53 protein-coding genes, 1 tRNA gene and 1 pseudogene (2 of these 55 only partly in view) are annotated in these 56,991 nt (G+C 62.1%); 34 read left to right on the top strand and 21 right to left on the bottom strand.

Going from position 1 to position 56,991, the window contains the following annotated elements; translation table 11 throughout:
* A protein-coding gene (locus BRA42_RS09685) for an acyltransferase (RefSeq protein ID WP_342770786.1) crosses the window boundary here: on the bottom strand, positions 1-417 show its start. Its footprint begins 732 nt before the window's first position; only the first 417 of its 1,149 coding nucleotides appear in the window; its start codon is at positions 415-417; its stop codon lies beyond the left edge, outside the window.
* A gap of 125 nt (positions 418-542) precedes the next feature.
* Here BRA42_RS09685 and BRA42_RS09680 point away from each other — a divergent pair, with 125 nt between their 5' ends.
* Entirely contained in the window at positions 543-992 is a 450-nt protein-coding gene (locus BRA42_RS09680; RefSeq protein WP_342770787.1) for a PPC domain-containing DNA-binding protein, read from the top strand.
* The gene (locus tag BRA42_RS09675) at positions 989-2,794 is read left to right on the top strand and encodes a YgiQ family radical SAM protein (RefSeq protein ID WP_342770788.1); all 1,806 of its coding nucleotides are present in this window, start codon (positions 989-991) and stop codon (positions 2,792-2,794) included. The genes BRA42_RS09680 and BRA42_RS09675 overlap by 4 nt, the downstream gene beginning before the upstream one ends.
* Before the next feature lie 9 nt (positions 2,795-2,803).
* On the opposite strand, the gene BRA42_RS09670 is transcribed toward BRA42_RS09675, so the two are convergent.
* Entirely contained in the window at positions 2,804-3,031 is a 228-nt protein-coding gene (locus BRA42_RS09670) for a hypothetical protein (protein ID WP_292407586.1), read from the bottom strand.
* A gap of 67 nt (positions 3,032-3,098) precedes the next feature.
* Positions 3,099-3,389: an HNH endonuclease gene (locus tag BRA42_RS09665; RefSeq protein WP_292407583.1), complete on the bottom strand. Its 291-nt coding sequence runs from the start codon at positions 3,387-3,389 to the stop codon at positions 3,099-3,101.
* A gap of 184 nt (positions 3,390-3,573) precedes the next feature.
* On the opposite strand from BRA42_RS09665, the gene BRA42_RS09660 reads away from it, so the two are divergent.
* Genes BRA42_RS09660 through BRA42_RS09650 form a run of 3 tightly spaced genes read left to right on the top strand, consistent with a single transcriptional unit; the run spans position 3,574 to position 6,485 of the window.
* A complete protein-coding gene (locus BRA42_RS09660) occupies positions 3,574-4,266 on the top strand; it encodes a TIGR00266 family protein (RefSeq protein ID WP_292407580.1) in 693 nt (230 codons plus the stop codon).
* Between the two features lie 31 nt (positions 4,267-4,297).
* Positions 4,298-5,362, top strand: coding sequence for a DUF2117 domain-containing protein (locus tag BRA42_RS09655; protein ID WP_292407577.1), 1,065 nt, complete (start codon positions 4,298-4,300; stop codon positions 5,360-5,362).
* Entirely contained in the window at positions 5,343-6,485 is a 1,143-nt protein-coding gene (locus BRA42_RS09650) for a hypothetical protein (protein WP_292407574.1), read from the top strand. The genes BRA42_RS09655 and BRA42_RS09650 overlap by 20 nt, the downstream gene beginning before the upstream one ends.
* On the opposite strand, the gene BRA42_RS09645 is transcribed toward BRA42_RS09650, so the two are convergent.
* Positions 6,482-8,134 (bottom strand): ATP-dependent DNA ligase, encoded by a 1,653-nt coding sequence (locus tag BRA42_RS09645; RefSeq protein ID WP_292407571.1) that lies wholly within the window; start codon positions 8,132-8,134, stop codon positions 6,482-6,484. The genes BRA42_RS09650 and BRA42_RS09645 overlap by 4 nt on opposite strands.
* Before the next feature lie 105 nt (positions 8,135-8,239).
* Here BRA42_RS09645 and BRA42_RS09640 point away from each other — a divergent pair, with 105 nt between their 5' ends.
* Positions 8,240-8,473 (top strand): hypothetical protein, encoded by a 234-nt coding sequence (locus tag BRA42_RS09640; protein WP_292407570.1) that lies wholly within the window; start codon positions 8,240-8,242, stop codon positions 8,471-8,473.
* 27 nt (positions 8,474-8,500) lie between these two features.
* On the opposite strand, the gene BRA42_RS09635 is transcribed toward BRA42_RS09640, so the two are convergent.
* Together BRA42_RS09635 and BRA42_RS09630 are read right to left on the bottom strand one after the other, a co-directional pair.
* Positions 8,501-8,986, bottom strand: a complete 486-nt coding sequence (locus BRA42_RS09635; RefSeq protein WP_292407567.1) for an SdrD B-like domain-containing protein — start codon at positions 8,984-8,986, stop codon at positions 8,501-8,503.
* 263 nt (positions 8,987-9,249) lie between these two features.
* The gene (locus BRA42_RS09630; protein ID WP_292407564.1) at positions 9,250-11,592 is read right to left on the bottom strand and encodes an SdrD B-like domain-containing protein; all 2,343 of its coding nucleotides are present in this window, start codon (positions 11,590-11,592) and stop codon (positions 9,250-9,252) included.
* 375 nt (positions 11,593-11,967) lie between these two features.
* Between BRA42_RS09630 and BRA42_RS09625 the strand changes: the two genes are divergently transcribed.
* The gene (locus BRA42_RS09625; RefSeq protein WP_292407561.1) at positions 11,968-12,483 is read left to right on the top strand and encodes a DJ-1/PfpI family protein; all 516 of its coding nucleotides are present in this window, start codon (positions 11,968-11,970) and stop codon (positions 12,481-12,483) included.
* Positions 12,477-13,208, top strand: a complete 732-nt coding sequence (locus BRA42_RS09620) for a dolichyl-phosphate beta-glucosyltransferase (protein WP_292407558.1) — start codon at positions 12,477-12,479, stop codon at positions 13,206-13,208. Before BRA42_RS09625 ends, BRA42_RS09620 begins: the two co-directional genes overlap by 7 nt.
* A gap of 413 nt (positions 13,209-13,621) precedes the next feature.
* On the opposite strand, the gene BRA42_RS09615 is transcribed toward BRA42_RS09620, so the two are convergent.
* The gene (locus BRA42_RS09615; protein WP_292407556.1) at positions 13,622-14,347 is read right to left on the bottom strand and encodes a S16 family serine protease; all 726 of its coding nucleotides are present in this window, start codon (positions 14,345-14,347) and stop codon (positions 13,622-13,624) included.
* An 800-nt stretch (positions 14,348-15,147) separates the two neighbouring features.
* Here BRA42_RS09615 and BRA42_RS09610 point away from each other — a divergent pair.
* A complete protein-coding gene (locus BRA42_RS09610) occupies positions 15,148-16,101 on the top strand; it encodes an HD domain-containing protein (protein WP_342770789.1) in 954 nt (317 codons plus the stop codon).
* A gap of 169 nt (positions 16,102-16,270) precedes the next feature.
* Here the strand turns inward: BRA42_RS09610 and BRA42_RS09605 are convergent, their stop codons facing one another.
* A complete protein-coding gene (locus tag BRA42_RS09605) occupies positions 16,271-16,420 on the bottom strand; it encodes a YHS domain-containing protein (RefSeq protein ID WP_342771339.1) in 150 nt (49 codons plus the stop codon).
* Between the two features lie 20 nt (positions 16,421-16,440).
* Positions 16,441-18,882, bottom strand: coding sequence for a heavy metal translocating P-type ATPase (locus BRA42_RS09600; RefSeq protein WP_342770790.1), 2,442 nt, complete (start codon positions 18,880-18,882; stop codon positions 16,441-16,443).
* Positions 18,883-19,219: 337 nt separating this feature from the next.
* Between BRA42_RS09600 and BRA42_RS09595 the strand changes: the two genes are divergently transcribed.
* Together BRA42_RS09595 and BRA42_RS09590 are read left to right on the top strand one after the other, a co-directional pair.
* Positions 19,220-19,948: a HEAT repeat domain-containing protein gene (locus tag BRA42_RS09595; RefSeq protein WP_292407545.1), complete on the top strand. Its 729-nt coding sequence runs from the start codon at positions 19,220-19,222 to the stop codon at positions 19,946-19,948.
* A gap of 91 nt (positions 19,949-20,039) precedes the next feature.
* Positions 20,040-21,002 carry a HEAT repeat domain-containing protein gene (locus tag BRA42_RS09590; protein ID WP_292407542.1) on the top strand — a complete coding sequence of 321 codons (963 nt, stop codon included), beginning with the start codon at positions 20,040-20,042 and terminating at the stop codon, positions 21,000-21,002.
* A 48-nt stretch (positions 21,003-21,050) separates the two neighbouring features.
* Here BRA42_RS09590 and hisD read toward each other — a convergent pair whose 3' ends face one another.
* Positions 21,051-22,301, bottom strand: coding sequence for a histidinol dehydrogenase (gene hisD / locus BRA42_RS09585; protein ID WP_292407539.1), 1,251 nt, complete (start codon positions 22,299-22,301; stop codon positions 21,051-21,053).
* Positions 22,302-22,491: 190 nt separating this feature from the next.
* Between hisD and BRA42_RS09580 the strand changes: the two genes are divergently transcribed.
* The 4 genes from BRA42_RS09580 to BRA42_RS09565 all read left to right on the top strand — a co-directional run bounded on the left by BRA42_RS09580 (position 22,492) and on the right by BRA42_RS09565 (position 26,364).
* Positions 22,492-23,424 (top strand): substrate-binding domain-containing protein, encoded by a 933-nt coding sequence (locus tag BRA42_RS09580; RefSeq protein ID WP_292407536.1) that lies wholly within the window; start codon positions 22,492-22,494, stop codon positions 23,422-23,424.
* A gap of 125 nt (positions 23,425-23,549) precedes the next feature.
* Positions 23,550-24,521 (top strand): substrate-binding domain-containing protein, encoded by a 972-nt coding sequence (locus BRA42_RS09575; RefSeq protein ID WP_292407534.1) that lies wholly within the window; start codon positions 23,550-23,552, stop codon positions 24,519-24,521.
* A gap of 54 nt (positions 24,522-24,575) precedes the next feature.
* Positions 24,576-25,280, top strand: a complete 705-nt coding sequence (locus BRA42_RS09570; RefSeq protein WP_292407531.1) for an ABC transporter permease — start codon at positions 24,576-24,578, stop codon at positions 25,278-25,280.
* 4 nt (positions 25,281-25,284) lie between these two features.
* Entirely contained in the window at positions 25,285-26,364 is a 1,080-nt protein-coding gene (locus BRA42_RS09565; protein ID WP_292407528.1) for an ABC transporter ATP-binding protein, read from the top strand.
* 2 nt (positions 26,365-26,366) lie between these two features.
* Here BRA42_RS09565 and BRA42_RS09560 read toward each other — a convergent pair whose 3' ends face one another.
* The 4 genes from BRA42_RS09560 to BRA42_RS09545 form a co-directional block, all read right to left on the bottom strand.
* Positions 26,367-27,500 carry a putative sulfate/molybdate transporter gene (locus tag BRA42_RS09560; protein WP_292407524.1) on the bottom strand — a complete coding sequence of 378 codons (1,134 nt, stop codon included), beginning with the start codon at positions 27,498-27,500 and terminating at the stop codon, positions 26,367-26,369.
* Between the two features lie 67 nt (positions 27,501-27,567).
* Positions 27,568-28,470 carry a mechanosensitive ion channel family protein gene (locus BRA42_RS09555; protein ID WP_292407521.1) on the bottom strand — a complete coding sequence of 301 codons (903 nt, stop codon included), beginning with the start codon at positions 28,468-28,470 and terminating at the stop codon, positions 27,568-27,570.
* A 150-nt stretch (positions 28,471-28,620) separates the two neighbouring features.
* Complete coding sequence (locus BRA42_RS09550) at positions 28,621-28,974, bottom strand: hypothetical protein (protein WP_292407518.1); 354 nt, start codon at positions 28,972-28,974, stop codon at positions 28,621-28,623.
* Positions 28,975-29,021: 47 nt separating this feature from the next.
* The gene (locus tag BRA42_RS09545; RefSeq protein ID WP_292407514.1) at positions 29,022-29,255 is read right to left on the bottom strand and encodes a hypothetical protein; all 234 of its coding nucleotides are present in this window, start codon (positions 29,253-29,255) and stop codon (positions 29,022-29,024) included.
* 92 nt (positions 29,256-29,347) lie between these two features.
* Here BRA42_RS09545 and BRA42_RS09540 point away from each other — a divergent pair, with 92 nt between their 5' ends.
* The 9 genes from BRA42_RS09540 to BRA42_RS09500 all read left to right on the top strand — a co-directional run bounded on the left by BRA42_RS09540 (position 29,348) and on the right by BRA42_RS09500 (position 36,120).
* Complete coding sequence (locus BRA42_RS09540; protein ID WP_292407511.1) at positions 29,348-30,154, top strand: uridylate kinase; 807 nt, start codon at positions 29,348-29,350, stop codon at positions 30,152-30,154.
* 92 nt (positions 30,155-30,246) lie between these two features.
* Positions 30,247-30,945, top strand: coding sequence for an ABC transporter substrate-binding protein (locus BRA42_RS09535; protein WP_292407509.1), 699 nt, complete (start codon positions 30,247-30,249; stop codon positions 30,943-30,945).
* A 179-nt stretch (positions 30,946-31,124) separates the two neighbouring features.
* Complete coding sequence (locus BRA42_RS09530) at positions 31,125-32,057, top strand: substrate-binding domain-containing protein (protein WP_292407506.1); 933 nt, start codon at positions 31,125-31,127, stop codon at positions 32,055-32,057.
* A gap of 67 nt (positions 32,058-32,124) precedes the next feature.
* Positions 32,125-32,826 (top strand): ABC transporter permease, encoded by a 702-nt coding sequence (locus BRA42_RS09525; protein WP_342770791.1) that lies wholly within the window; start codon positions 32,125-32,127, stop codon positions 32,824-32,826.
* Between the two features lie 5 nt (positions 32,827-32,831).
* Entirely contained in the window at positions 32,832-33,908 is a 1,077-nt protein-coding gene (locus tag BRA42_RS09520; RefSeq protein ID WP_342770792.1) for an ABC transporter ATP-binding protein, read from the top strand.
* A gap of 279 nt (positions 33,909-34,187) precedes the next feature.
* A complete protein-coding gene (locus BRA42_RS09515) occupies positions 34,188-34,499 on the top strand; it encodes a hypothetical protein (protein WP_342770793.1) in 312 nt (103 codons plus the stop codon).
* Between the two features lie 108 nt (positions 34,500-34,607).
* Entirely contained in the window at positions 34,608-35,108 is a 501-nt protein-coding gene (locus BRA42_RS09510) for a hypothetical protein (RefSeq protein WP_342770794.1), read from the top strand.
* 3 nt (positions 35,109-35,111) lie between these two features.
* On the top strand, positions 35,112-35,492 hold the full coding sequence (locus tag BRA42_RS09505) for a DUF3467 domain-containing protein (protein ID WP_342770795.1): 381 nt from the start codon (positions 35,112-35,114) through the stop codon (positions 35,490-35,492).
* Between the two features lie 493 nt (positions 35,493-35,985).
* A complete protein-coding gene (locus tag BRA42_RS09500) occupies positions 35,986-36,120 on the top strand; it encodes a hypothetical protein (RefSeq protein ID WP_342771338.1) in 135 nt (44 codons plus the stop codon).
* Positions 36,121-36,148: 28 nt separating this feature from the next.
* Here the strand turns inward: BRA42_RS09500 and BRA42_RS09495 are convergent.
* The 4 genes and pseudogenes from BRA42_RS09495 to BRA42_RS09480 form a co-directional block, all read right to left on the bottom strand.
* Positions 36,149-36,478 (bottom strand): annotated as a pseudogene (locus BRA42_RS09495) (transposase); the annotation flags it as partial.
* Positions 36,479-36,768: 290 nt separating this feature from the next.
* Positions 36,769-40,341 (bottom strand): Eco57I restriction-modification methylase domain-containing protein, encoded by a 3,573-nt coding sequence (locus BRA42_RS09490; RefSeq protein ID WP_342770797.1) that lies wholly within the window; start codon positions 40,339-40,341, stop codon positions 36,769-36,771.
* Positions 40,338-43,535, bottom strand: coding sequence for a helicase-related protein (locus BRA42_RS09485; RefSeq protein WP_342770798.1), 3,198 nt, complete (start codon positions 43,533-43,535; stop codon positions 40,338-40,340). Before BRA42_RS09485 ends, BRA42_RS09490 begins: the two co-directional genes overlap by 4 nt.
* 246 nt (positions 43,536-43,781) lie before the next feature.
* On the bottom strand, positions 43,782-45,167 hold the full coding sequence (locus BRA42_RS09480) for a P-loop domain-containing protein (protein ID WP_342770799.1): 1,386 nt from the start codon (positions 45,165-45,167) through the stop codon (positions 43,782-43,784).
* Between the two features lie 87 nt (positions 45,168-45,254).
* On the opposite strand from BRA42_RS09480, the gene BRA42_RS09475 reads away from it, so the two are divergent.
* Positions 45,255-46,037, top strand: coding sequence for an MBL fold metallo-hydrolase (locus BRA42_RS09475; RefSeq protein WP_292407067.1), 783 nt, complete (start codon positions 45,255-45,257; stop codon positions 46,035-46,037).
* A gap of 13 nt (positions 46,038-46,050) precedes the next feature.
* Here BRA42_RS09475 and BRA42_RS09470 read toward each other — a convergent pair whose 3' ends face one another.
* Positions 46,051-47,340, bottom strand: coding sequence for a PAS domain S-box protein (locus BRA42_RS09470; RefSeq protein ID WP_292407065.1), 1,290 nt, complete (start codon positions 47,338-47,340; stop codon positions 46,051-46,053).
* Between the two features lie 246 nt (positions 47,341-47,586).
* On the bottom strand, positions 47,587-48,762 hold the full coding sequence (locus tag BRA42_RS09465; protein ID WP_342770800.1) for a hypothetical protein: 1,176 nt from the start codon (positions 48,760-48,762) through the stop codon (positions 47,587-47,589).
* 100 nt (positions 48,763-48,862) lie between these two features.
* Here BRA42_RS09465 and BRA42_RS09460 point away from each other — a divergent pair, with 100 nt between their 5' ends.
* The 7 genes from BRA42_RS09460 (at position 48,863) to BRA42_RS09430 (ending at position 55,209) form a co-directional block, all read left to right on the top strand.
* Positions 48,863-49,273 carry a PaaI family thioesterase gene (locus BRA42_RS09460; RefSeq protein WP_292407059.1) on the top strand — a complete coding sequence of 137 codons (411 nt, stop codon included), beginning with the start codon at positions 48,863-48,865 and terminating at the stop codon, positions 49,271-49,273.
* Positions 49,274-49,412: 139 nt separating this feature from the next.
* Positions 49,413-51,008, top strand: coding sequence for a CTP synthase (locus BRA42_RS09455; RefSeq protein WP_342686066.1), 1,596 nt, complete (start codon positions 49,413-49,415; stop codon positions 51,006-51,008).
* A gap of 4 nt (positions 51,009-51,012) precedes the next feature.
* Positions 51,013-51,930, top strand: coding sequence for a glutamine-hydrolyzing GMP synthase (gene guaA, locus BRA42_RS09450; RefSeq protein ID WP_292407050.1), 918 nt, complete (start codon positions 51,013-51,015; stop codon positions 51,928-51,930).
* A gap of 4 nt (positions 51,931-51,934) precedes the next feature.
* Positions 51,935-53,059 carry an acetylornithine transaminase gene (locus BRA42_RS09445; RefSeq protein ID WP_342770801.1) on the top strand — a complete coding sequence of 375 codons (1,125 nt, stop codon included), beginning with the start codon at positions 51,935-51,937 and terminating at the stop codon, positions 53,057-53,059.
* Positions 53,043-54,101, top strand: a complete 1,059-nt coding sequence (gene hisC, locus BRA42_RS09440; RefSeq protein WP_342770802.1) for a histidinol-phosphate transaminase — start codon at positions 53,043-53,045, stop codon at positions 54,099-54,101. Before BRA42_RS09445 ends, hisC begins: the two co-directional genes overlap by 17 nt.
* The gene (locus tag BRA42_RS09435; protein ID WP_292407039.1) at positions 54,098-54,610 is read left to right on the top strand and encodes an adenylate kinase family protein; all 513 of its coding nucleotides are present in this window, start codon (positions 54,098-54,100) and stop codon (positions 54,608-54,610) included. Before hisC ends, BRA42_RS09435 begins: the two co-directional genes overlap by 4 nt.
* Positions 54,607-55,209 (top strand): CDP-alcohol phosphatidyltransferase family protein, encoded by a 603-nt coding sequence (locus BRA42_RS09430; RefSeq protein WP_342686064.1) that lies wholly within the window; start codon positions 54,607-54,609, stop codon positions 55,207-55,209. The genes BRA42_RS09435 and BRA42_RS09430 overlap by 4 nt, the downstream gene beginning before the upstream one ends.
* 61 nt (positions 55,210-55,270) lie before the next feature.
* Here BRA42_RS09430 and BRA42_RS09425 read toward each other — a convergent pair whose 3' ends face one another.
* Complete coding sequence (locus BRA42_RS09425) at positions 55,271-55,756, bottom strand: TspO/MBR family protein (protein ID WP_292407032.1); 486 nt, start codon at positions 55,754-55,756, stop codon at positions 55,271-55,273.
* Between the two features lie 430 nt (positions 55,757-56,186).
* Here BRA42_RS09425 and BRA42_RS09420 point away from each other — a divergent pair.
* Both BRA42_RS09420 and cysS read left to right on the top strand, forming a co-directional pair.
* A tRNA-Cys gene (locus tag BRA42_RS09420) sits at positions 56,187-56,260 on the top strand.
* Between the two features lie 21 nt (positions 56,261-56,281).
* Positions 56,282-56,991 carry the 5' portion of a cysteine--tRNA ligase gene (cysS, locus tag BRA42_RS09415; RefSeq protein ID WP_292407029.1) on the top strand. The gene runs 550 nt beyond the window's last position, so the window shows 710 of its 1,260 coding nt (coding positions 1-710); it begins with the start codon at positions 56,282-56,284; its stop codon lies off the right edge, out of view.

Here is a 56,991-nt window from a genome sequence, read left to right as displayed (position 1 = left end):
GAACTGGATGATCAGCACAAAGAACCAGAGATTGTAGGCGGCGGTCCCGAGGAGTAGGGCTTCCGCCACTCTCCCGGGTTCAGGCACGCCGGTAAACCCGATCGTCCCCTCGACATTCACCAGGAGGTAGAGAGCGGTAAAGAAGAGGTAGGGCAGAAGGATCGTCCGCATCCGGCGACGATAGAACTCCAGAATCGAATACTCGCCGAAATACCGCGCCGCGAGCACCCACCCGGATATGAAGATGAAGACCGGCACGGCAAAGTGGGCGAAGATATAGACGGCAACGTTCAGGAGGAAAAGCAGGTCCACGCCGGGGATCCGGGTGAAGTTCATCGAGACGTGGACGGCGATCACGGCGAGGGCCGCAAACCCCCGCAGGTACTCGACTTCCCGGAACCAGACCACTGCAATCACACCTCTGCCCCCCGCCAGGGACGGCAAACGCTACCTCTATCTAAGTCGACCCATATGAACCCTGCCCGGTGAGGAGGCACTAATAATACCGGAAGACACCATCAATATCCAGGAGAGTTGATTCCATGCAGTACTCGGAAGGACAGGTCGGCAGGGTCTTTACCGTCAGGATCGACGACGGGGAGGATTTCATCCGGGAGATCCGGCGGTTTGCGGCAGCGATGAACATCCAGAACGGCACGATCCACTTCCTCGGAGCCGTGCGATCGGCGAAAATCGTAACCGGGCCAAAAGAGCCGGTCATCCCGCCGTCCCCGAAGGGCGAAGAGATCTTCGGGGGGTGGGAACTCCTCGGGTTCGCCACGATCTACCCGGGAGAGGGGGAGCCGTCCATTCACATCCACACAGCGGCCGGAAAGGGAATTCAATCGCTCGCCGGGTGCCTCCGGGAGCAAGCGGAGGTCTATGTGGTCATCGAGGCGGTGATCATGGAGTTTGTCGGCATCTCCGCAAAGCGAATTCGGGATGAAAAAATCGGCGTCGATCTGCCGGTCTTTGACCGGGTACTCCCATGACCGGTGAGCCCGAGTTCCTCCCGATGACGGTCGCGGAGGCGGAGCGCCTCGGCATCGACCGGTTCGACATCATCCTCATCACCGGGGACGCTTACGTTGACCACCCCTTCTTCGGGACCGCGCTCCTCGGGCGGGTGCTCTGGGACGCCGGGTACTCGGTCGGCGTCATCGCCCAGCCAGATTGGCGCCGCGACGCTGATTTCCGGCGCCTCGGCGAGCCACGGCTCTTCTTCTCGATCTCGGCCGGGAACGTCGACTCGATGGTGAACGCCTTTACGCCGAACCTGAAGCGCCGGAATTCCGACGTCTACTCCCCCGGCGGAAGATTTCTGCGGCCGGACCGGGCGACCCTCGTCTACACCGACCGGGTCCACGCCCTCTTCCCGGGGACGCCGATCGTCATCGGCGGGATCGAGGCGAGCCTCCGGCGGTTCGCCCACTACGACTACTGGTCCGACTCGGTCCGGCAGTCCATCCTTGCCGACGCCCCCGCCGACCTCCTCGTCTTCGGCATGGGCGAACGGCAGGTGGTCGCCATCGCGAACCGGCTCGCCGCCGGGGAGAGCATAGACGCCCTCACCGACATCCCCGGCACCGCCTACCGGATCGACCTGAAGACATGGCGGGGCATGGAGAGGACCGGATACGCGGTCCTCCCCGGTTATCCGGAGGTAAAGCAGGACCGCTACGCCTATGCCCATGCGTTTGCACTGCACTACAACGAGCAGGACCCCTTCCGGGGCCGTCCCGTAGCCCAGCCGCACCCGAAGACCGTCGTCGTCCAGAACCCCCCGGCAATGCCGCTTTCGGGGAGCGAACTCGACCGGGTCTACGAACTCCCCTACGCACGGCGGGCCCACCCTTCCTACACTGAACCCGTGCCCGCCCTCGAGCCGGTCAGGTTCTCGGTCGTCAGCCACCGGGGGTGTTTCGGCTCCTGCTCGTTCTGCGCCCTCACCCACCACCAGGGGCGGATCATCCAGAGCCGGAGCATCGACTCCATCGTCCGGGAGGTGGAGCGGATGGCGGCGATGCCGGAGTTTACGGGCGTCGTCCAGGACGTCGGCGGGCCGACGGCGAACATGTACGGGGTCCATTGCGGCCGGTGGGAGACCGCCGGAACCTGCCCTGAGCGCCGCTGCATCGACTGCCCCGCGCTCGACCGCAGCCACGAGGAGCAACTCCGCCTGCTCCGGCGTCTCTCGGACATCCCGGGGGTGAAACGGGTCTTCATCGCCTCAGGCATCCGCTACGACCTGATCGATCCGGAAGACCGGGAGTACCTCGCCCGCGTCTGCGATCACCACATCTCCGGGCACCTCAAGGTCGCCCCCGAGCACATCTCGCCGCGGGTCTGCGCCTGTATGGGAAAACCGCCCCGCGAGGTCTTCGATGCCTTCAGGAAACGGTTCGAGGCCCTCCAGGAAGGAAAGAAGAAACGGCAGTACCTCGTCCCCTACTTCATGTCCGGCCACCCCGGGTGCCGGGTCGAGGATATGGTCGAACTCGCCGAGTACGTCAGAGACACCAGGCTCTACACCGAGCAGGTCCAGGACTTCACGCCGACGCCGATGAGCATCTCGACGACCATTTACCACACCGGGCTCGACCCCTTCACTCTCAAAGAGGTCTACGTTCCAAAAGGCCGCGAGAAGCGGGTCCAGCGGGCCCTCCTGCACTACCGGGACCCGAAGAATTACGGGCTCGTCTGCGAGGGGCTCCGCGCGGCCGGGAGGGAGGACCTCATCGGGAACGCATGGAAGTGCCTCGTCCCGGCGCGGAGAAGAGGACGGCGGGAGTAATACCGCGGATTACCCCCCGAGGACCGAACCCGCGGCAAATCCGGCCGCCGCCGCGAGAGCCCGGTTCGGGATCGCGGGGATGACGACGGTCGTCACCGCGAGAGAAGTCGCCACATTAGCGCTCGTCCCGGGGGTGACGACGGCGCCGAGCATTCGCATCGTGGAGGAGCGCCACCCTCCGGGAGGGGGCGCAGAAGGGAGCGCGAACCTCCCCGCGAAGTCGCTCACCGTCTGCATGGTCGCCGACCGCCACTCACCAGATATACTTCGTCTGCAGGACATAGCCACAGATGTGGCCCGAGCATTACTTATTCCTATGGTCGGCGAAGCGAACCCGGATCCGACGCATGCGGTTTTGATGGCAGAAGGGGCAGAGGGCTTCAAAATTTCTCGACGTATGGGAACCGCCGCAGATAACCGGCTGCCGGAGATCAAAGTGCGTTGAACCGGCAGTGAGCGGGGCGTTGCATCCGGCGCACCGGTTGCACTGCCGCTCAAGGACGGTCCGCACGATCTCGTCCGTGATGTATGCTCCCGGAATAATGAGCATGTCCTCGAGATGTATCCCTGCCTGTTCTTCGCGCCCGGTGGTCACGTGGAGTGAGTTCTCACTCCGGATGATAAACCTTGCGGTAAGATGGTGAAAGGGGCACGGCCCAAGTCGACCACCCCGGCCGACGGCGACACCGGAGGGCCCTGTGAGAAACAGGGGGCCGAAGTCCTGCAATTCCGGTGGATTAAGGAGAAAACCTATTGCCTGACAACAAAAATGCATCTGCATGCATTACGAGATCACCGGAGACAACCTGCAGATGGTGACCCTGCGCCTCGCCTCCGGCGAGAGCGTCTGCGCCGAGGCCGGCGCCATGGTCAACATGAGCGGGAACATGCAGATGACAACCCACATGAAGGGCGGACTCCTCAAGGGACTCAAACGGATGGTGACCGGGGAGAGTTTCTTCATGACCGAGTTCACACCGGAGGGAGGCGAGGGGTTCGTCTCCTTCGCCGGGAACGTCCCGGGAAAGATCTACACACTCAATCTTGCCGGGAGCGAGTTCATCGCCCAGAAAGACGCGTTCCTCTGCTCCGAACAGGGCATCGACCTTGACATCGCATTCACGAAACGCCTCCGGTCGGGCGCCTTCGGCGGCGAGGGGTTCATTCTCCAGCGGCTTTCCGGCAGGGGAGCTGCGTTCCTCCACTGCTGCGGCGACATTATGGAGATGACGCTTGCGCCCGGCGAGGTGGTCAGGGTGGAGACCGGCCTCGTGGTCGGGTTCGAGAGCACCGTCGACTACAGCATCCAGCTCGCCGGGGGCATAAAGACCGTCTTCTTCGGCGGCGAGGGGCTCTTCCTGACCACGCTGACCGGGCCGGGCCGGGTCGTCCTGCAGTCCATGGATATTGCAAAACTCGCGAGTTCCCTGATCCCCTACCTCCCCCTCCAGCAGAACTCGTCGGGACGGTAACCTGATAGTCCGCGAAGCCAAAAATTATGCTATGAATTCTCCGACGGCGGACTTCGTCATGGTGGTGCACGGCCCCGAAGCCTTCGATGCCGGCGACGTAGAGCGGCTGATCGGCCTCCTCGCCCCCCAACGGGTGCTTGTCGCCGGAGTGATGGGCCGGACCGCCGCCGAGGAATCGGGACTTCCGGCGACCTGCACGGACGAGCGGCCGAGTGCGGTCTTCGATACCCTCAACGGCCGGACCTATCTGGTCAACCGGGGGAAGACCCCGGAGTCGGGCCGTATCTTCGGCGAGATCATCGCCGGTCGTCTGGAAAGCAAACGCGGGCTTGTCCACGTCGAATGCTCGAACCGCACCGTTTACTGCTGGGACCGGACCGACGACGCCCTTGCGGGCGAGATTGCAGAGCGGACCGGATTTGTTCTTGTCCGCGAGACAAGCGCACGCGCCCGACCGGAGGGCGTGCGGGAGGTCCGGGGGTGTCTCCCGGGAGAGGCGGTCTTTGTCAACGGAATCGTTATCGGGACCGCGACGGAAGAGACGGTCGTCCTTACGAGCGAGGGCGGGACGCTCCGGGCCGTCTCCGGGCTCGACCCGAAACCTCACGGGTTCGAGAAACTTCTCCGGGCGGGCCTCCCCGACCTCGATACGGCCTGGTGCAAGAGCGGGCCGGTGCGGAGAGTCCCGCCCGGCCGGGGCGAACGCACCTTCCGCGGGGGCAGGGTCGCCGTCATCGACCACTGCGGCCATACCCTCTACCGCGAGATCGGGGAGGGGGTCTGCGGCGTTCTTGCAATCGGCGACGACACGACCGCCGTCTGCGGCCATATCTGCTCTCACGCCGGCATCCCGGTCTTCGGGGTGGTCGACGGGGACGCCGACGCCATCGTAAAGCCAGGGTACGCCCCGGGATCGGTCGTGGTCGAGGTCACCTGCGGACGGGACGACGATGTCGGACGGGAAGTTGCAGCGACGAGGGGCCTCACGCCGCCCTGCTGGGAGGCTTGGGTGGAAGAGACGCTCCGCACCCTTGCGGGACGGGTGCGGATCGTCGTCGACCGCCGGGAGGGTAACGATGCGATGCGCCGAGTGTAAAGGGAAGGGACTCTGCGGGCTTGAGCGCTGCCCGATCATGAGCCGGTTCTACGCTCAGGCCCCGGTCCGGCCGACCGACCACTACCAGGGGTCGGCACCATCGGTCTTCGTCGGAAGTTACGGCTACCCGAAGGTCGCGGGAGGCCCGCTGATGATCGACGACGCCGACCACCCGCCGGACTGGGTCGCCCGGGGCCTCGGGATCGAGGATATCGTGGGGCTGCGGGCCCGGACGATACGCGGCGCCGGCGAAGCGAAGGGACTTGCCGGGAACATCCAGGAGATCGCGCTCTCAAGCCGGCCGCTCGACGTCGAAGTCCGGTTCGTAAAGCCCGTCTCGTTCGACCTCCGGTTCGACGGGACGATAGCCCCCATCGGGCTCACCGGCGCCATCCGGAAGATGGACGTCCTCGGGAACGCCCGGCTCGACCGGGCGGTGGACCGGACGACGTCCGATACCGACCTCTCCGCCACCGACGCCTGCGATATCCTCCACACGTCGGGCACCGACGTCTACCAGATCACCCAGCTCCTCACCGCCGGTCTCCTCGGGCGGAAACGGCGCGTGGTCCCCACTCGCTGGGCGATCACGGCGGTCGACGACACGGTCTCAAAGCACCTCAAGCATAAGATCGCCCGGTATCCGCCGCTCGGCGGGATTGAAGTCTTCTCCACCTCGCTCTTTGGAAACCATATCGTCTGCCTCCTCGTCCCCGGAGACTGGAAGTTCGAGATGATCGAGGTCTGGGGGAAACAGTCGCTCTGGGGCGGCGAGAACGAGACGATTGCTCAGGACGGCGAAGGGTCTGTCAAGTCCGGCTACTCGCCGCTCGCGGGGGCCTACTACTCGGCCCGCCTGGCGGTTACGGAGTACCTGGAGAGCGTGCGTCGTTCGGCACGGGTGCTCGTGCTCCGGAACGTCACGAGCGAGTACTGGGCGCCGCTCGGCACCTGGGTGGTCCGGGAGGCGACGCGGAACGCCATGAAGGGGCCAAAGACCGGGTGCGCCACTCTCGATGAGGCGGTCGGCCTCGCCTCCCGCCTCATCGGCTTTACCCGATGGCGCCCCTACAGCCAGCTCATCCCGGAACTCGCAACGCAAAAGACGCTCTTCGACTTTTAGGCGGGAAGGGAACCCTGCCCGTTCTTCTGCTGGCGATAGCGCTCGACGAGCGCATCGAGGGTCTCGACCTCGTCGACGTCTTTATCCTCGCGCACCTGCACAAACCTCGGGAACCGGAGCGCATACCCGCTCTCGTAGTTCGGGCTCGCCTGGATCTCGGAGTAGCCCACCTCGAAGACAACCTTCGGCTCAAGCGTAACCTCTTTTCCTGACCGGGCGATCACGCTCTCCTTCAGGAGAGCATAGAGTTCCGAGAGAACCTCGTCCGTGATCCCGGTCGCCACTTTCCCCACGGTGAGGAGGCGACCCTGGTCCTGGACCGCGAGCAGGAACGACCCGAACATACCGGCCCGCCGCCCTTCGCCCCACTCGGCCCCGATAACCGCAAGGTCGAGAGTCTCGACCCCGGGTTTCACCTTCACCCAGAGGCGGCCACGGACGCCCGGCGTATAGGGGGAGTCGAGAACCTTCACCATGATGCCCTCGTGCCCGAGACCGAGCGCTTCGCCGTAAATTGCTTCCGCCCCGGCAACGTCGCCGACATGGAACTGCTCCGCGACATGTGCGCCGAGCGCCCCTTCAAGGAGGGTGCGCCGCTCGGCAAGGGGCCGGTCCATCAACGGCTCGCCGTCCAGGTAGAGGATATCAAAGACCCGGGGGACAAGTTCGATCTTCTCCATCATCGAGTCCACTTCATGCTTCCGCCGGAACCGCCGGATCACGTACTGGAACGGCATGGGCCTCCCGTCGCGGACGGCGACAGCCTCGCCGTCAAGGATCACGTCATGGTCGGTGGCCGCGATGAGTTGTTTTGCAATATCCGGGAGGCTCCCCGTGACCTCCTCCAGTTTCCGCGAGTAGATCCGGCAGACGTCGCCCACCCTATGGAACTGGAACCGGCTCCCGTCGTACTTGTACTCGACCGCCACCTCGCCGTGATCAGCGATCTGGGCGGCGATAGTGCCGGCCTGGGCAAGCATCATCTTCACCGGCCGGAAGGGTTCGATCGTCACGTGCGAGAGCGCGGCGGGGTCGCGCCGGGCAAGGAGGGCCACCTCTCCGAGGTCGTTCATCGCCTGGTGGGCATGCTCGATCAGGCGGACATCGACCTCGAACGCCCGCGCGACGGCATCGCGGACGTTCCCCTCCCCTACGCCTATCCGGAGTTCCTCGAGCATCAGCCGCGCGAGGTATCGCCCTTCAAGCGGGCGGGCGTTGCCGAAGAGCCGCTGCGCCACCCGGAGCTTCTCCCGCTGGGACCGCTGCCCTCCGGCGGCCGCCATCCGCTCGAGGTCCCGATACACCTCGACGAGGTCCATCTCCTGAATAAAGAACGACGTCTGCTCTTTGTTTGCAAGGAGCCTCTCGACGGCAAGGCCCGCATCGCCGGTTGCGTTGATCGCCTCGCGAACCGTCTCCCTCTTTGTGCCGACGACGTAGGCCACGGCATCGTAGAGGAGGTTTGGGCCTACGCCGAGTTTTTGCGGGCTCCAGTCGGGAAAGACTCTGCCCCTGATGAAGCGGACAAAGACGGGGAGTTCTTCGTCGTCGAGCCGGGGCAGGACCGCGGCGACCTGCTCGATCAGATCCAGGCGTCCGGGGACCCCTTCCAGGTGCTCGCAGATACGGGCGAACTCCAGAAACTGCATACCCATAGTCTTCTTTAGTATTGCCCGGCGGCAGGAATAGAACCTTCTGTTCGGCCGCGGGTAAACGGCCGGGGTTGATGTGGGAGTACCGCCCAATTCCTATGTATGGACCAGAATGAAGAACTCAAGGAGATGCTCAGCGACCTCCTCTGGCTCAATGCCGTGATAGCCACCGAACTCATCCAGATAACCGAGAACACCTCGGCGATCCTCCGGAAGACGACACCGCCGGAGTCCTGCATCGCCGAACATGCTGCCCTGCGGGCGACGGCGCTCGACATCGCCGACCGTTATAAGCCCGGAACGATGCTCCGGCAGCACGTCGCAAAACACGAGTAACTGTTAAAAAAAGACGGGCAACCGTCGTCAGCCTTCGGCCGGCACCAGGCCCGCATCCCTGACGACGAGGTCCGTCTCCCGGATCAACGCCGGGGTCAGATTGATGACCGTGGTCGTTCCGCTGGCCGGATCGACGGTGCTCGCCGTCTCTCCAGGCGCCCCCCGGCCGGGGACGGTGAAGGCATACCCCTCCGGTGGGACGACCTCGACGGTATAGTTCCCCGGAGGGACGCCGCTGAAGATGTAGAGTCCGGTACAGGCATGGGAGAATGTCTCCGCCGTACTCACCCGCTCTCCCCCGGCGTTGCGGAGGTGGACGGTAACGCCGCTCATCCCCCATTCCTCCGGGCCCTGGACACCGTTCGCATCGGCGTCAAGGAAGACCGTTCCTCCGATCGTGCCGACGGTCTTCTCTTCTCCCGCACCCGCCTCTGCGGCGCTTGCGGTCGAACCGAAGATCGCTGCTGATATCATGATAATGATAAGAACGCTGATCCCTCGCAATCGGCTCACCTCATCTCCCGGATGCCACGGAGACTCTCCGGGCGTGTAACCCCGGGTAGAAGACCATAGTACCTTCCCGCATTGTCTTCGGCAACAGGACGAACCGGTATTTCTCCGGCATTATGCCTGCCCGGGATTCAGACTTAGAATACCCATTAAACCATATTAATGTTTTTATGAAAAATTGGGAATAATTATGTCTCTGCAGCCCCGGACGATCGGGACCGGAACCTGCGGTATGCGGGAAGCGGCGGGAGGGAGGGGGCCGGCCATCAGTCTGCCCCGGTCACTCTCAGTTCGGTGCCGGTGTTATCGTTCTGTTCTGCCACATTCTCCGGGTCCCGCAACCGGTCGGTTACGGTCGGCGCGCTCTGCCCGCTATCTACCTCGTTCCCCGGGCCCCCGGACGCCAGGGTGAGAACCAGCCCCGCATTCCTGACGACCGGGGTAGCGTCGACGACGGTAATCGGGGCCGTCGTGCCGGTCAACGGGTCAGCGTGGCTGTCCAGGCCGATGGCTGTAAAGACGTAACTGTCGGGCGGGGTGAACGATAGGGAGTACTCCCCGGGCAGGAGGGGACCGAAGAGGTAGAAGGAGGTGTAGATGTCGTGGTGTTTTGTGCGGGTCGATGCTACCGTGCCCCCATCCGCATCCAGAAGCCGGACCTCGACGTCCGTCAGGCCGTAGGTCTCGTCCTTCCAGACGCCGTCCGCGTTATCATCGCTCCAGGTCGTCCCGAATATCCACCCATAAGACACGGCCGGGGTTTCCGGCCGGAAACTCCCAACGAATCCCGCATTCAGGGTATTTCGTCCGGCCCCGCCTTCCGCGAACGCCACGTTTCGGTCGACGGGACCGGCGTCGCTGTCCCGGCCCGGGGCGGTGCAGGAGTAACCGTCCGGCAGAAGAAATTCAACGCCGCTGTAACCTTCCGGGGGAACGGCGGAGAGCCGGTATGACCCGTCCGGGCCGGTGGCGGCATGGTCGGCCATGGTCCGATGCCCGATCAGCCGCACGTTAATGCCGGGGATTCCCGGTTCGCCGGGATCGAGGACGCCGTCCGCGTTCAGGTCGTACCAGACCGTTCCCGTGATCGAACCGTCGTTATCGGTGTCGTTCTGGTTGTCGTCCGGCGTCACCGTCGGTGTGCCTGTAGGTTCCGCGGTCCCGGTCGGTTCGGGGGTAGGGGTTACCGTCGACGTAACCGTGGGTTCCGCCGTCACTGTTGGGGTCGGTGTGGCCGTAGGTTCCGACGTCACTGTAGGGGCAGGTGTGATCGTTACCGTCGGCGCAGCCGTAGGTTCCATCGTCGAGGTAGGCCCGGGTGTAGGGGTCACCAGCGGTTTCTGGAGCATGGCCGGCGCCTTCTGGGGCTTGAGGAGTGTCGGCGTCGGCTCGGGGCGAGGTCCCAGCCTCACCGCCCAGGTGTCCGTATTCACCCCACCTCCCCTCTCCGTGGCATTGAAAGTCCCGGCGAAGACCTGCTCGTCCGGCACGACCTCGACGACGGAGACGGCCCGGTCACCGGGATTCTCGCCCCCGAAGGTCCGGCTCCACGCCACCGCACCTTCGGCATCGGTCGCAACGAGCCAGGCATCGGTGTCATTCACATCCAAAAAACCCGTCTCTCCGGAAAAGAGGTAACCGCCGTCCGCAGTCTCGATGACGGCCGCCGCCGACTCGTTCGCGCCGAAATCCCCGTAGACCCAGTTCCAGAGGATCTCCCCGTCGGGATTGAGTTTGACGAGGAGCGCATCGGTATCGACCGTTGTATTATCGGGCCGCTCGGTGAACCTGCCGGCAACGAGCAGGTTACCGTCCGAGGTAGCGATCACCGAGAGGGCCGCATCGTCGTCGGGGCTGCCGAACGTCCGGTTCCAGACCTCCTTTCCCGACTCGTTCAGCCGGACCGCCCAGACGTCGGCCATGCCCGTTCCCGAGGGCTCGGTGCTGCCGGCGACAACGATCCCTCCGCCGGGGAGCAGGGCGACGGCGTTCGCCGTAGTGTTCCTCGCTCCATCGAACGTCCGGTTCCAGACCTCGCTCCCCGACTCGTTCAGCCGGACCACCCGGGCGGCGGACCTGCTCTCTTTGCGGGGAGCGGTAGAGCCGACGAAGACATAGCCGCCGTCATCGGTCAGGGTCACCGCGTTCGCCGAGACGTTCTCGTCCGGACCGCCGTAGGTCCGGTTCCAGAGTTCGTTGCCCGACGGGTCTATCTTCACGACCCAGGCCTCGGCGTCCGCCCGTGTTTCGTTCGCGACAGAGACGAGACTCCCGACGAAGAGGAGGTTGCCGTCGCTGGTTCCGGTGACGGAACGGGCAGAGCCGACCCCTTTTCCCCCGTAGGTCCGGTTCCACTCCTCGGTGCCTTCAGGCGTCAACCTGATCACCAGAGCGCCCGTCATCCCCTCTCGGGATAGCGTTCTCTCCCCGGCAAGGAAGAATCCGGCCCCTCCGGGATCGGAAACGACCGCATATGCCGCTTCCCCGGTACCCGGCCCGCCGTACGTCTGGTTCCATACCGTTACAGGGTCTCCTGTCTCTGCCCCCGCGACCGCGATGAGCGCAAGTGCCGACAGGAAGACGATCCCGAAAGAAATGCCGCGCTGCATGATCTGCCTCTCCTCATCTCCGCCCCCGTGCTGCAGCCCGTGCCGGCGATCACCGGTAACCCTTCATCATGGAGGTTCGGGCGAACAGCTGTGAAACACGGGTTGATTGACAGGAAGCCGGGCCACTCGCAGGGTCCAGGGGTCCTGCAGCACTGCAGGGTCTGCACTTCAATAGTGTAATAATTATAATAAGTTTATTTAAAAATGCAAGTGCGGCAGCAATTCAAGAGGGACCACCATCCCGGTTAACAGCGCATCCCCTCTTCCGGCGGGAGAGCGTCGGCCCCGCAGCCACGGACGGGCCGGATGCCATGGTACGGCCTCAACCCCGCAACCATCAATACAGATATGAACAGACTAGAATAAGAGACCAGCATGAAACTCTTGCTTGCGATTGCACCGGAACGCTACAGGGACGAGGAACTGAACGTCCCGAGAAAGATCTTTGAAGAAGCGGGGATCACTGTCGATATCGCCTCCACGGCCGCCGGCACATGTAAAGGGATGCTCGGGGCCACCGCAAAGGCCGCCATGACGTTCGACGAGGCAGAACCCGACGACTACGCCGGGATCGTGGTGGTGGGCGGTACCGGTTCTCAGGATTACCTCTGGGAGAGCAAAAGGCTCATCACCCTTGTTCGGGCGTTCTTTGAACAGGGCAAGGTCGTCGCCGCCATCTGCCTTGCGCCGGTCGTTCTGGCGCGGGCGGGCATCCTTGCCGGACGGCAGACCACGGTATACCGGAGTCCCGAGGCGGTGTCGGAGATGACGAAAACCGGAGCGAACCTCCTCGATATCCCGGTCGTCGCCGACATGCAGGTCGTGACCGCGAACGGTCCCGGGGCGGCAGCACAGTTCGCCGATACCATCATCACGAAACTGGAATGTTGAACAATAGCGGCGGCGGCGTGGACCGGGTGGACTGCACCCTGGTGATCCCGGCATACAACGAGGAGCGGCGAATACAGTCACTCCTTACAGATATCTTGGATTTTCCCGGGGACCTCATCTTCGTCTGCGACGGGACCGACGCCACCTCCGCCATCATCGACGCGTTCGCCGCCGATCATCCGTCGCTCTCCATCAGGTGCCTGACGTTCCCGGCCCGCCTCGGGAAAGGCGGAGGGGTTCTTGCCGGGATGAAGGCGGCGGCCACACGCTACGTAGGCTATATGGACGCGGACGGCTCAACGTCTCTTCGCGAGATGGAACGCCTCTTCGACCGCCTCGCAACCGCAGACGGCGCTATCGGCTCGCGCTGGGTCACCGGCTCGGTCCTCCCCGTGCGGCAGGGATTCCGCCGCCGGGCGGAGAGCCGTCTCTTCAACCTCCTGGTCCGGCTGCTCTTCGGGCTCGACTACCGTGACACTCAGTGCGGTGCAAAGGTCTTCCGGAAGGAGGCGCTCGATGAGGTTCTTCCTTCCATCCGGTCGACCGGGTTCGAGTTCGACGTCGAACTCCTCTGGCAGCTCCGGCGGAGCGGCTGCCGGGTGGCGGAGGTCCCGATCACCTGGGAGAACCGGGACGAGTCGAAGGTGAACGCATCCGACGCAAAGGAGATGCTCCTCGGCATGATCCGCCTCCGGTTCGGGTGGCGACGGTCTCCAAAGACGTAGGCGTACTGTTGCCTCACGCGAAGGAAAGTTCATAAATGACGAGGCATACTGAAGATGCCCTGGATTATAGCGAGTTGCGACCTTGTTTCACTGCCGGAGAACCTCACGATCTTGAGCACCGGTCAGGGCAATACCTCTCCCCCGAAAGAAGTGCGCGCGGTCCTCTCTCACCTATAACCGGGCGATCCGCCCGCTGGCGATGAACCGGATCGCATCGCGGCACCGGAACACGAGTCTCACCCGGAAGTATCCCGACACCCCTCAGCACCCTGCGTGCGGGTGAAGATCGGCCAGGATGCAACTACGGAATCCGCGTAGATTCGGCAGTCTGAACGTATAGGAGTGCGGGGAGGACCAGGGAGAGGCCCTCCGGGCCGAATCGCCTAAAAGATGGGGCACGCCGGGACCGTCACCTATGTAGAGAGCCCCAGGTATTGCCCGACATCGTTGATGGTATTTACGTAGATGACGGAAATTCCGATCTCACGCTCGATATATTCCTTCGCGTCGACCACCACCCCGACTCTTTCGAGCCGGGAGATGGGCCCGAATCTCCTGACTTCTTCGGTGTACTGCACCAGTTGAGCATTCTCTTCGGGCAGGAGGATCGTGGATTTCCCGCTTACCTTCGCTGCCTCTGCTTTCTCGATCACACCCCCGATTGCACCGATCTTCCCGCTTTCGTCTATGGTTCCCGTCAGCGTGACATCCGTTTGCGGCGTCTCTCCGGAGAGCGCGGCGATGGCAAGCGATGTCATCAGTGCGCCCGCACTCGGCCCGTCAACGGCCGGAATCTCCGCGTCTCCTTCAACACTGAAGATTACATCGGCATCGGCAAGGGATCTTCCGGTTACGTTCTGAGCAACCTGGACCGCGGTGATTGCAGCATCCTGAAAGACGATGCCCATAAGCGGCTCTGTCTCCACGAGAACTCTCCCCTGGCCTGGCTGGATCTCCACGGAGATGTTCAGCATGGTTCCTTTCGTCGTGCTGGTTGCCATCCCGAAGGGGTTCGCACCCCTCCCGTTGACAATTTCGATGACGGCCGGACCCTGCATGGTAACCTCCCCCCAGACCCCCGTCGCCGATGCGTTTTGGGTACCTTGGAGTGAGACCCCCCGGGTGTCTCGGTTGGTCATTTCTCCTGCAGGTTTCTGCACAGCCTGCCCTTCCGGGATGAAGTACGGAATTACGAGGCATATATTCCCTATCATGGACAGGATCAGAAGCGCGGCAAGAATTTTCACAGTTGGCGTCAACCTTCCATCGGTCATCTTCACCACGTCTCAATCATTCTCTTGGTTCTGCGGTACTGCCGTCCGTCAGTATCGAGCGGTTCCAGTCCCTTCGGCGGAACGCTCTTACGAGCGTAAATGTAAATTATTATATACATTTTGTTATTAATAATTTCCTATTTATTATAATATAACTGCATCAAGAGGCACTCATCTGCCCTCCTGAAAGGAGAGAACGCGCCCTCAGATCAAGAAATTGGCCCAAAACACTATTCCGGAAAGGAGATACCCGCTCGAAGAACTTCGTTCTTCATACACTCCTGCTCTACAACCAATCGCTCACTCGAAACTCTTCGGGTTTCTCACGCTCCTGCTCTACGACCAATCGCTCACTCGAAGAGGTCGTCCCAAAATGCCTCTGCCGGGAGGGGGTGCACCTCCCCGGTCCCTCCCCTCCGCGTGGCGATAACCAGTGGGAAGCCGTTTCACCCTTCTTGTCCCAGAATGGTTCAGATGGTAGAATTCTCAGAGTAAAGTGTTCCGATAAGGGTGCACTGAAGGTTCATAGATCTTTTGGGACGACCTCTACCGCAAAGATTTCGCGGCTTCGCGTGAGACCGGACCCATTTTCCATGCCGGGACAAACCGCCGGGCTTTATGACTTTTCGGGCGGAACGGATTCTTTGCAGGAGTGCGGGATCGCAATGCTCGAGAAGACAGTATTCGTGGAGGAGATCAACGGGGGCGTGCAGGTCGATGCACCCTTTGTAGTGAAGGATGCGGAACTGCGAGAGAAACGGGGAGGAAAGTATATTCAACTTACCCTCTCCGACCGAACCGGCCAGAGGAACTGCAAGGTCTGGGGGACGCCCGACCAGAGTGCGAGAGAGATTGAGGCGCTCTGCCGCGCGATCCGGAACGGCGAGGTTTACCGCATCCAGGGCTACGCAAAGGTCTACAACGGCACCTGCGAGGTCAGCGTGAACGACGGGATCGCGAACCTCGCAACGCCGTTGCCGTCGGATACGTTTGACCCGTCTCTGTTCGTCTATGCACCTGCCGACTCCGCTGCCGTCCGCGAAGGGCTGGGACACATGGCCGCGAGGATCGAAGACCCCGGTATATTCTCTCTCGTTTCCACGGTTATGAACAGCACCCCGGGCTTCCTCGACGCGCCCGCAGCGAAGGCCCGGCATCACGCCTACATGGGCGGGCTTGCGGAGCACACCCTCGAGACCACAGAGATCGCGATCTCCCTCGCGGACACCGTCTGCCGGGCGGAGATGGATACCGACGTCCTCCTCGCCGGTGCCCTCCTTCACGACATCGGCAAGGCGTCCTGCTTCCGCCGCCAGGGTTTCGCCTTTGTGGCGCTCCCCGAGTACGCGCTCGTCGGGCATACGGCGATCGGGGCTGCTACGCTCATGAGGCATTCCGCCGGCATCGACCCCTCACGGTTCGCGCACATCCTCCACATCCTGATGTCGCATCACGGCCCCCACGGCGAGATACAACCGCGGACTCCAGAGGCCTGGACGGTCCATTTCGCCGATAACGCGAGCGCGTTCCTGAGGGGAGCCTGCGACGACACCGCGGACCTTGCACCGGGAGAGGGGAGGCAGGGAACGCGGACGGGGAAACAGGTCTACCGGTTCTGACCCCTCCCGAGGCAGGCCGGTGATGTAATCGTATAGTGTATCTCAAAAATTCCGGGATTGTGGGTTTGTTTCACTCATAGGGGGTATTATTCTTTGAATACGGAGATCCCGAGTCCCCCCTTGCGGTGGGCGGAGCCCACCCGTCCGGGGGCTCTTGCTGCAAAAAGGGTTACGCTCCCTTGAGATATGCTTCGGGGTTCCGCTCGAAGAGCTTCTTGCACCCCGGGGCGCAGAAGTAGTAGGTTTTGCCCTGATACTCGGCGGTGTATTTCGCCGACGCCTCATCGACATCCATCTTGCATACCGGGTCGATTGCCATCTTCGTTCACCTCCTTGATTCTATATAGCCCCTTTCTTCGCCGGAGGTATATATGTTTTGAGGAGCAGGGAGAGCGAGACGACCGTCACCGACGAAAGCGCCATCGCGAGCGCCGCAAGTTCCGGCCGGAAGGTTATGCCGTAGATGGGGTAGAGCACGCCCGCGGCGAGGGGGATGAGGGCGGCGTTGTAGGCGAACGCCCAGAAGAGGTTCTGCTTGATCCGGGACATCACCTTCCGGGAGAGCTGGATGGCTGCGACGGCATCGGTCAGGTCGTCGCGGATGAGGACGATATCCCCGCTTTCGATAGCGACGTCGGTCCCGCTCCCGATGGCGATCCCGACGTCCGCCTGCGCGAGCGCCGGGGCGTCGTTGATCCCGTCGCCCACGAACGCCACGACCTCACGGCGCTCCTGGAGGGCACGGACCTCCTGCGCCTTCTCCTGCGGCAGCACCCCGGCGTGGACGTTCTCGATCCCGACTTCACGCGCGATAGCGTTCGCCGTCCGCGGGTTGTCGCCGGTGATCATCGTCACGGTTAGACCCATCCGCTTTAAATCCGCGATAGCGGTCCTCGTCGTCGGCTTGAGCGTATCGGCGATGGCGAGGATGCCCGCGAGCTCACCGCCGGCGGCGACCAGGACCGCGGTCTTTCCCACATCCTGGAAGGCGGTTACCCTCATCTCCGCCTTCGGCGGGACGGCGATGCCGCGCTCCAGAAGGAAGGGCTGGTTCCCGATCAGAACCACCTCACCGTCCACCACGGCGCTGACCCCCCTGCCGCCGAAGGTGTTAAACCGCTCCGACGCCGGGACGGTAACCCCGGCACTCTCCGCCCGCCGGACGACCGCAACCGCGAGCGGGTGCTGCGAGTTGCGCTCGACCGCCGCCGCAACCGCGAGGAGTCGGTCCTCCGGCATCCCGAACGCGACGATATCGGTGACGTCTGGTTTCCCCCGGGTGAGCGTCCCGGTCTTGTCGAAGACGACCGTGGTCAGGTTCTTGGAGACCTCGAGCGCCTCGCCGTTCCGGACCAGCACCCCGAGTTCGGCGCCCCGGCCGATCCCGACGGTCACGGCGGTCGGGGTGGCGAGGCCGAGCGCGCAGGGACAGGCGACGACAAGGATGGAGATCAGCACCGTGAGCGAGAAGAGGAGCGAGGCGTCGAGCACCACGTACCAGACGAGGAAGGCGGCGATTGCAATCGCAAGAATGACCGGGATGAAGTAGGAGACCGCGACATCGGCGATCCGCTCCACCGGGGGCCGTGAACCCTGGGCGTCCCGGACGAGTTTGATGATCTGCGCGAGCACCGTGTCCTTCCCGATCTTCTCGGCCCGGACCCGGAGGACACCGTTCACGTTCAGGGTGCCGCCGACGACCCCGTCGCCCTCCTGCTTGTCGGCCGGGATGGGCTCGCCGGTGATCATCGACTCATCGACCGAACTCTCGCCGCCGACGACCACACCGTCCACCGGCACCTTCTCCCCAGGGCGGACCAGGAGGACATCGCCGGGGACGACGTCCTCGATCCCGACCTCGACCTCGCGCCCGTCCCGGACCACCGTCGCGGTCCGGGGCCGGAGACCGATGAGTTTCTTGATGGCTTCAGACGTCCTCCCCTTCGCCCGGGCTTCAAGATAACGCCCGAGCGTCAGGAACGCCGCGAGCATCACCGCGGTCTCGTAGAAGTTGAACTCCGGGGTGAGGACGATCCCGAAGGTTCCAAGAATGCTTGCGCCGTATGCGACGCCGATGCCCATCGCGTACATCACGTCCATGGTCAGCGTCCGGTTCCGGAGCGCCGCGGCGGCCGCCTTGAAGATGGGGGCGCTGACATAGACGAAGACCGGGGCGGTGATAACGAGCATGATGAGGTTGATCGAGACCGGGAGAGCGGCCATCCCCGGCATCCCGAAGAGCATATACAGAAAGAGCGGGATGCTCACCGCAAACCCGACGACAAACCGCCGGAACTTGCCCCGGAGGTCCTCTTCCCGCATCCGGGCCTCGACATCTTCGGAGACCTCTTCTTCGAGCCCGAGATACTGGTAGCCGGCATCCTCGATTGCGGCCCGGATATCGGAGAGCGTGACGAGCGCAGGATTGTAGACGATATGCGCGTTCTCGGTCGCGAGGTTGATCCTGGCCTCGTAGACCCCCTCAAGGTCGGTGAGCGAGGCCTCGATCACCTGGGCGCAGGCAGCACAGACCATCCCGCCGATCCTGACGGTGGCCTCGTTCCTCACGACCTCGTAGCCGGCGTCGTCGACCGTCCGTTCGAGGTCTGTGAGGGTGGCCTTCGTCGGGTCGTACTCGACGACGGCGGTCTCGGACGCGAGGTTGACCCGGGCGTCGTAGACGTCGTCCCGCCCCCGGAGGGCGCGTTCCAGATTGAGGGCACAGGACGCGCAGTGCATCCCGGAGATCTTCAGTTCTGCTTTCCTCCGCTCTTCCGGCATGATAGTTGGTTTATTACCGTGCAGGTTAAATACCTCCCACTACCTGCAAAGGTTTTTCCTATCCGGGCCGTTCCTTCTTCGGAGCCCCGCAATTCCGCCTGTTGTGTCTCCTCCGGCCCGTCCTCCCGCTGCTGTGCGGGATAGATACCGGCCCTCCTTCACCCGTGTTCGTGCAGAGCCGCATCCGGGGGCCCGGCTGGGGATATGCCGATCATTATACAAACATTATTATACACAAAACCGGTTACCACCACCTCATCCTGAGGTGATTGGAGTGCAAAGACAAGAGATTCCAGTGGAAAATCCACAAGAGGAGAGACGATACGATCTTGAGCGCATGACATCGGGACGGGACGTCGAAGGCCTGATTGAAACGCTGCAGAACGGCAGCCCCGCACTCCGGCGCTCCGCCGCCCTGGCGCTTGGTGCACTCGGCGAATGGAGAGCGGTGGACCCGCTCATCCGCGCGCTCGCCGATCCGGCGCAGGCTGTCCGGGAGGGAGCGGCAAACGCACTTGTGACGGTCGGGACGCCGGCGGTCGAACCGTTGATCGATCTCCTCGACCGCCCCGACATCGCCACGGTCTTCGGGGTGCCGCAGGGGGAAGAGGCCTGGAAAGGCCTGACGCAGGTCGACCTCCTCGGGGGCCCCGAGGGCATACCGCCGGAGAAGAGACGACTCCATCACGGCGGTGGAGTCACACAGCACGACCTTTTCGGAGGCCCTGAAGAGGCCGAGAAGAAGCGAGCCCTTCAGCACCGGGAACTCGCACAGCACGACCTTCTCGCCGGCCCGGAGGGCATACGGGAACACAATCGACTTTTTCCCGGAGCGGAGAGGGCCGGCATCACAACGGAGGGGGCACCCCCCGGCATGAAGCCGGGGCTGCGCCGGGCCTACGCCGCCGTCATTCTCGGCGAGATCGCCGATCCGCGGGCGGAGGAGGTCCTCACACGGTCGCTCTCCGACAGCGACCCCATCGTCCGGAGAGCGGCCGAAGACGGGCTGGCACGATTCCGGAAGAGGCGAAGTACGGCCGCAGCCGTTCTGCCGGTGTCCCGCTGATGCGGGGCGGGTCACCCTTTTTCCGGCGGAACGGTCGGACCGGTCCTGCCGGACAAGGTTTATTATATCGGGTCGGCGGTATACGCGGGGCTTGGAGGCGATACGGTTGGAACAGGAGAGCAGTTCTACGACGGCGCAGCAGGACGAAAAGAGGTTCAATATTGATGTATTACGAGCCGAGGAGAACGTCGGCGGTCTGATCGAGGCGCTCGGAAGCAGCGACGACCTGACCCGCCAGCGGGCCGCCCTGGCGCTGGGGGACCTCGGCGGGACGGAGGCGGCGGGTCCCCTCATCCGGGCGCTCGGCGACCCGCTGACGGCGGTGCGGGAAGCGGCCGCAGACTCGCTCGTCCTGCTTTCGGACGCGGCGGTCGGACCGCTGATCGAACTCGTCGAGCACCCGGAGGCAGCGAAGAAGCACGAGAAATCGACGGCGGCCGAAGGCCCGGCGACCGTGACCGGGCCCGGCGGCGGGACCTGGGAGATCGAGACCGGAGGAGACCTTCGGCGGGTCTACGCGGCTGCCGTCCTCGGCGAGATCGGTGATCCCGCCGCAGTCGGCCCCCTCGTCCGGGCGCTCCACGACGAGAATAGCGACCTCCGATGCCAGGCAGCGGGGGCTCTTGCGAAGTTCGGTCGGGAGGCGGTGGAGCCGCTTGCACGGCTGCTCGCCGACCCCGACCCGGAGGTCAGGATCGTCGCGGCCGGGGTCCTCGGGGAGACCGAGGAAGCGTCCGCGACGGAGCCGCTCATCGGAGCGCTCCGGGACGGGAACCCCGATGTCCGGGGGGCGGCGGCGGGCGCTCTCGTCCGGATAGGCGACACCGCGGTCGACCAACTCATCGGCGCGACAGAGGACGCCGACCGGAACGTCCGGCTCTACGCTGCGGGGGCGCTCAAGTACATCGGCAACCCGCGGGCAATCGATACGCTGCAAAAACTCGCCCGGAATGGGGACGCCGAAGAGCGCAGCGTCGCGGAGGACGCCGTCGAGAAGATCCGGATGGTCCGGGGCGGGGCCGCACCGGAGCCTTCGGCGCCGACGTCACGGTAGGAAGAAACCTATTTTTTTACGGGCGAGCGGCTCAAAAGGGGTTAAGGTTTATCCTCTACGCCGCACCCGCACCGACTCCGCGTGGGCGTGGAGCCCCTCCGCATCGGCGATCGTCTCCACCACGTCGCCGATCGCATCAAGGCCCTCCCGCGTGATCACCTGGACCGTCGAGCGCCGGCAGAAGTGGTTCACGTCGAGCCCGGAGTAAAACCTGGCATAGCCCGCCGTCGGGAGGACGTGGTTCGTCCCCGATGCATAGTCGCCGCAGGCCACCGCCGCATAGGGGCCGACGAAGATCGAGCCGGCGCTCCTGATCCGGTTGAGGATGCCGAGCGGGTCGGCAACCTGCACCGAGAGGTGCTCGGGGGCGATACCCTCGACCGCCTCCACCGCCTCGTCGAGATCGTCCGCCACGATGTAGCCCGAGTGATCGAGCGCTTCCTCGATAATCTCCCGGCGCTTCGCACCCTCCGCCATCCGCTTCACCTCACCGGTAACCGCATCGGCAAGGGTCGCATCGGTGGTTACGAGGACGCAGGCCGCGTTCGGGTCGTGCTCTGCCTGGGCAAGGATATCAGCCGCGATGAAGGTCGGGTTCGCCGTGTTGTCCGCGAGGACCGCGATCTCGCTTGGACCCGCCGGGAAGTCGATCTCGGCCTCTTCCCGGAGGAGCATCTTCGCGGCGGTGACGTAGACGTTGCCCGGGCCGACGATCTTCTCCACCCGCGGCACCGTCGCCGTCCCGATCGCCATGGCCGCGATCGCCTGGGCGCCGCCGACCCGGTAGACCTCGTCGACCCCGGCGATATCGAGCGCGACAAGTGTGATCGGGCTCGTCGGCGGGGGAGTGCAGCAGCAGACCTCCGCGACCCCGGCGACCTTTGCGGGAACCGTGCACATCAGCGCCGTCGAGGGGTACGCCGCCCGCCCGCCGGGGACGTAGGCCCCCACCCGGGATAGAGGAGTCGTCTTGACGCCGAGGGTGATCCCCGGCTCCATCTCCTGCAGCCAGAGGTCGCGCCCGCGCTGCAACTCGTGGAACCGGTTGATCCGCGCCTCCGCCTCCACCAGGCTCTCGACCAGGTGGGCGTCCACCCGGTCGTAGGCCGCTTCCCGCTCATCGTCGGGGACGGCGATGCTCTCCAGGTCGATACCGTCGAACTTCTTCGTCAGGTCGAACAGGGCATCGTCGCCTTCAGCCCGCACCCTCCCGATGATCTCCGCGACCGGCCCCTTCACCCGGTCAAGGTTCGACCGTCGTCCGGCGATCCAGGTCTCGATATCCAGCGCCTGCCACATGAGGAACAGGGTCGGCGGATGGAAGCGTTAAGGTTTCGGCCCTCCGTCCCACGGAGGGAGAGACCTCTGCGCTTCCCGGAAGACGACCGCTCTTTCCCGGACAGCCGGTTTAGGGAAAGATCTTGACCATAAATATTTGTTAATTATTATAAAAACAACTAAATACATATCGTGCCGATCACCCGCCCGTATGAGACCGAGATCGTGGATGCCCTTTGTCGGCATCATGGTAGTGTTGCTCGCCGCATGCATCGTCGCCGCCCCGGCACAGGAAGCCGCGGACCCGGGCGTGCTCCGGATAGCAACGACGACAAGCCTGTACGACACAGGCCTTCTCGACGAACTTGAACTGATGTACGAGAACACCTCCGATGTGGACGTACAGATCACCGCTCAGGGGACGGGCCAATCGCTCGATACCGCCCGACGCGGCGACGTGGACCTGGTGCTCGTTCATTCGCCCGAACTTGAGCAGCAGTTCATCGATGAAGGCTACGGCATCAACCAGCGCTGCTTCGCCTACAACTACTTCCTCATCGTCGGGCCGGAGTCCGACCCGGCGGGGATCGCGAACATGACACCCGAGGAAGCGTTCAGGACGATCTATACCGCCGGCACGAACGAGACCCCGGGCGTTGCCTTCGTCTCCCGCGGCGACGACTCCGGCACGCACAACCGGGAGCAGCAGATCTGGGAAGAGGCGGGCTACAACTACACCGAAGACATCCAGGACTCCGGGAACTGGTACCTCGAGACCGGGAGCGGCATGGGTGAGACCCTGACCGTCGCCAACCAGAGGGAAGCCTACACGCTCTCCGACATCGGCACCTATCTCGCCTTCCAGGACCAGTTGACCCTCGTACCGCTGGTGACGGAGGGCGACCAGCTCCTGAACCGCTACAGCGCAATCGCGGTCAACCCCGAGATGGCGACGGGCGTCAACATCGATGAGGCCAACAACTTCATCGACTGGATCACCTTGAACGAGACAAAGGAGTTCATCGGGAACTTCGGCGTCGAAGAATACGGCCAACCGCTCTTTACGCCGCTCTATCCCCCGGAGTGCACGGAACCGCCGTTCAACTGCACCACCTGCTCGTCACCGGCGAACGCAACGGCGTGACGGGGGTTTAAACCTTCGCCGTCTGTCGGAGAACCGACAGGCGGCTCTCCCGGGACGAACGATAGATCGTTGACAGCGGGACACCGTTAACTATTTACATCGGCCGAACATCCTGACGCGCTGCTATGAAGACGTATGCGACTATTCTAACGGCAGACATCATCTCGATCTTGCTTATCTTCGCCTTCTTTGTGGGATGCACGGGAACGGCGCCGGGCGGAAACGAGACCCCGAACGCCACGACGACCGCTCCCGCGGGCGGAGCGAACGTTCTGCGGATAGCCACCACCACGAGCCTTGAGAACACCGGGCTCCTCGCGGAACTCGAGCGGATCTACGAGAGCGAGACCGAAATGGACCTCCAGTTCATCGCCCAGGGCACCGGGCAATCCATCGACTCCGCCCGGCGCGGTGACGTGGACCTGGTGCTCGTCCACGCCCCGGCGCTTGAGCAGCAGTTCATCGGCGACGGCTTCGGTATCGACCCGCGGTGCATCGCCTATAACTACTTCATCATCGTCGGGCCGGAGTCCGACCCGGCGGAGATCGCGAACATGAGCCCGGTTGAGGCATTCCGGACGATCTATATCGCCGGCACGAACGAGACCCCGGGCGTCGCCTTCGTCTCCCGCGGCGACAATTCCGGGACCCACACCCAGGAGAAGACGCTCTGGGAGGAGGCGGGCTACAACTACACCGAGGATATCCTTGATTCCGGGGGCTGGTACGTCGAGGCCGGCAAGGGCATGGGGGACACCCTGATCCTCGCAAACGAGGTGAACGGCTACACGCTCTCCGACGAGGGAACCTATCTCTCGTTTGCCGACCGGCTCGACCTGGTGCCGGTCATCGCGGAGGGTGCGGAACTCCTGAACCGCTACAGCGCGATAGCCGTCAACCCCGAGAGACACCCCGGCGTGAACGCGGAAGGTGCCGCGGACTTCATCAACTGGCTCGCCGCGAATGAGACGAAACAGATGATCGGCGAGTTCGGAGCCGCGGAGTTTGGAAAACCGCTCTTTACGCCGCTCTATCCTCCGGAGTGCACGGAGCCGCCGTTTAACTGCACCTCCTGCTCGGGGGAGATTGCCGGATAGGCGTAATACCGGAGACGTGAACGAGGTGACCGGGAGCCCGGAGGGTGAAGACGCGTGGTGAACGGCCCTGGCGAGAACCCGATCGTCGAGGGGTTCATCGAGGCCATCCGCCTCATCGTCACCCTCGACCCACAGGTGGTGGAGATTACCGTCCGGTCGCTCTACATCTCCCTCACCGCCGCCTTCTTCGCCTCGCTGGTCGCCCTCCCCATCGGGGCGCTCATCTACTTCTACGATTTCCGGGGGAAGCATGCCGTCGTTTCCACGCTACAGACGCTGTATGCGCTCCCCACCGTCATCGTAGGCCTGCTCATGTTCCTCCTCCTCTCAAACATCGGGCCGTTCGGGTTTCTCCGACTCCTCTACACACCCGGCGGCATGATCGTCGCCCAGACGGTCCTCATCATACCGCTCCTCATGGGGCTGACGGTCTCGGCGCTCTCCGGGATCGACCGGGACAAACGCTACACGATCACCGCACTCGGCGCAAGCAGGCTCCAGACAGTCATGACCGTCATATCGGAGGCGCGGTTCGCGGTCATGGCCGGCGTCCTCCTGGGCTTCGGGCGGGCAATCGCCGAGGTGGGGACGGTGATGATCGTCGGCGGAAACATCCGTGGCGCCACCCGTGTCCTCACCACCGCAATCGCGCTCAACACGTCGATGGCAAACTACTCCCTCTCGATTGCGCTCGGGATCATCCTCCTTGCGGTGGCGCTCGGGGTGAATATCGCCCTCTCTCTCGTGCAGCGGCGGTGAAACCATGGCGATCATCGAGACGCACAGGATCAGAAAGTCCTACGGCAACCAGGAGGTCCTGCACGACGTCGACCTCTCGGTCGGGGAGGGGGAGATCTTCGGGCTCATCGGGCCGAGCGGCTCCGGCAAGAGTACGCTTCTCCGGGTCCTCGACCTGATCGAGGACCCGAGCGACGGGAGGCTCCGGATCTTCGGTATCGATGTGGCAGAGGAACGCGGCCGCCGACTCGACCTCCGCCGGCGGATGGGGATGCTCTTTCAGCGACCGATCGTCTTTAACGCGTCCGTCTACGACAACGTCGCGATGGGGCTGCGCTACCGCCATGCCTCCGGCGCCGAGATCGATCGAAGGGTGAGGGGGGCCCTTGAAGCCGTCGGGCTCTCCCGTTACACGAGGAGCCGGGCGACCGACCTCTCCGGCGGCGAGCAGCAGCGTGTAGCGTTATCGCGCGTACTCGTGACCGATCCCGAGATCCTCTTTCTGGATGAGCCGACCGCGAACCTCGACCCCGGCTCGACCGCCACCATCGAGGCGATCGTAACAAGGCTGAACCGCGAGGCCGGGACGACAGTCCTCATAAGCACCCATGATCTCCTGCAGGGGCAGCGGCTCGCCCACCGGGTCGCGGTGATGATCGACGGCACAATCGCCCAGACCGGACTTTCCCGCGAGATCTTCCACGAGCCAGGAAACCGGAGGATCGCCCGGTTCGTGGGTGTCCAGAACATCATCCCCGGCCGGGTCGTCTTCCGGAAGGATGGACTCACCACGGTGGAGGCTGGCGGGAGGCGGATCATCTCGGCGACCCCGCCGCCGGACGAAGAGGTCGAGATGGTCATCCGGGGCGAGGACATCTCCCTGCACCGGCGGGAGCCGATGCACGAGGAGGCGGAAAATCTCTTTTCCGCCACGGTCGCCGCCATTGAGCCCACGGCGCCGTTCGTGAACGTGACGGTGCACTGCGGGTGCGATCTCGTCGCACTGGTGACCGCGAGGAGGGCGGAGACCCTCGGCCTTGCAGTCGGGATGCAGGTATGGGTCTCTCTCCAGGCGAAGGCGGTCCACCTGATCCCCCGGGAGTAATCTCAGGAAACAGGCTGTTGCCGCCCCGCCCGCCATTTCATCGCATAGGCGAGGACCATCCCAATAATAAATGCAATCGTGAGGCCGGTCACGAGGGTGAGGACGGCGACGACTCCCGTGACCAGGTAAGACTCGGTCTTTGCGCTGTGTTTCCCGAGTTCGATTGCCACGAAGACCAGGAGCGCGCCGAAGACGCCGTAGGGGATGAGGGTCAGGACCTCCGGCGGGGCGAAGGCGACGGCGAAGATGAGGATGAGGAGGCCGGCGACGATGTTCGCCCCGCCGGTCCTCGCGCCGAACCGGTACATGGCGGCGAGCCCACCGGCGCCGTGGCACATGGGGAACCCCCCGAGCGGCGTCGAGATCAGGTTCATGGCCCCGATGGTCCGGGAGAGCCGGTCAGGGTCGACGCCTTTCTTCGGGAAGAAGTCGTAGGTGAGGAGCGATGTGGCGAGGATGGCGTTTGCGACGGTGAGCGGGATCTGCGGGAGGACGAGGTCCCAGGTGCCGGCGATGAAATCCGCCGGCAGCGGGACGATGAGGGTGGGAAGGGGCATCAGGCGGAACGGCGGCATCCCCTGCGTGGCGATGCCGGCGGCAAGCCCGATGAGAAGGACGACCAGCGCGGAGACGTCCGGGATGCGGGCGCGATGCGATGCGATGAAGAAGAGGACGATGATCGCGATGGAGAATGCTGCAAAGAGAACGTCGACGAGGATGTAGCCGAGCGAGGTCTTGAGGAGGAGGAGCGCAAGCCCGGCCTGGACGCCCCGGATGACGCTTCGCGGAATCCGGTCCCCGATCCAGGCCATGCCGCCGATGAGACCGAGCAGGAGGAAGAGCACGCCGACGACGATCCCCGACGCCACGATCTCGCCGTGCGAGAGACCTCCGGCAATGACAACGGCCCCGATCGCCTTCATCGGTTCGATGGGAATCGGGAGGCGGTAGTAGAGGCCGGCGATGATGAACCAGGCGGCAAAGAAAAGGAAGAAGTGGCTGACGTTCACGTCCGGGCAGACGATGGCGACGCCGAGCAGGATGGGAAAGATGGTGCCGAAGTCGCCGACGGCTCCCGCAATTTCCTCGAGGGTGAACCGGATGCCGCCGTTCCCGGTCTCGGTGCTCTCCGCCATAGTGCAACTCTCCTTATGTCGCCTCTTCTTCTTGGCGGTTTTGGATGAGGCATACCGCCTGCCATCGTCACCCATCGCGCGGTTCGGTCTCCGGCTTCTTCTCGATAAGGAGGTCTTCGGCCTTCAGCCGCGTGACGACGGCATCCAGATACTCCGAGACGATGCTGTCTTTCATCGGGATCTGCCGGATCCAGGCCCGCACCGTCAACCGGGTCCAGTCCTCCCTGACCGACGAGACCTGCACTCTCGGCTCGAACATCGTAAGGCCGGGGCTGTCGAAATTGAGGCGCCCCATGTAGGGGAGGTCGAAGAGGTTCTGGGCGGCAGACCGCTCGGCCGGCCCGACGCGCGGGAAGATCAGGGGATGATCGTGCGCCGCCGCGAGTGCGATCTCCTGCACCCGTGCGAGGTCCGCCGTGGCCGGGATGGCGAGCGGAATCGGGACCTCCATCAGCCCGGCCCGGGAGTAGCTGATGACCTTACGCGTTATTATGTCCGAGTTCGGCACGAGGATCAGCCCGCCGTCAAGTTCCTGGAGGATCGTCGTCGTGAGAGAGAGATCGCGCACCCGGCAGAGCCCCGTCGGCGGTCTTCCGCTGACGATCACCCATTCATCGAGCCGGACCGGGCGGTTGATCGTGATCAGGATGCCGGCAAGGACGTTCTGGATGATCTGACGCGACGAGAACGCGATGACGATACCGAGGATGCCGAGCGATGCGACGAAGGCCGTCGGATCGAAGTCGAGGAGGTACCGGGCGCTCGCGTAGATCCCGCCGATGATGACGGCGTACTGCAGGGCGGCCGCCGTCCACCTGGCCGTCCCGCGGGAGACGCGCCCGGAGAGGACCCGTCGGAGAAGCAGGTAGACGAGGTTGCCGAGGAAGAGGGATGCTATGAGAGCAAAGAAGAACACGAGGACCGCATCGAGGGGCACTCCGCCGATGAGGACCGGACCGCTGACCTGCATGTAGAGAGGTGGGCGGGAGAGGGAGTTAACCCCTTCCGTACCGACCGCCGTGCAGAGGGAACGGCCGTTGTCGAACCCTGCGGATCGGCGCCAGCAAGCGAAGCCGGACTCGTTGCCGCGGACGGGAGTTGCACCTCTCCGGATAGGGGCTTAGCCGGGCTCGTTCCCGCGGGCCTGCAGCGCCCGGAAGACCACAGCGCCGAGGACCTCTTCTGCGCGTTCCGGATAACGCGTCGCCATGATTGCAAGGAGCCGCTCCGTCCCCGCCGCCGTTGTGGAGATGCCGACACGCTCCACCCGGCGGATCAGACCGTCCCGCTCCATCTCGCCAAACCGGGGAAGGACATAGTAATGCGGGATACCGAGGTGTTCGGCAAGTTTCCGGGTCGTGGGGAACCGTATGGCCACGCCGTCCGGGGAAAAAACGATGGTCATGCACCGGTCTTCTTCAAGGAGAATCCTGACGGCCGCGTCAATGAGGTCGTCGTGCTCGTATAGAGACATCCGATCGTAACACTACTCGCGCCTGACGGAAAAAAGTGAGTGGTCTGTCATGCCTCTGCTTTCTGCATCTCGCCACGCTCTTCTTCGGGGATCTCCTCGAGATAGACGACCTCCGCCCCGACATCCCGTGCGATCTGTTCGAGTTCGGTCTTCCGAAAGTGAGTTCCCTCCACCTTCACATGGTTGTCGTCGCCCCTCTCTTCGACAACGGCGACGACGCGGAACCGGGGCTGCTTTACGCCGGTACCGACCTTCTGGCGTTCACGTACATAGATCTTCATGGTGATCGCTCCTCCAACCAGTTGATATATCAGCAGATATACCGCAAAGATATTTAAGATTTTTCATCGCATAAAGATACAGGAGTGGTTGCATGGCAGAACGGTTTGAGATTGGATCAAGACTGCGGGGCGAGAGCCTTGTCCGACGGGGCCTGCTTCGCGAGACCGAGGGTGTCGGGCAGATCAGGATCATGCCGGACCTGAACGTGATCAAGATCGGCGGCCACGGAGTTATCGATTACGGAAGGAAGGTTGTCCACCCGCTGGTCGAGGAGATCGGAGAACTCTCCCGGAACCACAAGATCCTGATCGCCACCGGCGGCGGCGCACGGGTGCGGCACATCCTCGACATCGGCATCGATCTCGGGATGCCGACGGGGGTGCTTGCGGAGCTGGCCGGCAAGATCAGCGAGCAGAACGCGATCATGATCTCTCTCCTCTTCTCGAAGTACAACGGCGTCCGGATTCATACCGAAGACCTCCTGAACCTCCCCTCACTCATATCCCTCGGGATGCTGCCGGTGGTGCAGGGCACCCCGCCCTACGGCCTCTACGAGCATCCCCCGAAACTGGGGAGCATCCCGCCGCACCGGACCGACACCGGCGCCTTTCTGATGGCCGAAGTGGTCGGCGGCAGGAGCTGCATTCTCGGGAAGAACGTCGACGGCCTTTATGCCGAAAATCCGTTCGTGAACCCCGACGCCGAGTTCATCCCGGAGATCGCGGCCGACGAACTCCTGGAGATGAGGATGGAGGATATGGTGCTCGAGCCGATGGCGGTCGAGCTCCTCCGGGACGCCGTTCACGTTAAAGAGATCCGGGTTGTGAACGCACACGTGCCCGGGAACATCACAAAAGCCGTGAACGGAGAGCAGGTCGGCACCCTGATCCGGGCCTGAAAACCCTTTTTAAGTCAACTTTTTTTTCGTTTACTCGTGGAAGTCTTATTTAATCTTAGAGGCGGACCGGTACAGCACACGAGCGATCCCCTATGACCATCTACCTTGGCATTGACGACACCGACACCTGCGAGTCCCGGGGAACCGGGAGGCTCGCACGCACGATTGCAGCAGAACTCGCCGGGTCCTACGTGGTGACGGGAGTGACCCGCCACCAGTTCTACGTCCACCCCGCCATCCCCTACACCTCCCACAACAGCTCGGCGGTGATCCACATCCAAGACGCAGGTGCCGGAGACGCGGCCGGTCTCTTTACGGCGGCAAAGGAACTGATGCTCGCCGACTTCGTCGACGGGAGCGATCCCGGCATCTGCGTCGCCGCCGACCGGAATATCGACGGCAGCCTCCGCCGATTCGGGCTCTCCGCGAAGACGAGTGTCGTGACGCAGGAGCAGGCGCGGTCACTCGCCCGGCAGGCGGGAATCCTCCTGGAGGGGCTCGGCGGCACCGAAGACGGCGTGATCGGGGCGCTTGCCGGTGTCGGGCTTGCGGCATCCGGAAACGACGGCAGGTTCGTCCAGAAAGGAACGACCCGGGACCTGCGCGGCACCCGGACGGTCGCCGCAATCCTCGCCTCCGGCGTCGACCGGGTAGAGACCCGGGAGGGGGCCGTGATCGAGGGAGGCGTCGTTGCGCTCCGGAAGTTCCCGAAGCCCGCCTTCGTCGGTGGAAAAGCGGTCCTCTACGTCGAACCCGACGGCGATGTCTATCGCGACGTCGTTATCGGGTGATGCCGACAGAGACTCCTTCCGCTGCCCGACCGGGTGTGAACGAGCGGAGTCGGCACCCATTTTATGGGCGATACCCATTGTATTTTACAAATAGTAAATTATATTCAGTTAACTAATTAACAACAGATATAAAACTATCACATTTAATTATCAGGAATCTGATACTTGAATTGATAACCATGCTACGAAGAACCCTTTTTGCCGTTGCGGCCGTAATGGTCGCCATCCTGCTTATCTGCGGCTGTACCGGGACGACATCCGGCCCGACTCCTGCCGACAACGAGACGCAACAACTCCGTATCGCTACGACGACAAGCCTCCACGACACCAAACTCCTCGATCACCTCAAACCGATCTTCGAGGAGCAGTACAACGCCGAGGTGCTGATCATCTCCGCCGGGACCGGCAAGGCGATCGAGTACGGGGAGCGGGGCGACGTGGACGTCCTGATGGTGCACGACCGTGCGCGTGAAGACGCGTTCCTTGCCAACGGCTACGGCACCGACCGGCGCGTATTCGCCTACAACTACTTCGTCCTCGTCGGACCCGAGTCCGACCCGGCAGGGGTCGCGAACATGACCCCTGAAGCGGCGTTCACCGCCATCCGGGAGAAGGGGACGACCGGCGATGCGAACGTGACCTTTGTCTCGCGCGGCGACGCCTCGGGCACACACTCGAAAGAACAGGCTATCTGGAAGGCCGCCGGGTTCAACTACACGACGGACGTCCAGGGGTCCGGCGACTGGTACCAGGAGGCCGGGACGGGCATGGGTGCAACCCTCTCGATGGCGAACGAGAAGCAGGCCTACACCCTCTCCGACATCGGCACCTACCTCGCCTATAAGGGCGACATCGACCTCGTGACGCTCGTGGACGAAGGGGACATCCTGCTCAACGTCTACTGCGCCATGCAGATCAACCCCGAGAAGTACCCCGACACCAACACCACCCTCGCCAAAGACTGGATCAACTTCCTGATCTCTGATGAGGTCCAGAACGAGATCGCATCCTTCGGTGTCGACCAGTACGGCCAGCCGCTCTTCTACGCCGTAGGGGACGACTGGGAGAAGATCGGCGTGACCGAGGCTGAAGTGAAGGACCCGGTCCAGTGATCCGGACCCGTCCACTCTTTATTTCCACCTTTTTTGTCCCCCGGCAAGACCACGATAGGTGCAGAGCATGTACGAGATCATCGAGGGAATTATAGAGGCAGCGAGACTCATCGTCACGCTCGACCCAGACGTGATGGCCATCTCCGCGCGAAGCATCGTTATCTCGCTCACCGCAACGGTCGTCGCCACGCTGGTCGCCGTGCCGCTCGGCGCCGCGATCTACTTCGGCACGTTTCCCGGAAAGAAGAGCCTGATCAACCTGATCCAGACTCTCTACTCCCTGCCGACGGTCATCGTCGGGCTCCTCATATTCCTGCTTCTCTCCCGTGTCGGGCCGTTCGGCTTTTTTCGGCTGCTCTTCACCCCGACCGCCATGATCATCGCACAGACGGTGCTCATCCTGCCGATCATGACCGGGCTCACCATCTCGGCGCTCTCGGGGGTCGACCCGGTCATCAGAGACACCCTCCGCTCGCTCGGGGCGACCCGCTTCCAGTTCCTCAAGAGTGTCATGAAGGAAGCCCGGTTTGCAATCCTCGCAGCCGTCGCGGTCGGGTTCGGGCGGGCGATATCCGAAGTCGGGGCGGCGATCCTCGTCGGGGGCAACATCATGGCATCGTCGTTTGCGAGTTCGACCAGGGTGCTGACGACCGCGATATCGCTCGAGACATCGATGGGAAACATCTCCCAGTCCATTGCGCTCGGGATCATCCTCCTCGTCATCGCCCTCGCCGTCAACCTCGTCATCACCACGATCCAGCACAGGTAGGACCCATGATTGAACTTGAAGGCGTTAGAAAAGAGTTCGACGGTAAAAGCGTGCTTTCCGGCGTCACCGGGCGGGTGGAACGGGGAGAGATCTTTGCCGTCATCGGGCCCTCCGGGTCCGGGAAATCGACCCTGCTGCGCCTCGTCGACCTCCTCGATACCCCGACGGGAGGAACGATCCGGATCAAAGGCGCCGACATCCGCAGAGAGTTGGGGAAGAGCCTCTCCGTCCGGCGGATGATGGGGATGGTCTTCCAGAAGCCTGCCGTCTTCAACACGACGGTCGCGGAGAACATCGCCGTCGGGCTCCGGTTCAGGGGGGCGCGCGATGCAGCGGTCAAACCGAAGGTCGAGGAGGCCCTCGATACGGTCGGGCTTGCCGGCTACGGGGAGCGGAGGGCCCGGACGCTCTCGGGCGGGGAGATGCAGCGGGTGGCCCTTGCAAGGGCGATGGTGATCGAGCCCGAGATCCTCTTGATGGACGAACCGACCGCGAACCTCGACCCGGTCTCGGTGGCGACGATCGAAAGCCTCGTCCTCCGGATCAACCGGGACCTCGGCACGACGATCGTCTTCTCGACCCACGATATGTATCAGGGGCAGCGGCTCGCCCACCGGATCGGCGTCCTGATGAACGGAACGTTCGCGCAGGTGGGGACACCGCGGGAGGTCTTCACCGTCCCCGCGACCCGCGAGGTCGCCCGGTTCGTCGGGATCGAGAACATCGTCGACGGCGTCGTCGTCGGGGAGGACGGCAACGCCGCGGTCGAAGCTGGCGGCATCCGGGTCAGGGCCGCGGCGCTCCCCGGTCCGGGGGAGAAGGTCTCCCTCTGCATCCGGTCCGAAGACCTGCGGATCACCCCGGCGGATGCTGCGAAGGCCCCCCCCGGCAGAAACGCCCTCCCCGGCATCGTGACCGCCATCGTCCCGCGCGGCCCGTTCAGCAGGGTGACGGTCGATTGCGGGGTTGCGCTCTCGTCCGTCCTCTCCTGGAAGAGGGTGGACGACCTCGACCTCCGGGAGGGGAGCCGGGTCGTGGTCTCGTTTGCGCCGGAGTCGGTCCATGCCGTCGGGGCGGACTGAGGGGTGAAGGAGAACTCCTGGCAGAGCACGCGAGGCGGCGGGGGAAACACGTCCTCCGACACGATCAACATCCCGGGGATAACTACCGGCTGAAAGAGCGGCGGCAGGGATCACACGCACCCTGTCGGCAGGTGGAAGATGGATGAGTATCCAGACGGAAGGATACGTCGGATTCTTTGACTAAAGATGATTATTCGATTTTCAGACGGTTAGAAACAGGTTCCGGGGTAAAAGATAACGTTGATCTACTCATAACATCAATACCCCCTGTGGTGACTCTTGACAAGAGAACGCAGCCATCCCACGCCGGATGGACCTGATCCGGAGGAGGGGGGAGCTATTTTTCTCGGATGGTTAAAGAAACGCGGCGGTATGAGGAGGGTACAGGATTGTCAGCGAAAGTGCAGAGAGAACGGCTTTGAGGCGAGAACATTTGTTGATGCAATGGGACCGGAATACATTCGCCTGTACCACGCCCGCGGAGGGGACAAAGTCCTGAAACTTGAAAAGCCCGTGTGGGCGGACCAATGGATGATCTACTATGACCTCGAGGTGCCTCACCACCGACACTGGACAAAACTGAAAGAATAAATTCTATATCAGAATATTTTTTTACCATTAAAACTACTACTACCAGTCAGAGCACCGGTGCGATCTTGATAGAAGCGCCGATACTGTGGTTGCATAGGAGAGATGGTGATGTCAGTGAAGAAACTGCCGGAACTTCCTGAAAAACTCGAAGAACTCCTGGACAAACCGTATGGTGGCTTATTTGGGAATACGGTTCTTGCTCAGGTCGTTGAAGAGATCGTCGCCGATCCGACGATGGACTATCGACCCAGGTATCTTGAGGAGATGACAGGCAAACGGTCCCCCAGCATCAGAGAGGCACTTAAGGCGCTCGTCAAACTCGGACTGATCGAGAACGTATCAAGAGACGTACAACACCCGGTCTATCGGGTCGTCGTCGAGTCGAAGATGTTCATTGCGCTCTCTCTGCTGGCATATGCCGTCATCGACGACCGGGACGGGACGGACTGCATGAACGCAGCAATCCTGGACTACTACAATAGGTCTCTTAGAGCAAAGGCAGAACCGCTTGCAGTCGCGACGAACTGTGCCGGCGAATGGACTATCAAAGGAAATTGCTCCGAACCGGACGAAGATTCCGGGCATTCGACCTTCACCGCAGGGGCGTAAACCATGGGAGATGAGAAAATAGAGAAAAAGGATGGAGCAACCGTCATCGATCTTCGAGAACTCTACCGGTTCGAGCCGGAGGAGCTGCAGCTGGATATCACGCGCAGTTCCTACTCAAACCTTGCGTATGTGCAGGTAGCGCACAGGGATGTCTGTATCGACTTTCTGGAGATGCCCGGCATCCGCCGGGACGGCAGGATGCTGATAAACGGAACACGTGTCTACATGTCGCACGCCGCCGCACAGAAACTCGCTGAAGCGTTGAGCGGGATACTTGAGAAGGTGAACACGGAGGAAGGCATGGAAAGATACGTTCCCGGGGGTTTAGAGGAAAGACCGCTCTCAACGAAGATTGGGCGGAAGCAAGAAGACAGGATCGTATAGAGTTAGAGTTCCCATACGTTGCCAATTGATTGCAGTTTATGGCCTCCGGCGCGATCCGGCAGGGCTCCGCCTCGACGTGGACGATGAGCCCGCCCGCGAGCCGCACCTGACGGTGCTCCTGCTCAGGTCCTGATGGACCGTCGCACGGTACAGGCGGGGGTCCCGGCCCCGCTCGACGCTGGCGATGTACTGGTGGTTCCGGGTCCGCCGGACGGTGATCTCCCATACCGCCCGGCCGGCGGCGGGGCGTAGCCGCGGACCTGCTCGAAGATGTTCTGATAGACGGCGAGTGGCGCATGGTCGTGCCGGCAGTTGACGTAGACCGGGACGACCTGCCGCGTCTCCTCCCTGACCTCGCGAAAGATCCGGCGGATGGTGGTGGTCTTCCCGGCCGGGGCGGGTCGCGGGGGGCCACATTCTCGACGCTTCCGCCTCGGAGGGCCGAGCGGATGAGGCAGACGAGCTCCCGGACCCGGGCATCCCGGTGGTGGAGATGCTCGGGGAGACGATCCGTGGACTCAAAGATCTCCCGGTCCCGGATGAAGCGCCGGGTGCATCATACGTCACTCTGGAGAAGAGGCAGTTGCTAAAGGAGAGGCGTGTGGGTAACGTCTCAGATTTTCTGTAATTTGCCTGAGCCCTGTCTCCTTGCCTGATCATTCCTTCTGCAGGGTCAAATACCTTCTGCCGGTGACCCACTCCTCGTTGATGTTCATCAGGATGGATCCGACCAACCGGAGAAGGGATTCCTCGTTCGGGAACGCTCCTACGACCCTGGTTCTTCGCTTCAATTCCCTGTTGACCCGCTCCATCATGTTCGTTGTCCGGAGCCGTTTGCAGTGCTGTTTTGGGAATACCGTATAACTCATCAGCCCGGGGAGGAATCGTTCGATGGTGGTTGCGGCTTTCCGGTATCCCCGGGTATTCAGGTCATCGGCAAGATCCTGGAGTCTCTGCTCATTCCCATAGGCCTCCTTCAGCCCCTCTGCGGTAGCGTCTCAGATCCTCTGTAATTTGTCTGGGCCTGGTTTCCCGGCCTTATTATTCCTTCCTCATCGTTAAATGTCCTCTATCGATGATCCGCCCCTCGTTGACGTGCATTAAGATGGAGTCGATTGACCTGAGCAGTGTCTCTTCGTTTGGGAATATCTCAGACACAGTAATGATTACTTACTGATATCCCATTTACGCATCATTTCACACGCTGCCTCAGATTATGCGTACGATCCAGAAAAATCATCACGGTCACCAAACCAGACCACAGAAACCGGAAAAATCACCCCCCCTCCGCAGCCGCCATCTCCTCATCGGTCAGCCCGTACAGCTCATACACGATCCGGTCGATCTCCGCATCTGCCCGGGCGCACGCCGCCTCCAGCCGCGACCGTTCCTCCGGGGATACGCCCCCGGCAAGCGCTCGCTTCATTGCAAGAAGGTCCTCGACCAGGGCGACGATCCGGTCCCGGCGGGCGAGATCGGAGGGGTTGGTATTATCAGGTACGTAGATTGGGAAATCCTTGAAGATAACATAACTTGGCTCGTAAAATCCCCCTCTCAGCTTCGGAAGCATCACATTGAAAAGGAAGTAACTCAGTTTGGAGTTTAAAATGCCCAACAGGTACTTGTCAGGTAGTGTGATGATGAAACACTTTTGATTGGTGTAGTTGTTGGCCTCATCGTAGGTGAATTCTGGTCTTTTACAGATGTTCGGATAGATGATCTTTGGCTTTTCAAACTCCTGATAATAATCAATTGAATCCTGAATCTCATACCATTGATACGAACCTGGTTTCCTCCCTTCCCATCCGCCGCCTTTCCATCCATTTGGTCTGGGCATCAGTTCCTCCTTGAATTGCTTGAGATATTCCTTGATTGCAGGATAATCATCGATGTTGATGCCCCTCCGCGTAAAGATCAAGAATTTGTCTACCTTAAGCGGCGCATACCGCTTCACATCTCTTCCCGCCAGAAACGGCTTGATAACCTCCGCGCTCCTCGGGTCTTCGGCGATCAACCGCTCCCTCGTCTCTCTATCGATAACGAAGGCTTCGTTCAGGCCCGTCTTGATCCCGTAATAGATCTTCCCGCCCACGTACTCCCCCAGGGGGATGCCGGCGGTCCTGATCTTCAGAAGGAGCGCCTGCGTCTTCTCGTCGGCCAGGGACCATCCCTCCTCGTCCAGGTAGGCTCGGTTCACCGGGTATGCATGAGCCCTCACATAGTCGGTGAGGTCGGGGTAATCGAGGGTCTCCACCCGCACGGCGTCAAACCGCTCCCGGGGAGGCCCCGCTCCGATCCGGAGGATGCAGGGGTATGTCGTTGCGCTCGCAAAGACCGGAAGGTCACCGAAATCGATGATCTCCTCGATACGCTGCTCTTTCAGCCACGCCCGCAGGGGCTTTCCGTAGTTTGCCCGCATCCACTTGTTCGGCAGGATGTAGGCGAACTCCCCGTCCGCCGCGAGCAGGCTCACCCCCCGTTCGACGAAGTACACGTACAGGTCGGCGGTGCCCTGGTACACCCGGTAGTGGTCCCTGAAGTAGGCCTTCTGCTCCTTGATGCTCTCCTGCCGGACGTACGGCGGGTTTGCAATCACCACGTCGAAACCCGGGTTCGGGCGCAGGAAGACCTCCGAAAAATAGAGTTTCCAGAGGAAGAACGGCTTCACCTTACTCTTCCGGTATGCGGCGAGTTTCCTGCAGGCGTCCGCGTTGCCGCTCTCTTTTAAGGTCTCCTCGATCAGGTCCCACTCCAGCCGTTCGATGGCGGCCCGGTACTCGTTCTTCTTCGCACGGTTCTGCTCGTTGAAGAACAGTCGCTGGTACTTCTTCAACTCCCGGAGTTTGAGCCGGGACTCCTTGATACGGAGGGATGCCGCCTGGTCGATGGTCACCTGTTGTGCGGCGGTCTTCGGACCCGCCAGGACCTCTTTCTTCTTCCTCTCCAGGCGCGCGATCTCCCGCCGGACCCCTGCCGAATCGCCGTCTTCCGCCCCTGTGAGCATCCGGTGAAGCCGCTCTCCCAGGTCCTCGATCTGGTTGTCGATGGACGCTGCCAGAGCCCCCCGGTCGTCGCCGGGCTCACCCAGCAGCCTCTCGTCGAAGAGGCGGACCCCCTCGAACTCATCCACCAGGCTGTTCCCGCACATGATCCTGTGATCGAGGTTCGGGAGCGGCCGGATCGTCGTGACGTTCTCCTCGTCCACGATCAGGGAGAGCCAGAACCGAAGCTTCGTGATATCCACCGCCGAGGAGTCGATATCCACGCCGTAAAGAGAATGCTCTATCGCCTGCCGCTTCAACTCGTATAGCGACCGGCCCGGACCCTCCCCGGCGAAGAACGGCGTCAGGATGGAACGGGCCTTCACGATCTCGTTCATCATCCCCACCGGAAACGCACCCGAGCCCACCGCCGGGTCTGCAACCCGGATCGAGCAGAGCAGCCGGTCAAGCTCGGCGTAATGGTTCCGGACAGACTCAGGCAGGGTGAAACGGGCGTCTCGGCACCATCCCTCCTCCCGGCTGTGGAGAGCCATCCCGAGGGCGACGTCGCCGTGCCGGATGAACACCTCCAGGTCTTCACGGGGGGTCCTCGTATGGTTCGCAAGGTAGCCGATCAGGCTCTGCTGGCACATATAGTGCACGATATCACGGGGTGTATAGAACGCCCCCTTCGATTTCCGGTCGGTCACGTCGAGAAGGTTCTCAAAGACCTTTCCGAGCATCTCCGGGTCGACCGCCACCTCCCGCTCCAGGGGCTCGTCCTCTTTGATCGTGAAGTTAAACTCGTCGAACGTCTTCAGGATCTCCCCGAAGACCTCGTTTCCTATCCGGAGATTGGTGCTGACCCAGTTGTAGTTCTGGATCGGCTCAAAGAGGCCGCCGTTCAGGAACGGGATCTTGCACCCGAATCTGCTGTAGTAGTCCTCATTTACGGAGCGATCCTCCGCAAGCGCCTCGTAGAAGAGTGGTTCGAGGATGTCGTTGAAGAAATTCTTGTAGGAAACGATATCCCCATCATACAGGCGGCGCATAAAGTCCTTCGGGCCCGTGCCCCACTCCCGGAACCGCCCGGTTCCGGGGTCCTGCCTGACGCCCAGCCATCCTTTCTTCTGGAGGAAGTATAGAAAGACAATCTGGCCGAGGAGTTTCTTCGAGAAGTCGACGGTCGATATATCCTTCTCCTCGAACTCCTTCTGGCAGAGAGGATCGGCCGCGAGAGCCTTCTCAAGAGACTCCTTCAGATCGAGGTAGCAACCCCTGTACTTCTCGAAGAACTCCTTTGTGACGTTCTCGACGCTGAAACAGGCCTCGATATCTGCAAGGGTCGGGTTTGCGTGCTCCTCCTGGATAAGGCCGAGAAACTGCTTCCTGCAGGTATGGTTCGGCTCGTGTCTCCCGACAAGGAACGAGAAACGGCGTGCAGGCGTCATCTTCACGTTCATGCGGATCTTCCCGTCGGCGCCGCTCGTGATCGTGTGCTCGAGCCGGACAAACGAAAAGCGCCAATCGTCGCTATCCTCACCGTAGAAAGCGGCCAGGACCGCATCCTCCCCCTCGTTGCTGAGGAACTTCGCGACGAAGTTGCGCTGCATCGTCCGGGCGCGGTCGCGGGACGCCGTTCTCGTCAGCCTGACGTAGAGCACCCCGATGGTATCTTTGCCGTCGAGATACGTTCCGATACTGTACGCCTCATCGATATAGCCGGCAAATTCGCGCCATACCGGTAAACGCCGGGGAAGAACGCGGAAGTCATTGAAGAGTTCCTGGATAAACCTGATGAACCGGCCCGGATTGAAGGGGTTTGTGAAGACATCGTCAAGGAGCCTGACAGCCTGGTCTTCCCTCATAAGAGATCGCCTCCCGCGAAGTACTCCGACAGGATGACCTCCTTCGGCCCGGAGATATCGGCCGGCCCGAATGCCGGACGGAAGAACTCCTCCGAGATCTCGGACCTGATCTCTGCAAGTATGGAAAGGGGCTCACGGGTATACTCTATCTTCTTGAGGACCCTCTTGATGGTCGCCTTCGGAAGTACCCCGTCCTCCATCAGGCGCAGGACCGCGCCCACGTAGTCCTCGTCCTCATCCGTAAACTCCGGTGAGTGCCGGATTGCCCTGAGTATGCGGGTGAATTTAACTTCGCTCCCTCTGCTGCCGCTTGGCGGTAAAACGGTCACCTCAACAGCAAAGACATCTTCAAAAGCGGTCTTGTTGGGCTCCAGCAGCCGGTAGAAATCCGGCCCGACGGCATGCTTTTTCGTCGACGCCTCCGCCCGGAGAAGGTCCGCCGCACGCAGGAAGTCCACTTCTCCGGTAACGATCTCCCCTCCCCGGATTGCCGTCTGAAATATCTTCCTCAGTTTTCCCCGCCTGAAGAACGTGAGCACCGAACGTTCGGGCTCCCCGGACGCACGACCGGTCCTCGTCTTCTTCGGGAGGTGCTTTATCTTTTTGAAAAGAGCCAGGTCCGAATCCCGAATATTGCGGAGGAACGTCAGGTAACCGAGTTCGAGATCCTCCTCATCGTCCTCTCCCGTGATCGTCTTCCGGGACGTCAACCTCGTGAAGAGGTCATGCGACTTGATCTCCTCGTCCGTCAGGAGGGGGGCATCGTTCCCGAGCATCTCGATGAACGCCGCAATCTTTGCTTCGGCAGCCTCCTGAAGGCCGATCGCCTCGTTGATGGGCCCGGCAGGGAAGAAGTTGAAGACGTGTATCTTCTCGAATTTCGTATCCACGCGATTGATACGGCCGACCCGCTGCATCATCCGCGTCGGGTTCCACGGGATGTCGTAGTTGATCACCACGTTGGAGCGGTGAAGGTTCACACCCTCAGAGAGAACCTCCGTCGTCACGAGAATCCGGTAATCGTCCCTCTGGCGCCTCGCCTTCGCATCGAAATTCTCGATGATCTTTACTCTCTCTCCCTCCGGGGACGACCCATGATACTCAAGGACGCAGTCTCCGAACCGCCCCTGCAGGGCTTTTGTAAGGTAATCCGCAGTCTCCTTCGCCTCGGTAAAGATGATGCACTTTTGGTCTCTCAGTCGAGGGTCCGTCGAGAGAGCCTCAATGAACGCGGCGATCTTTGGGTCGTGCTCGACGGTGTCCCAGAGCGATTGCAGTTCTTCGAGGATCGCGAGATCATACCTGAGATCCTCCAGGTATTCCGGGACGAAATCGGACAAAGGCAAACAATAGACCTTCTTATCGTCGATGAGGGAGGCGACCCTGTCCATATTGTCCTGCTGGAGGAGATCGAAGATCTTGTTTGTGTGCATCTTGCTGATGTAGATGTTCCCCTTCTCGGCCTCGCGGATAAAAAGTTCGTAATACCCGATGAATCGGGTTATAGACATCTTGAAAGCGAAAAAACTGCTTTCCAGCCTCTTTAAGAGCATGATCTTCATGAACTTCATCATGTTCTTCTGTGCCAGTTCCTCTGGATGCGAGGCACCTTCCTTCAGGTACAAAAGCGGAGTATAGCGGGAGTATTTGAATTTGTTCGCGATCAGGTCGATCGACTTCAGAAAAACTGAATCCGTACGAGCATCGAAACGATAGTACACCGGCCGGGGGTCCTCGACCTCGGGGAACTTGAGGCTCTGTCGTTTCAGGTCCTCACCGTAGTACCTGGTGATGCTCGCCCGCGTGCGCCGGACCATCAAGTACTGGAGCACGTTCTCGCGGATCTCCTCTGCATTCTCCCTGACGACTCTCATGTATTCTTCTCTGTCCCGTTGCCGGTCCAGTCCGTCGAGCCGCCCCTGAAGGGTATTGAAGTATCCCTGGAGGTTGCGGACCTTCGGATTCGGAAGGGTGGACTTTTTGGCATTCTGGAAGAGTTTGATCTGGCTCAGGATGTCGTTGGGAGAGTTGTTGAGGGGGGTTGCCGTCACCAGAATCACCCGTTTGCCCCTGCAGATCCGATAGAGGCTCTCATAACTCTGCGTCATCTCGTTGCGGAACCGGTGGGCTTCATCGATGATCACGTTCTTGTACCGCTCGGCCCCCCGTGAAAGGACATGGTCCAGCTTCCCGATCGATTCGAAGTCGGCCTGGCGCACGCCGAAATCGAGGAATACATTCGGCCACGAACCCCGGTTCTCCCTATCCAGCAGAACGGGAGGGGCAAGAACAAGCGTCCTGCCGTCGAGCTGCCGGGCAAGGAGGGCTGCAATGTACGTTTTCCCGAGACCGACCACATCGGAGATGAAAACCCCGCCGAACTCCTCAAGTTTTAACTTCGCGTCCTGCACCGCGTCTCTCTGGTACTGCAGGTCCATGAAGCCCTCGGGGACGTAGTCGTCGTCGGTCTGCTGTTTATCGAGGTTGATCTTCTCTTTGAGGTATTCGTAGAGAAATTTTAGGTAGAGTTCATACGGGGTGATGGAATCGTTGAGCCATGTCTTCGTCTGTATCGTCTCAACGTAACTCTCGGAGACGTCGGCCGAGTTCTCCCATAGTTCGTTGAATTTCTCAAGTGCATACTCGTAATCTGCGCGCGCCTTGAGCTCGACGTTGAACTCGAGATTCTCCTGCAGCCCCGACCGGGAGAAGTTGCTTGAACCGGTAATGACACGCCCCTTGTCGCGGTCGCCCTCTTTGAACGTCATGATGTAGAGTTTTGCATGGATCTTCTCGGAAGGGTAGACGCGGATCTCAATCTTCCCGCTCCTCAACCACTCAATGAACGTCCGGATACCGAGCTCCGTATCAAAGGTGTCTTCGGATTGATCTAACTCTTCTTTGACCATGCCGGAGTACTGTCTTTTAAGGTCCTTACTGGAGAGAAGGAGTGTGGAAGAACCCTCGAATGAGGCGGCCTGAATGAGATCGTAGGTCGTTTTGTTGGTGCTGATTCCTATGAGGATTCTTATTTTCTTAGTATTATCCAGAGCCTTTTCAAGGCCGTAGAACCCGCTCGAATAGAAATACCCGACCAGACAATCAAAAAACGTGGTGTCTTTGACAAGTGCATTGAAACGATCGAGTAGTGTATTGCCATCCTCATTGGTGATAAAAGTAAGATCCGAAGACACCGAACGCACCTGTAACAAAAAATGGCACGTATGTTCTAATATAACTGATGAAACGGGTGTCCACCGATCTGGTCTCACCCTGCAGAATGAAGGCGCTACAAAATGAATCCCACGTTTTCACTCCCTGCTGCAAGGCACCGGCGGAATCGCCATCGGAGCTCTCCAACCGCATCACGCGGCGCACTTTCGCATCAGGACACATACCTCAAGACGTGCGGAGGTTCGAGACCAGTAGAATCCTCTCCCTCACCCCCGTGCCGCAAGGTGTTCCCGCACCTCTGCGAGATGCGCATCAAGCCGCCGCCGAAACTCGCCGGGGTCGAGTGCCCGCGCTTCGTGGCCGGTGAGTTGCAGGATTCGGTCGGCCTGCGCGATCAGGATGTCGAGCGACGAGGCGGCGAAGAGAATTGCCGTCTCTCCGAACGCCTCCCTCCGGACGGCAAGCAGGGTGGAGAGCGGGGTCACCTCGCCGCTCTGGAGGCATCCCGGCACCAGCAGGTTGGTTGCGGCGCGGTCCTCGTCAAGGATGAGGAGCGGCGACGCGGCGCGGAGCGCGGTCTGGATCTCGTGCGCCATCACGAGGGAACCGCTCCCCTGACCGGTGGCCGCCCGGGGACCACCCGAGACCCCCGGCGGAAGGCTGTGAAAGAAGAGGCTGACGTCCGCCCCCGCAAGGTACCGCTCGCCCGCCTCCGCCCGGGTGACCCCGTCGACGCTGACGAGAAACTCCCGCCCGTCCCCGGCGGCGTGATCGTCCTGCCCGGCAATCACCGCATGAAGAAACGTGCTCTTCCCTTCGGCGTTCGAGCCCGCGACCGCGAAGGCCTCCCGGCGCCGGAGCCCGAGCCCGGTTATCGTCCTGCCGCTCCCGGCAACCTCCACCTCGACCGGGTCGAGTTCCCGCGGGCAGCAAAAGGGAATATGCACGCCCTCCTTCGGGCCCGCGATCCTGTGGTGGCACCGGAACCGGGTAAACCGGCGGGCCGGGCGGGTGCCGTCGGCGATGAACGCAACGAGCCCCATCCCGGGCAGGGCGCGCCGGAGGGCCTTCTGGTCGACGGAGAGGGCCCGTGCTGCAACGAGGGTCCGGTCGGGCACCCGGCGCACGACACGGTCGAGAGCCTCGACAAGCGCCCCGAGGCGTTCCCTGACCTCCCCGACACTACCCGGCGTGGGCGGGCCGGGATACGGGAGAGCCCCCCTGACGACGAGGTGGAGACCGTCGTCGTCGATCCGGTTGTCCGGGTCCGGCCGCCAGAGGTCGGTCCCGATGGCGCTCCTTGATGCGATCAGCGTGACCGGCTCCACGTTCGGCAGACAATGAACGGGGTGCTCCGTCCCGGCCCCGGCAATCGGGCCGAGGTCGCGCTCTCCGGGAACCGCCGCCTTGATCGCCTCGATGGTCACCCCGACGGCCCCGTCGGAGCCGGGGCCGGATGCGCCAGCCGGCGCCGCGAGCAGGACGGGAAGGCTGAACCGGAGCGCCGTCGTGTCGAGCGACCGGACAAGGTAGGTGTTGACGAGGTCACGCACCGCTTTCCGCTCAATGCATGCCCGGCCGTCTCCGAGACTCGCAACGATCCCGTGAACCTGCCCCTGCCAGGAGCCGTCCGTCCCGCTCATGCCGTTCATCAGGAGATGGTATCCCGTACCCCAAGGCTCTTTTCGTACGGTTCATCGCCGCGCCCTTAAATATCCGCACAGCCCACCAATCTTACAATGAAACTGACGATCCTCGCCAGCGGGAGCAAAGGGAATTGCACCTACCTCCGAGGAGAGCGCGGTGCGTTGCTCATCGATGCGGGGCTCTCAGCGCGTGAAACCCTTCGGCGCCTCAGAGCCGCCGGAGGAGATGCAGGGCTCATCGAAGGGATTCTCGTTACCCACGAGCATATCGACCACATCCGGGGCGTCGATGTCCTGGCAAGGAGGCTGGACGTGCCCGTCTACGCGACCGGCGGCACGCTTGAAGCGTTCTCGGGAAGATGCGGGGAGACGACAACAGTCCGGAGGTGTCGGTACGACGAACCGTTCTGTCTCGGGGACTTCTCGGTCGAGGCCTTCCCGACCTCCCACGACGCACGGGAACCCTGCGGGTTCCGCATCACCGAAGGCGACCTCCGCATCGGGTGCTGCACCGATACCGGCACCGTCACCGCCTCCATGTTCGACCGGCTCGCCTCCTGCGACGCCGTCCTCCTGGAGAGCAACCACTGCCCGGAGATGCTTGAGAACGGACCCTATCCCGCGTATCTAAAAAGCCGGATACGGTCGAAACGCGGCCACCTCTCAAACCCCGATGCCGCCCGATGCCTGCAGAGGCTCGCCGACCACATCCACATGGCGGTCCTCGCCCACTTAAGCGAGATCAACAATACCCACGAGAAGGCGCTTCTCTCCGCGCTCGAAGGGCTCGGATTCTACTCCGACCAGGTAGGGGTCACCGTAGCGCCCCAGGACCCCGGCCCGGTGCACCCGGAGTCCTGCGGCTTTCGGCTCTGAGCGCTCCCGCACCTCACTGTTTTCGAAGCATACAGACCATACCGATCACGGCACCAGCAGCATCGGTGATCGGGTCGGCACAGACGCGGACCAGCCGTTTTGAACCGTCGTCTCTCACGAGCACCGCTCCTTCGACGCACTCCGCGGACCTGCCCTGCCTGAGGACCACCGACGAGAGGACCCCCTGGAGATCGCCTCCCGGGAGGAGCGGCCAGAGGGGTTTCCCGGTCAGTTCCTCCCCTGCATAGCCGGTCAGACGTTCGGCCGCCCGGTTGACGACGAGGACCGTCCCGGAGGCGTCGACGGTGATCCGCCCCTCTTCGGGTTCGGCCGGGTTCAGGGTGCCCTGCTCGATCGACGAGTCCAGCCACTCCCCGGCGGCCTGCCTCTCGGTCATCTCGATGTAATAGAGGAGACGCCGGAGACGCTGGTTCGAATGTTCGAGGTCGGCGGTTCGCTCGGCAACGAGGTCCTCCAGGTGCTCGCGGTGGCGACGCAGTTCCTGCTCCGCTTCCTTCCGCTCCGTAATATCCCTGACGACGGTCATCGCCTGCATCTCGTACATCGGCACGACGCGCGCCTCATAATGCCGGACCTTCCCGGCCTCCGCATGACTGAACTCCAGGGGTGCGGCAGGTGTATCCGTCCGAACGGCCTGCCGCAGCGCATCCAGAAGCGCCACCCCGATTCCGGCAGGGAACTGGTCCTGTACCCGTCGCCCGAGCAGCATCCGGGACGCAAGCGAGACCTCCGCCAGCCTGCCTGCGCGGGAATCGAGAATCGTGCCGTCGGCGTTCAGCCGGAGGAAGAGATCAGGAAAAGCCTCGATCACTGCGGTCAGCTCGGAAGTGGTCTGCCTGAGACGCTCCTCGACCAGAACCTGCTCGGTGACGTCCCGGAGAGTGAGCAAACTGCAGCCGCCGCCAACCGGCACCCGCCGGAGCTCGATATCCCGCACCTTCTTCCCATCCCGGCAAACCACACCGGCGACCAGAGTGTCCCGGTCGCCACGGACCAGTTCCTGCCATATCTCCAGGACTTCCTGTCGATACGCCGGATTCGGATGAGCACGCTCGAACCACGCATTCAACACGGGAATGTCCTCGAGGGTATATCCGGTGATCCGGGTAAACGCCGGGTTCAGGTACCGGCACTCGCCCGTATCGTCCACCAGAACAAGCCCGTCCGGCGATTCGCGGAGGATCGAGAGGCAGACATCCGCCCCGGGATGCGGCGATTCGCGGGCGGCTTCGACCCCGGATACCTCCCTGCCAGTGTTATGCGTAGTAGTGTTTCCCGTCATTGTAACCGATCCTCCGCCGGCCGACCCGGATTCAAGACGCCCGAGCGTAACCCGTAGGAGGTTTTGCCTGTTAGAGTAAATATACCCATCGTTATCTATTTTCGATGGAACTTTGAGTAAACGCGTTTTTAAGAATACAAAAGAACCCCCAGGGGATTTAGCACCCATTAAAGGGGTCCCGACGATCCACGGGAACAGCACGGGGTTATACGCGACAGGAACCCGGGAGCCCTTGCAGGACTTTTGTTACCCCTCGATCTTCAGGACATTCATACAGTACTGGTCGACGCTCGAAAACAGAGTCGATTTCGCCCGTTTTGCCCGGTCGTCATCCCCTTCGATGAAATCCCGGAGGATATACTCGAGCGCTGCAATATAGTGGCTCCGCCAGGCCAGGGCCTTCTTTGCCTCTTCGAAGCAGAGGTAACTCTCGGTCTTGTGGTTGCACATGACCTCGAGCACGGCGTCCAGCAGCAGCAGGAGGTGCCGGGGAAACCCGTTTAAGATGGCAAGTTTTCGAAAACTTGCGTAGGATTTCGGCTGCGCTCCGAGGATCGCAAGTTTCATCCCGAAATAAAGCGAGCCGTGGTCGTCAGGATACTGTTGCATCATCTGTTTGACGATAGCGGCGGCACCGCTCCCGCTGCACAGTTTTACGCGGGTGTCAAACGCCTCCACCAGGAAGGACCTGTTATCCGGGAACCGCTCCAGGGCGTAATCGAGGAGGTGCTGGCGACGATCGAGGTCGTCCTCGTAGTTTGCCCGCAGAATCCCGATACGGTAAAACTCGGGTTCGCTCGGAAACCAGGTGAATGCGAGGTCCAGCATGAACCAGAAGATCTGGTTCAGCCGGGTGTCTTTACGATTGAACACCTCCAAACGATTGAGCGGAGCGCGGGTCCGGGCGAGGTTCAGCATCTCCTCCCGGGCATGAAGTTCCATATCATCGGGGCGAAGATCCCGCTTCCTGTTCGGTGCCAGGGAGAGAGCATAGTAAATGTAAGCGATCGCCGTGTTGACCCGACCGTCGTAGTTCCGGTAACGGGTAAAGTATTCGATTGCCTGAGGGTAGTTGCCGGTATCGACCAGTTTGAGGCCTACGATCACATCGAGGGTCGCCCGTCCCCGACGACGCCGCTTGTTTCCCATGGCGTGCCGCAGGATCTTTTCGAGAAACTCCGGCGTAGGAGGTTCGCGCGTGGTGTTGAGAAGCGTGAAGGTGGTTGCATCGATGAAATCGTCGTAGGCCCCGTCGAGGAGGTCGGGAAAGGCCTTATCGAGCGTAGCGGCAACGTGCCCGAAGAAGACCGGGAGGTTGGCCTCCACCTGATCGATGTGCGCCGCAACGTAATCGTCCATGGTAGCCCGAAGTTGCTCAAGTCTCCGATTTCGAAGCGCTTCGGGCTGCCACGCATCATCCATACAGTTACAGGTGTTCGATGGAAGAGATATTTGTTGTTATATGAAATTCACAAAACTTATCCGGGCCGACCCCAAAACACCGTAAGACAGGCGTGGTTATGTGGGCTACATTGACGAACTAAAACGGATAGGAAGAGATGCGAATCCCTTCTTTACACTGATGGGCATCGAGGCGGAGGAGTTCGGCGACGGATGCGCCCGCCTCAGCATGGAGGTTCGGCCGGATATGTTGAACGGCGTCGGGTGGCTTCAGGGGGGGATCTACGTGGCGCTTGCAGACGAGGCTATCGCGCTTGCACTCCACACGCTTCTTACCGATACGGAAGAGATCGCCACGATCGACGAGCACACCAGTTTCATAAAAGGGGTCAATGCCGGAAGGATCGTCGCCACCGGCAGAGTCATCCGTAAAGGACGCCGCGTAGCGTTTGCAGACGGAGAGGTCCGGAACGCGGCGGATGATACCCTCCTATCCCGGACATCGACCTCGTTCGCGGTTGTAGGCCGATAGCATCGCGGCAGGTTCCCGCAAAAAACCCCTTATTACGCCGGCAGAACGTCCCGGGGGATACGGGAACCATACATTCTCAATATCCGAGATCACATACATGAGATAGAAACTCTGGAACATTTCGGAGGGGAACAGGAGTTTGAAGTACATTGTTGTAACCGGCGGCGTCATGAGCGGACTCGGGAAAGGCATCACCACCGCCTCCATAGGTCGCCTCTTGAAAAATCGCGGCTACCAGGTAACGGCGGTGAAGATCGACCCGTATCTGAACATCGATGCCGGCACCATGAACCCCGCCCAGCACGGGGAGGTCTTCGTCCTCTCCGACGGGGGAGAGGTCGACCTCGACCTGGGCAACTACGAACGGTTTCTGGACATCAACCTCAAGTCGCTCCACAATATCACGACCGGAAAGGTCTATCGGAACGTCATCGAGAAAGAGCGGCGCGGGGACTTCCTCGGCGCGACCGTCCAGATCATCCCCCATATCACCGACGAGATCAAGCACTGTATCCGCGGGGCGGCAGAAGTAGAAGTAAACGGCGGCAAGAAGGCTGAGATCTGCATGGTGGAGGTCGGCGGCACGGTCGGCGATATCGAGAGCATGCCGTTCCTTGAGGCCGTCCGACAGATGCACGGCGAACTTGCGCCGCAGGACATGCTTCTCGTCCACGTCACCCTGGTCCCGGTGGACACCATGGGCGACCTCAAGACCAAGCCCACGCAGCACTCGGTCAAGGCGCTTCGGGAACTCGGGCTGCAGCCCGATATCATCGTGGGCAGGAGCAGCGAGGTGATCGGCCCGCAGACGAAGAAGAAGATCTCCGCCTTTACCGACGTCCCGGCAAAGGCCGTGGTCTCCGCAAAGGACGTCCCGGACATCTACCAGATCCCGGTAGAACTGGAGAAAGAAGGACTTGCAGACGTCATCTGCGGTTACCTGGCCCTCGAGAACAGGGAACCGGACCCCACGTGGTACCGGGTCGTCTCGCAGGAGTACACGAGCCGGGTGACGGTCGCCATCGTAAGCAAGTACGGGATCGAGGACGTCTACATGTCCATCAAGGAGTCGCTCAAACACGCCGGCCGGGCTCTCTCCACCGAGGTAAACATACGCTGGCTGGATGCGGAGACGTTCAGCCTCCGCGATCTTGCCGATGTGGACGGCATCCTGATCCCCGGGGGATTCGGCAAGCGCGGGATCGAGGGCAAGATCCGGGCGATACAATACGCCCGCGAGAACAGGAAGCCCTATCTCGGCCTCTGTCTCGGCTTCCAGCTCTCGGTGATCGAGTACGCACGGCATGTCCTCGGCATACCCGACGCCACCAGCGAAGAGATGGGGCCGGGAACGCATGTCATTGCCATCCTTCCCGAGCAGGAGGACGTCTCGAACCTCGGCGGCACGATGCGCCTCGGGAACTGCAACGTCGATCTCAAAGAAGGAACAAGAGCGGCCGAACTCTACGGCAAGACCGGGACCGTGGAACGGCACCGGCACCGTTACGAGGTGAACCCCATGTTCATCAAAGACCTCGAAGACGCCGCCCTCGTCTTTTCTGGCTCATGCGGGGAGCGGATGGAGATCTGCGAACTTCCGGACCACCCCTTCTACCTCGCCACCCAGTTCCACCCCGAGTTCAAGTCGAGTCCGACAAAACCCTCTCCGCCCTACATCGGCTTTGTAGAGGCGTGCAAAAAGAATAAATCCTCTTCAAAAGACCAGGTGAGATAACAGAATGGTAAACGTCGAGAAGTTTATCGATCAGGCGATCCGGCGAATACGCGATGCCGCCGGAGAAGAGAAGGTCGTGATGGCGCTCTCCGGCGGCGTGGACTCGTCGGTCTGCGCGGAGCTTGCCTCCCGTGCCATCGGCGATCGGCTCATCCCGATATACGTGGATACCGGCCTCATGCGAAAGGGAGAGACCGAACGGATACGCTCTCTCTTCGACGGGAAAAATCTCCACATTGTGGATGCGGGCGATGAGTTCTTTGCGGCGCTCAAGGGGGTCGCGGACCCCGAAGCAAAACGCAAAGCCATCGGCGAGAAGTTCGTCCGGATCTTCGAGCGGGAGGCGAAGCGCAAGGGAGCGACGATGCTCCTGCAGGGGACCATCTACCCCGACCGTATCGAGAGCGAAGGGGGAATAAAAAGCCACCACAACGTGGGCGGCATGCCCCTCGACATCAAGTTCAAAGGCGTCATCGAGCCGCTCGCGGACCTCTACAAGGATGAGGTCCGCGAGGTCGCCGGCGGGCTCGGGCTTCCGGTGGAGATCCAGCACCGGATGCCCTTCCCGGGACCGGGGCTTGCCGTCAGGGTCCTCGGTGAGGTGACGAGAGAGAAGATCGCGATCGTCCGGGAGGCAAACGCCATCGTCGAGGAGTGCCTGGTGGAGGAATTCCACCCCTGGCAGTGCTTTGCGGCGCTCATCGGCCTCGGGACCGGGGTGAAAGGGGACGTCCGGCTGCTCGGCTGGATCGTCGCGGTCCGGGCCGTCCAGTCGCGGGACGGCATGACCGCCGACCCGCTGCTCCTGCCCCACGAGACGCTTTCGCGGATGGCAGCCCGGATCACCGCCGCTATCCCCGGGGTTTCCCGGGTCGTCTACGACGTCACCCCGAAACCCCCCGCGACGATAGAGTATGAGTGAGACCATGGCAGAAGATTCACGGGTGCTTGATGCACGCTACTACATGCCCGCGTTCGGCCGGACGATGAAAGTTGTCCGCGGCGCGGGCTCAAGCGTCTGGGACGACGAAGGACGGGAATACATCGACTGTGTGGCGGGGATTGCGGTCTGCAGCACCGGCCACTGCCACCCGAAGGTTGTGAAAGCGATCTGCGATCAGGCCCACCAACTGATCCACTGCTCGAACCTCTACTACGTCCCGAACCAGGCGGAACTTGCGGAGCGACTGGTGGGGATCACGGGGCTCGCAAAGGCTTTCTTCTCGAACTCCGGCGCGGAGGCGAACGAGGGCGCGATAAAACTCTCCCGCGTCCGGACGGGGAGAAAGAAGTTCGTTGCGTTCAATCACGGGTTCCACGGCAGGACGTGCGGGTCGCTCGCCGTCACCCACAAACCCGCTATTCGGGAGCCGTTCGAACCGCTCTCGCCCTCCTGCACATTCGTCGACTACGGCGACCTCGACGCTCTCGCAGAGGCCGTCGATGCGGATACCGCCGGGGTCTTTGTCGAACCGATCCAGGGTGAAGCAGGCGTCCTGATCCCGCCCGATGATTTCCTCCGGGGCATCCGGGAGATCTGCGACGATACCGGTGCGCTGATGATCGTCGACGAGGTGCAGACCGGAATGGGTCGGACGGGCAAATGGTTCGCCTTCCAGCACACCGGCGTTGCCCCCGATATCGTCACGATCGCAAAGGGGCTTGCAAGCGGTTTCCCCATCGGCGCGCTCGTCGCCAGGGAGGGGCTCGAGTTTCAGAGGAGTGAGCACGGGAGTACGTTCGCCGGGGGGCCGCTCGCCTGTGCGGCGGCACTCGCGACGATCGATGTCATCGAGGAGATCCTCCCCGACATCCCGCGGAAGGGCGAGATGTTCATGAATGGCCTCTCCCGCCACACTCCCCGCGGCCGCGGCCTGATGATCGGGATCTCGGTCGGCGACCGGTGTCCGGAAGTGCAGCGGACCTGTGCCGAGAACGGCGTGCTCGTCAACTGCGCCGCCGACGGGAACCTCCGCCTCGTCCCGCCGCTCGTGATCACGGACGAAGAGATCAAGACAGCCGTCGGTGTCATCAATGCGGCGCTTGGTTAGAGCGTGCTTCGCGGGAGCGAACGGCTACTCCTACGCGAAGAAGGCGGAGGACGTCGCGCGGGAGCACGGCATCGACCGGGTGGCCCGCCTTGCAAGCAACGAGAATCCCCGGCCGCCGACACCGGCCGCAATCGAAGCAGCGACGGCTGCGCTCGGGACGGTCAATCGCTACCCGGACGAACGGACGGCGGCGCTCGTCGAGGCTCTCCGCCGCTACCACGGTGACTACCGGTTCGTCACCGGTGCGGGGATGGACGGCGTCATCGAGACGGTCATCCGGACGGTCGTCGAGCCCGGGGAAGCGGTGGTCGTCTCGACCCCCACCTTCTCGTTCTACGGGCTCGCGGCCGCGGCGCACGGCGCCCGGGTCGTGAACGTCCCCCGCCGGGAGGACTTCTCGGTCGATCCGGCAGAGTTCATTGAAGCCTCGCGGGGGGCGAAACTCGCCTTCCTCTGCTCCCCGAACAACCCCACGGGGAACTCGGTCTCCCCCGAAACGGTCGAGGAGATCCTCGAGGAGACGGAGGGGCTGCTCTTCCTCGACAACGCCTACGTCGACTTTTCAGATATCGACTACCGGCCCCTCATGCGGCGGCACGACAACCTGGTCCTCGGACGGACGATGTCGAAGATCTTCGCCCTTGCCGGGTTGCGGGTCGGCTACGCCTTCGCACCCAAGTGGCTGGAGCCGTTTTATCGCCGGGCGGCGACGCCGTTTGCGTTGAACTCGGTCTCCGCAGCGGCTGCCGTCGGGGCGCTCGCGGACCCCGACCGGGTGCGCGAGGTCCGCGACCACGTCCGGCGGTGGAGGCTGCGGTTCCGGAATGAGACCCCGTTTACGACGTTCCCCTCGGACGCAAATTTTGTCATGATCGACGTCGCTCCCTGCACGGGTGATGAGGCGGTGGAACACCTTGCGGCGAGGGGAGTCCTCGTCCGGTCCTGCACCAGTTTCCCGGGGCTCGGAGACCACTATATCCGGGTCAGCATCGGCGAAGAATGGGAAAACGTTCGATTCCTCGAGGCGATTCGCGACCTATGATGACAGGCCTCACCGGCACGCCGGGAACCGGAAAAACGTCCGTTGCGGCGGAACTCGAACAGCGGGGCCACCGGGTCGTCCGGCTGACCGATACCGTGCGGCCCTACGTCATCGAGGAGGACCCCTGCCGCGAGACCCTGGTGGTGGACGTCGACCGGTGGGCGGAAGAGTTCGAGCCGGTCGACGGGATCGTCGAGGGCCACCTCGCACACCTCCTCCCCTGCGACCGGGTGGTGGTCCTCCGGTGCCGGCCGGACGTCCTCCGGAAACGCCTTATGCCGAGGAACTATCCCGCCGGGAAGGTCGCCGAGAACGTCGAGGCGGAGGCGCTCGACGTCATCCTGATCGAGACGCTGGAAGAGCATCCGGGAGAGCGCGTCCTTGAGGTGGATACGACCGATCTCCCGGTCGGCGAGTGTGCGGACCGGATAGAGCAGTTTATTCGCGGGGAACTGCCGGCGTCCTACGGGTCCATCGACTGGACAGGGTATCTGGAGCCCGGGGCATGACACTGGACCAGTTCCGGCCGCAGATGCAGGGCATCATTCAGCCCATGGTGAACCTGGCAAAGAAGATCGGGCTCACCCCGAACGGGCTCACCGTTGCATCTTTCTTCGTATCGATACTCGCGGGTATAGCGTTCTATGCCGGGGGCGTCGTGCTCGGGATCGTCATGGTCGTCCTGAACGCCGTCTTCGACGCTCTTGACGGAGCGCTCGCACGGGACACGGGGGCCGCGGGCCTTCGGGGCGACTTCCTCGACCACGTCATCGACCGCTACGCCGACATATTCATCATCACCGGCATCTTCGCAGGCGGCGCCGCCCCCTGGCCGATCGGCGTCTTCGCCCTGACCGGCGTCCTGATGTCTTCGTACCTCGGCACCCAGGCGCAGGCCGTCGGGGTCGGCAGGTACTACGGGGGCATCCTCGGCCGGGCGGACCGCCTGGTGCTGATCATCATCGCCGGCGCGCTCACGGTGCTGCTCCCGGAAACGATATATGGCATGAACTTCCTCGGGTGGCTCCTCGTCATATTCGGGATATTCGGACACTACACCGCACTGCAGCGGTTCGTCCACGTCTGGCGGCAGATCGATAAACGCTGACGCCCGACATCTTTCACAAATCCCGGCGCCGGGGGCCTTGCCCCCGGAAAATAGGTCATTTTTACGGATTGAGAACGTAGATGCCGTAGTTGAGATACGCCGCGAAACTCACCCAGAGGAGGTAGGGGACGAGCAACACCGCCGCGGGCACGGAGACCCGGTAGAAGGCGCCGATCGTCATGAGGATAGCAACCCAGAGGAGCACGATCCCGAGGAGAGCGAAGAACGGTGACTGCAGTCCGAAGAAGAAGTACGACCAGAGGACATTCAAGGCCAGTTGGACGGCGAAGATCGTCATGGCGACCTGCACGTTCTTCTGCCCCCACCCCTTGCTCCAGACGAAGTAAAGCGCGACGCCCATGAGGATATAGAGCACCGTCCAGGTGGGGCCAAAGATCCACGCCGGAGGGGTCAGGTCGGGCTTTGCAAGCGCGGCATACCAGGTCGGAACGGCGGGTGTCGTGAAGACCGACCCGATCAGCCCCGCAAGCAGGCAGACCGCGATCGCCGCAAGGAACTGGATAACCCGGATGTATGTGGATGCCACGACGGTAAAGTAGCAGTCATACGCCTTAAATCTTTTGATATCAGGGCAAGATGTCAGCCCTGGTCCCGACGGAAAGCCGACGATATGCCTTCCTCGAAAACGAGGAGGATACAACCCCCGCATATCCGGATCATCAGACCATTTATACGGGGCCGCAACTCTCCGGCTCCTTTATCAATGGATGCGGAGCGATCCTGCAGAAAGGCGGCGGCTCCGGGCAGGACAAACATTCAAGACGGCACCGCACCATGAGGGCCCGCTGCAGGAGGTATCCCTTCACGGTAACCAATACGACTAAAAGTGATGGATACATAGGCACGAGAGATCACCCGATGATCGCCGTTGACGACCGGCACATCACTCCCGGAGAGTACGGCAGCCGGGTGTGCCGGAAAGGGCCGCGCAACCGCGAAGCGGGAAGCAGCACGAAGCCGGTGTGGCAGAGCGGTATAATGCCTTCGCCTGCAAAGCGAATGTTTGGGGGTTCGACTCCCTCCGCCGGCGTCCGATGGAGGAGATCGGTACTTGGACCTCTACAGTACGTTATCGAGAACCGTAGAGCCGCTCGTGACCCGTAACCCTGGCAGGGTATACTTATTCGTCTGCGGCCCGACGGTGTACGACTACTCGCACCTTGGTCACGCCAGGACCTACATCGTCTTTGACGTCCTGGCGAAGTACCTCCGGTGGACGGGGCTGGAAGTATTCTATCTCCAGAATATCACCGATGTCGACGACAAGATCATCAACCGCGCAAAGGAAGAGGGCGTGCCCCAGAGCGTACTCGCACGAACGTTTGAGGCCGCATACCTCCGGGACATGCGCTCCCTGGGAATCGATGCGGTGAGTTACCATGCCCGCGCCACCACGCATATCCCGGAGATCCTATCCCAGGCGGAGCGCCTGCTCGGGCGCGGCGCGGCATACGTCACAGAGGCCGGAGTCTATTTCGACGTGAGTACGTTCGAGCGCAACGGAGAGCTGTCCGGCCAGCATGGAACGGACCGCATCAGCCGGGTAACCGGCGAAGGAAAACGCACACCTCTGGACTTTGTGCTCTGGAAGTTCGGAGAATTCGGAGAGTATACCTGGGACTCCCCCTGGGGCCGGGGGCGGCCCGGGTGGCACATCGAGGATACTGCGGTCACCGAGAAATACTTCGGGCAGCAGTATGACATCCACGGCGGGGGGCTGGACCTGATCTTTCCCCACCATGAAGCGGAGATCGCGCAGAT

This window comes from Methanoculleus sp. UBA374 (assembly GCA_002508705.1).
Taxonomy (GTDB): Archaea; Halobacteriota; Methanomicrobia; order Methanomicrobiales; family Methanoculleaceae; genus Methanoculleus; species Methanoculleus palmolei.
The sequence above is the reverse complement of the archived record's forward strand: the minus strand, read 5'-3'. Positions and strand labels throughout refer to the sequence as shown.

Excerpts from the sequence above, each read along its gene's own strand:
- BRA42_RS09520 (WP_342770792.1), top strand. The coding sequence starts at position 32,832 with ATGATTGAACTTGAAGGCGTTAGAAAAGAGTTCGACGGTAAAAGCGTG.
- BRA42_RS09645 (WP_292407571.1), bottom strand. The coding sequence starts at position 8,134 with ATGCAGTTTCTGGAGTTCGCCCGTATCTGCGAGCACCTGGAAGGGGTC.
- BRA42_RS09565 (WP_292407528.1), top strand. The coding sequence starts at position 25,285 with ATGGCGATCATCGAGACGCACAGGATCAGAAAGTCCTACGGCAACCAG.
- BRA42_RS09595 (WP_292407545.1), top strand. The coding sequence starts at position 19,220 with ATGACATCGGGACGGGACGTCGAAGGCCTGATTGAAACGCTGCAGAAC.
- BRA42_RS09640 (WP_292407570.1), top strand. The coding sequence starts at position 8,240 with ATGGACCAGAATGAAGAACTCAAGGAGATGCTCAGCGACCTCCTCTGG.
- BRA42_RS09545 (WP_292407514.1), bottom strand. The coding sequence starts at position 29,255 with ATGAAGATCTATGTACGTGAACGCCAGAAGGTCGGTACCGGCGTAAAG.
- BRA42_RS09480 (WP_342770799.1), bottom strand. The coding sequence starts at position 45,167 with ATGAACGGCATGAGCGGGACGGACGGCTCCTGGCAGGGGCAGGTTCAC.
- BRA42_RS09430 (WP_342686064.1), top strand. The coding sequence starts at position 54,607 with ATGACACTGGACCAGTTCCGGCCGCAGATGCAGGGCATCATTCAGCCC.
- BRA42_RS09550 (WP_292407518.1), bottom strand. The coding sequence starts at position 28,974 with ATGTCTCTATACGAGCACGACGACCTCATTGACGCGGCCGTCAGGATT.
- BRA42_RS09510 (WP_342770794.1), top strand. The coding sequence starts at position 34,608 with ATGTCAGTGAAGAAACTGCCGGAACTTCCTGAAAAACTCGAAGAACTC.
- guaA (WP_292407050.1), top strand. The coding sequence starts at position 51,013 with ATGGTAAACGTCGAGAAGTTTATCGATCAGGCGATCCGGCGAATACGC.
- BRA42_RS09675 (WP_342770788.1), top strand. The coding sequence starts at position 989 with ATGACCGGTGAGCCCGAGTTCCTCCCGATGACGGTCGCGGAGGCGGAG.
- BRA42_RS09475 (WP_292407067.1), top strand. The coding sequence starts at position 45,255 with ATGAAACTGACGATCCTCGCCAGCGGGAGCAAAGGGAATTGCACCTAC.
- BRA42_RS09605 (WP_342771339.1), bottom strand. The coding sequence starts at position 16,420 with ATGGCAATCGACCCGGTATGCAAGATGGATGTCGATGAGGCGTCGGCG.
- BRA42_RS09445 (WP_342770801.1), top strand. The coding sequence starts at position 51,935 with ATGGCAGAAGATTCACGGGTGCTTGATGCACGCTACTACATGCCCGCG.
- hisD (WP_292407539.1), bottom strand. The coding sequence starts at position 22,301 with ATGTGGCAGGCGCTGGATATCGAGACCTGGATCGCCGGACGACGGTCG.
- BRA42_RS09680 (WP_342770787.1), top strand. The coding sequence starts at position 543 with ATGCAGTACTCGGAAGGACAGGTCGGCAGGGTCTTTACCGTCAGGATC.
- BRA42_RS09660 (WP_292407580.1), top strand. The coding sequence starts at position 3,574 with ATGCATTACGAGATCACCGGAGACAACCTGCAGATGGTGACCCTGCGC.
- BRA42_RS09600 (WP_342770790.1), bottom strand. The coding sequence starts at position 18,882 with ATGCCGGAAGAGCGGAGGAAAGCAGAACTGAAGATCTCCGGGATGCAC.
- BRA42_RS09540 (WP_292407511.1), top strand. The coding sequence starts at position 29,348 with ATGGCAGAACGGTTTGAGATTGGATCAAGACTGCGGGGCGAGAGCCTT.
- BRA42_RS09525 (WP_342770791.1), top strand. The coding sequence starts at position 32,125 with ATGTACGAGATCATCGAGGGAATTATAGAGGCAGCGAGACTCATCGTC.
- BRA42_RS09555 (WP_292407521.1), bottom strand. The coding sequence starts at position 28,470 with ATGCAGGTCAGCGGTCCGGTCCTCATCGGCGGAGTGCCCCTCGATGCG.
- BRA42_RS09575 (WP_292407534.1), top strand. The coding sequence starts at position 23,550 with ATGAAGACGTATGCGACTATTCTAACGGCAGACATCATCTCGATCTTG.
- BRA42_RS09580 (WP_292407536.1), top strand. The coding sequence starts at position 22,492 with ATGAGACCGAGATCGTGGATGCCCTTTGTCGGCATCATGGTAGTGTTG.
- BRA42_RS09615 (WP_292407556.1), bottom strand. The coding sequence starts at position 14,347 with ATGACCAACCGAGACACCCGGGGGGTCTCACTCCAAGGTACCCAAAAC.
- BRA42_RS09505 (WP_342770795.1), top strand. The coding sequence starts at position 35,112 with ATGGGAGATGAGAAAATAGAGAAAAAGGATGGAGCAACCGTCATCGAT.
- BRA42_RS09630 (WP_292407564.1), bottom strand. The coding sequence starts at position 11,592 with ATGCAGCGCGGCATTTCTTTCGGGATCGTCTTCCTGTCGGCACTTGCG.
- BRA42_RS09535 (WP_292407509.1), top strand. The coding sequence starts at position 30,247 with ATGACCATCTACCTTGGCATTGACGACACCGACACCTGCGAGTCCCGG.
- BRA42_RS09655 (WP_292407577.1), top strand. The coding sequence starts at position 4,298 with ATGAATTCTCCGACGGCGGACTTCGTCATGGTGGTGCACGGCCCCGAA.
- BRA42_RS09490 (WP_342770797.1), bottom strand. The coding sequence starts at position 40,341 with ATGAGGGAAGACCAGGCTGTCAGGCTCCTTGACGATGTCTTCACAAAC.
- BRA42_RS09620 (WP_292407558.1), top strand. The coding sequence starts at position 12,477 with ATGTTGAACAATAGCGGCGGCGGCGTGGACCGGGTGGACTGCACCCTG.
- BRA42_RS09610 (WP_342770789.1), top strand. The coding sequence starts at position 15,148 with ATGCTCGAGAAGACAGTATTCGTGGAGGAGATCAACGGGGGCGTGCAG.
- BRA42_RS09625 (WP_292407561.1), top strand. The coding sequence starts at position 11,968 with ATGAAACTCTTGCTTGCGATTGCACCGGAACGCTACAGGGACGAGGAA.
- BRA42_RS09470 (WP_292407065.1), bottom strand. The coding sequence starts at position 47,340 with ATGACGGGAAACACTACTACGCATAACACTGGCAGGGAGGTATCCGGG.
- BRA42_RS09560 (WP_292407524.1), bottom strand. The coding sequence starts at position 27,500 with ATGGCGGAGAGCACCGAGACCGGGAACGGCGGCATCCGGTTCACCCTC.
- BRA42_RS09435 (WP_292407039.1), top strand. The coding sequence starts at position 54,098 with ATGATGACAGGCCTCACCGGCACGCCGGGAACCGGAAAAACGTCCGTT.
- BRA42_RS09650 (WP_292407574.1), top strand. The coding sequence starts at position 5,343 with ATGCGATGCGCCGAGTGTAAAGGGAAGGGACTCTGCGGGCTTGAGCGC.
- BRA42_RS09465 (WP_342770800.1), bottom strand. The coding sequence starts at position 48,762 with ATGGATGATGCGTGGCAGCCCGAAGCGCTTCGAAATCGGAGACTTGAG.
- BRA42_RS09530 (WP_292407506.1), top strand. The coding sequence starts at position 31,125 with ATGCTACGAAGAACCCTTTTTGCCGTTGCGGCCGTAATGGTCGCCATC.
- BRA42_RS09500 (WP_342771338.1), top strand. The coding sequence starts at position 35,986 with ATGCTCGGGGAGACGATCCGTGGACTCAAAGATCTCCCGGTCCCGGAT.
- hisC (WP_342770802.1), top strand. The coding sequence starts at position 53,043 with ATGCGGCGCTTGGTTAGAGCGTGCTTCGCGGGAGCGAACGGCTACTCC.
- BRA42_RS09670 (WP_292407586.1), bottom strand. The coding sequence starts at position 3,031 with ATGCAGACGGTGAGCGACTTCGCGGGGAGGTTCGCGCTCCCTTCTGCG.